49 protein-coding genes and 3 pseudogenes (2 of these 52 only partly in view) are annotated in these 57,671 nt (G+C 50.5%); 19 read left to right on the top strand and 33 right to left on the bottom strand.

Going from position 1 to position 57,671, the window contains the following annotated elements; genetic code table 11:
- From WMW72_RS02130 to WMW72_RS02140, 3 genes are all read right to left on the bottom strand, one after another.
- Nucleotides 1-1,262, bottom strand: partial view of an extracellular solute-binding protein gene (locus tag WMW72_RS02130; RefSeq protein WP_341413752.1) — the 5' portion only. Its footprint begins 292 nt before the window's first position; 1,262 of the gene's 1,554 nt are visible here — the first part of the coding sequence; it begins with the start codon at nt 1,260-1,262; its stop codon lies beyond the left edge, outside the window.
- Nucleotides 1,263-1,327: 65 nt separating this feature from the next.
- Entirely contained in the window at nt 1,328-2,176 is an 849-nt protein-coding gene (locus WMW72_RS02135) for a carbohydrate ABC transporter permease (RefSeq protein WP_341413753.1), read from the bottom strand.
- Nucleotides 2,177-2,213: 37 nt separating this feature from the next.
- A complete protein-coding gene (locus WMW72_RS02140) occupies nt 2,214-3,185 on the bottom strand; it encodes an ABC transporter permease (RefSeq protein WP_423227502.1) in 972 nt (323 codons plus the stop codon).
- A gap of 231 nt (nt 3,186-3,416) precedes the next feature.
- Between WMW72_RS02140 and WMW72_RS02145 the strand changes: the two genes are divergently transcribed.
- Together WMW72_RS02145 and WMW72_RS02150 are read left to right on the top strand one after the other, a co-directional pair.
- A complete protein-coding gene (locus WMW72_RS02145; RefSeq protein ID WP_341413754.1) occupies nt 3,417-5,675 on the top strand; it encodes a helix-turn-helix domain-containing protein in 2,259 nt (752 codons plus the stop codon).
- Between the two features lie 89 nt (nt 5,676-5,764).
- Nucleotides 5,765-6,106, top strand: coding sequence for a hypothetical protein (locus WMW72_RS02150; protein ID WP_341413755.1), 342 nt, complete (start codon nt 5,765-5,767; stop codon nt 6,104-6,106).
- Between the two features lie 30 nt (nt 6,107-6,136).
- Here WMW72_RS02150 and WMW72_RS02155 read toward each other — a convergent pair whose 3' ends face one another.
- The 5 genes from WMW72_RS02155 to WMW72_RS02175 form a co-directional block, all read right to left on the bottom strand.
- A complete protein-coding gene (locus tag WMW72_RS02155) occupies nt 6,137-6,793 on the bottom strand; it encodes a formylglycine-generating enzyme family protein (protein ID WP_341414090.1) in 657 nt (218 codons plus the stop codon).
- Between the two features lie 60 nt (nt 6,794-6,853).
- On the bottom strand, nt 6,854-7,222 hold the full coding sequence (locus WMW72_RS02160) for a DUF4180 domain-containing protein (protein WP_341413756.1): 369 nt from the start codon (nt 7,220-7,222) through the stop codon (nt 6,854-6,856).
- A 10-nt stretch (nt 7,223-7,232) separates the two neighbouring features.
- Entirely contained in the window at nt 7,233-8,078 is an 846-nt protein-coding gene (locus tag WMW72_RS02165) for an alpha/beta fold hydrolase (protein WP_341413757.1), read from the bottom strand.
- Nucleotides 8,079-8,238: 160 nt separating this feature from the next.
- Nucleotides 8,239-10,194: a GTP-binding protein gene (locus tag WMW72_RS02170; RefSeq protein WP_341413758.1), complete on the bottom strand. Its 1,956-nt coding sequence runs from the start codon at nt 10,192-10,194 to the stop codon at nt 8,239-8,241.
- A 127-nt stretch (nt 10,195-10,321) separates the two neighbouring features.
- On the bottom strand, nt 10,322-11,137 hold the full coding sequence (locus tag WMW72_RS02175; protein ID WP_341413759.1) for a CAP domain-containing protein: 816 nt from the start codon (nt 11,135-11,137) through the stop codon (nt 10,322-10,324).
- Nucleotides 11,138-11,245: 108 nt separating this feature from the next.
- Between WMW72_RS02175 and WMW72_RS02180 the strand changes: the two genes are divergently transcribed.
- From WMW72_RS02180 to WMW72_RS02195, 4 genes are all read left to right on the top strand, one after another.
- Complete coding sequence (locus WMW72_RS02180; RefSeq protein WP_341413760.1) at nt 11,246-11,674, top strand: MFS transporter; 429 nt, start codon at nt 11,246-11,248, stop codon at nt 11,672-11,674.
- Nucleotides 11,667-12,089: a TetR/AcrR family transcriptional regulator gene (locus WMW72_RS02185; protein ID WP_341413761.1), complete on the top strand. Its 423-nt coding sequence runs from the start codon at nt 11,667-11,669 to the stop codon at nt 12,087-12,089. Before WMW72_RS02180 ends, WMW72_RS02185 begins: the two co-directional genes overlap by 8 nt.
- Entirely contained in the window at nt 12,086-12,955 is an 870-nt protein-coding gene (locus tag WMW72_RS02190; RefSeq protein WP_341413762.1) for a phosphotransferase family protein, read from the top strand. The genes WMW72_RS02185 and WMW72_RS02190 overlap by 4 nt, the downstream gene beginning before the upstream one ends.
- 167 nt (nt 12,956-13,122) lie before the next feature.
- Complete coding sequence (locus tag WMW72_RS02195) at nt 13,123-13,998, top strand: LysR family transcriptional regulator (protein WP_341413763.1); 876 nt, start codon at nt 13,123-13,125, stop codon at nt 13,996-13,998.
- A 39-nt stretch (nt 13,999-14,037) separates the two neighbouring features.
- Here the strand turns inward: WMW72_RS02195 and WMW72_RS02200 are convergent, their stop codons facing one another.
- From WMW72_RS02200 to WMW72_RS02210, 3 genes are read right to left on the bottom strand one after another with little or no spacing between them, the layout of a single operon-like run.
- Entirely contained in the window at nt 14,038-14,715 is a 678-nt protein-coding gene (locus tag WMW72_RS02200; protein ID WP_341413764.1) for an amino acid ABC transporter permease, read from the bottom strand.
- Between the two features lie 35 nt (nt 14,716-14,750).
- On the bottom strand, nt 14,751-15,572 hold the full coding sequence (locus WMW72_RS02205; RefSeq protein WP_341413765.1) for a transporter substrate-binding domain-containing protein: 822 nt from the start codon (nt 15,570-15,572) through the stop codon (nt 14,751-14,753).
- Between the two features lie 49 nt (nt 15,573-15,621).
- Nucleotides 15,622-16,623, bottom strand: a complete 1,002-nt coding sequence (locus WMW72_RS02210) for an oxidoreductase (protein ID WP_341413766.1) — start codon at nt 16,621-16,623, stop codon at nt 15,622-15,624.
- 223 nt (nt 16,624-16,846) lie between these two features.
- Here WMW72_RS02210 and WMW72_RS02215 point away from each other — a divergent pair, with 223 nt between their 5' ends.
- Nucleotides 16,847-17,914 (top strand): LLM class flavin-dependent oxidoreductase, encoded by a 1,068-nt coding sequence (locus tag WMW72_RS02215; RefSeq protein ID WP_341413767.1) that lies wholly within the window; start codon nt 16,847-16,849, stop codon nt 17,912-17,914.
- 258 nt (nt 17,915-18,172) lie between these two features.
- Here the strand turns inward: WMW72_RS02215 and WMW72_RS02220 are convergent, their stop codons facing one another.
- On the bottom strand, nt 18,173-19,813 hold the full coding sequence (locus tag WMW72_RS02220) for a helix-turn-helix domain-containing protein (protein ID WP_341413768.1): 1,641 nt from the start codon (nt 19,811-19,813) through the stop codon (nt 18,173-18,175).
- Between the two features lie 425 nt (nt 19,814-20,238).
- Between WMW72_RS02220 and helD the strand changes: the two genes are divergently transcribed.
- Entirely contained in the window at nt 20,239-22,656 is a 2,418-nt protein-coding gene (helD, locus tag WMW72_RS02225) for an RNA polymerase recycling motor HelD (protein WP_341413769.1), read from the top strand.
- A gap of 136 nt (nt 22,657-22,792) precedes the next feature.
- On the opposite strand, the gene WMW72_RS02230 is transcribed toward helD, so the two are convergent.
- The gene (locus tag WMW72_RS02230) at nt 22,793-23,626 is read right to left on the bottom strand and encodes an oxidoreductase (RefSeq protein WP_341413770.1); all 834 of its coding nucleotides are present in this window, start codon (nt 23,624-23,626) and stop codon (nt 22,793-22,795) included.
- A 229-nt stretch (nt 23,627-23,855) separates the two neighbouring features.
- On the opposite strand from WMW72_RS02230, the gene WMW72_RS02235 reads away from it, so the two are divergent.
- On the top strand, nt 23,856-24,335 hold the full coding sequence (locus WMW72_RS02235) for a MerR family transcriptional regulator (RefSeq protein ID WP_341413771.1): 480 nt from the start codon (nt 23,856-23,858) through the stop codon (nt 24,333-24,335).
- Between the two features lie 278 nt (nt 24,336-24,613).
- On the opposite strand, the gene WMW72_RS02240 is transcribed toward WMW72_RS02235, so the two are convergent.
- The 4 genes from WMW72_RS02240 to WMW72_RS02255 all read right to left on the bottom strand — a co-directional run bounded on the left by WMW72_RS02240 (nt 24,614) and on the right by WMW72_RS02255 (nt 29,930).
- Nucleotides 24,614-26,068 (bottom strand): 4-hydroxyphenylacetate 3-hydroxylase family protein, encoded by a 1,455-nt coding sequence (locus WMW72_RS02240; RefSeq protein WP_341413772.1) that lies wholly within the window; start codon nt 26,066-26,068, stop codon nt 24,614-24,616.
- Nucleotide 26,069: 1 nt separating this feature from the next.
- Nucleotides 26,070-27,203, bottom strand: coding sequence for an LLM class flavin-dependent oxidoreductase (locus WMW72_RS02245; RefSeq protein WP_341413773.1), 1,134 nt, complete (start codon nt 27,201-27,203; stop codon nt 26,070-26,072).
- Nucleotides 27,204-27,299: 96 nt separating this feature from the next.
- Complete coding sequence (locus WMW72_RS02250) at nt 27,300-28,487, bottom strand: acyl-CoA dehydrogenase family protein (RefSeq protein WP_341413774.1); 1,188 nt, start codon at nt 28,485-28,487, stop codon at nt 27,300-27,302.
- A 63-nt stretch (nt 28,488-28,550) separates the two neighbouring features.
- Nucleotides 28,551-29,930: an LLM class flavin-dependent oxidoreductase gene (locus WMW72_RS02255; protein WP_341413775.1), complete on the bottom strand. Its 1,380-nt coding sequence runs from the start codon at nt 29,928-29,930 to the stop codon at nt 28,551-28,553.
- Nucleotides 29,931-30,391: 461 nt separating this feature from the next.
- Here WMW72_RS02255 and WMW72_RS02260 point away from each other — a divergent pair, with 461 nt between their 5' ends.
- The 4 genes from WMW72_RS02260 to WMW72_RS02275 are packed head-to-tail and all read left to right on the top strand — an operon-like array spanning nt 30,392 to nt 34,428.
- Entirely contained in the window at nt 30,392-31,300 is a 909-nt protein-coding gene (locus WMW72_RS02260; RefSeq protein WP_341413776.1) for a TauD/TfdA dioxygenase family protein, read from the top strand.
- 24 nt (nt 31,301-31,324) lie between these two features.
- Entirely contained in the window at nt 31,325-31,915 is a 591-nt protein-coding gene (locus tag WMW72_RS02265) for a biotin transporter BioY (RefSeq protein WP_341413777.1), read from the top strand.
- 42 nt (nt 31,916-31,957) lie between these two features.
- Nucleotides 31,958-32,776 carry an ATP-binding cassette domain-containing protein gene (locus WMW72_RS02270; protein ID WP_341413778.1) on the top strand — a complete coding sequence of 273 codons (819 nt, stop codon included), beginning with the start codon at nt 31,958-31,960 and terminating at the stop codon, nt 32,774-32,776.
- Nucleotides 32,767-34,428: an ATP-binding cassette domain-containing protein gene (locus tag WMW72_RS02275; RefSeq protein WP_341413779.1), complete on the top strand. Its 1,662-nt coding sequence runs from the start codon at nt 32,767-32,769 to the stop codon at nt 34,426-34,428. The genes WMW72_RS02270 and WMW72_RS02275 overlap by 10 nt, the downstream gene beginning before the upstream one ends.
- A gap of 231 nt (nt 34,429-34,659) precedes the next feature.
- Here the strand turns inward: WMW72_RS02275 and WMW72_RS02280 are convergent, their stop codons facing one another.
- The 3 genes from WMW72_RS02280 to WMW72_RS02290 form a co-directional block, all read right to left on the bottom strand.
- Nucleotides 34,660-35,958 (bottom strand): LLM class flavin-dependent oxidoreductase, encoded by a 1,299-nt coding sequence (locus WMW72_RS02280; RefSeq protein ID WP_341413780.1) that lies wholly within the window; start codon nt 35,956-35,958, stop codon nt 34,660-34,662.
- 21 nt (nt 35,959-35,979) lie between these two features.
- The gene (locus WMW72_RS02285; RefSeq protein ID WP_341413781.1) at nt 35,980-37,317 is read right to left on the bottom strand and encodes an LLM class flavin-dependent oxidoreductase; all 1,338 of its coding nucleotides are present in this window, start codon (nt 37,315-37,317) and stop codon (nt 35,980-35,982) included.
- Between the two features lie 94 nt (nt 37,318-37,411).
- Entirely contained in the window at nt 37,412-38,284 is an 873-nt protein-coding gene (locus WMW72_RS02290; protein WP_341413782.1) for a MetQ/NlpA family ABC transporter substrate-binding protein, read from the bottom strand.
- A 250-nt stretch (nt 38,285-38,534) separates the two neighbouring features.
- Here WMW72_RS02290 and WMW72_RS02295 point away from each other — a divergent pair, with 250 nt between their 5' ends.
- Nucleotides 38,535-39,431: a LysR family transcriptional regulator gene (locus WMW72_RS02295; RefSeq protein ID WP_341413783.1), complete on the top strand. Its 897-nt coding sequence runs from the start codon at nt 38,535-38,537 to the stop codon at nt 39,429-39,431.
- A 417-nt stretch (nt 39,432-39,848) separates the two neighbouring features.
- Here WMW72_RS02295 and WMW72_RS02300 read toward each other — a convergent pair whose 3' ends face one another.
- Nucleotides 39,849-40,970: an NAD(P)-dependent alcohol dehydrogenase gene (locus WMW72_RS02300; RefSeq protein ID WP_341413784.1), complete on the bottom strand. Its 1,122-nt coding sequence runs from the start codon at nt 40,968-40,970 to the stop codon at nt 39,849-39,851.
- 169 nt (nt 40,971-41,139) lie between these two features.
- On the opposite strand from WMW72_RS02300, the gene WMW72_RS02305 reads away from it, so the two are divergent.
- Together WMW72_RS02305 and WMW72_RS02310 are read left to right on the top strand one after the other, a co-directional pair.
- On the top strand, nt 41,140-41,745 hold the full coding sequence (locus tag WMW72_RS02305; RefSeq protein ID WP_341413785.1) for a TetR/AcrR family transcriptional regulator: 606 nt from the start codon (nt 41,140-41,142) through the stop codon (nt 41,743-41,745).
- A 147-nt stretch (nt 41,746-41,892) separates the two neighbouring features.
- The gene (locus tag WMW72_RS02310) at nt 41,893-42,477 is read left to right on the top strand and encodes a nuclear transport factor 2 family protein (RefSeq protein ID WP_341413786.1); all 585 of its coding nucleotides are present in this window, start codon (nt 41,893-41,895) and stop codon (nt 42,475-42,477) included.
- Nucleotides 42,478-42,686: 209 nt separating this feature from the next.
- Here WMW72_RS02310 and WMW72_RS02315 read toward each other — a convergent pair whose 3' ends face one another.
- The gene (locus tag WMW72_RS02315) at nt 42,687-43,568 is read right to left on the bottom strand and encodes a hypothetical protein (protein WP_341413787.1); all 882 of its coding nucleotides are present in this window, start codon (nt 43,566-43,568) and stop codon (nt 42,687-42,689) included.
- A gap of 205 nt (nt 43,569-43,773) precedes the next feature.
- Nucleotides 43,774-45,714, bottom strand: coding sequence for a glucosidase family protein (locus WMW72_RS02320; protein WP_341413788.1), 1,941 nt, complete (start codon nt 45,712-45,714; stop codon nt 43,774-43,776).
- A gap of 188 nt (nt 45,715-45,902) precedes the next feature.
- Here WMW72_RS02320 and WMW72_RS02325 point away from each other — a divergent pair, with 188 nt between their 5' ends.
- Entirely contained in the window at nt 45,903-46,778 is an 876-nt protein-coding gene (locus tag WMW72_RS02325) for an AraC family transcriptional regulator (RefSeq protein WP_341413789.1), read from the top strand.
- A 222-nt stretch (nt 46,779-47,000) separates the two neighbouring features.
- Here the strand turns inward: WMW72_RS02325 and WMW72_RS02330 are convergent, their stop codons facing one another.
- From WMW72_RS02330 to WMW72_RS02370, 9 genes and pseudogenes are all read right to left on the bottom strand, one after another.
- A complete protein-coding gene (locus tag WMW72_RS02330) occupies nt 47,001-47,870 on the bottom strand; it encodes an ABC transporter permease (protein WP_341413790.1) in 870 nt (289 codons plus the stop codon).
- Between the two features lie 34 nt (nt 47,871-47,904).
- Nucleotides 47,905-48,675, bottom strand: a complete 771-nt coding sequence (locus WMW72_RS02335; RefSeq protein WP_341413791.1) for an ABC transporter ATP-binding protein — start codon at nt 48,673-48,675, stop codon at nt 47,905-47,907.
- Between the two features lie 47 nt (nt 48,676-48,722).
- The gene (locus WMW72_RS02340; RefSeq protein WP_341413792.1) at nt 48,723-49,649 is read right to left on the bottom strand and encodes a TauD/TfdA dioxygenase family protein; all 927 of its coding nucleotides are present in this window, start codon (nt 49,647-49,649) and stop codon (nt 48,723-48,725) included.
- 12 nt (nt 49,650-49,661) lie between these two features.
- Nucleotides 49,662-50,654: an aliphatic sulfonate ABC transporter substrate-binding protein gene (locus tag WMW72_RS02345; protein WP_341413793.1), complete on the bottom strand. Its 993-nt coding sequence runs from the start codon at nt 50,652-50,654 to the stop codon at nt 49,662-49,664.
- Between the two features lie 32 nt (nt 50,655-50,686).
- The gene (locus tag WMW72_RS02350) at nt 50,687-51,589 is read right to left on the bottom strand and encodes a TauD/TfdA dioxygenase family protein (protein ID WP_341413794.1); all 903 of its coding nucleotides are present in this window, start codon (nt 51,587-51,589) and stop codon (nt 50,687-50,689) included.
- A 281-nt stretch (nt 51,590-51,870) separates the two neighbouring features.
- Complete coding sequence (locus WMW72_RS02355; protein WP_341413795.1) at nt 51,871-52,434, bottom strand: TetR/AcrR family transcriptional regulator; 564 nt, start codon at nt 52,432-52,434, stop codon at nt 51,871-51,873.
- Between the two features lie 245 nt (nt 52,435-52,679).
- Nucleotides 52,680-52,868 (bottom strand): annotated as a pseudogene (locus tag WMW72_RS02360) (IS3 family transposase); the annotation flags it as partial.
- A gap of 79 nt (nt 52,869-52,947) precedes the next feature.
- Nucleotides 52,948-54,195, bottom strand: coding sequence for a group II intron reverse transcriptase/maturase (gene ltrA, locus WMW72_RS02365; RefSeq protein ID WP_341413796.1), 1,248 nt, complete (start codon nt 54,193-54,195; stop codon nt 52,948-52,950).
- A gap of 534 nt (nt 54,196-54,729) precedes the next feature.
- Nucleotides 54,730-55,182, bottom strand: a pseudogene (locus WMW72_RS02370) (IS3 family transposase); the annotation flags it as partial.
- A gap of 60 nt (nt 55,183-55,242) precedes the next feature.
- Between WMW72_RS02370 and WMW72_RS02375 the strand changes: the two are divergent.
- A pseudogene (locus WMW72_RS02375) lies at nt 55,243-55,733 on the top strand (transposase); the annotation flags it as partial.
- Between the two features lie 322 nt (nt 55,734-56,055).
- On the opposite strand, the gene WMW72_RS02380 reads toward WMW72_RS02375, so the two are convergent.
- Nucleotides 56,056-57,456, bottom strand: a complete 1,401-nt coding sequence (locus WMW72_RS02380) for a S1 family peptidase (RefSeq protein WP_341413797.1) — start codon at nt 57,454-57,456, stop codon at nt 56,056-56,058.
- Between the two features lie 52 nt (nt 57,457-57,508).
- On the opposite strand from WMW72_RS02380, the gene WMW72_RS02385 reads away from it, so the two are divergent.
- On the top strand, nt 57,509-57,671 hold the beginning of the coding sequence (locus WMW72_RS02385; protein ID WP_341413798.1) for a hypothetical protein. The gene runs 413 nt beyond the window's last position; only the first 163 of its 576 coding nucleotides appear in the window; its start codon is at nt 57,509-57,511; the stop codon falls past the right edge of the window.

Here is a 57,671-nt window from a genome sequence, read left to right on the forward strand (position 1 = left end):
TAGTCGATCCATGTGTACGTGCCGCTTGTCTGCAATCCCGTCTTCTTGCGCATGTCGGTTACATCTGTGAACTCGGGCTTGAATTTAATCGTATCGCCTTCCTTCACGAAGGTTTCGCCCTCTACGCCCCAGCTGGTCAGCAAGCGTCCTTCCTCCGAATAGAAGAAGTCCATAAATTTCATGACCTCCTTAATATGCTTGGAAGTCGATCCCACCGTTAAGCCACTCTCCAGGTAGTGGAAATATGGATTTTGCTGTTTGCCACCTGCTATGCCAGCAGGAGGAGCCATGAACTGCATATGAAATGCCGGATTTTCCTTCTGCATCGCGTTGTTAAAGAAATCGACGCGGCTAATGTAATCGAACGTTACGAACGCCTTGCCTGTGGAGACCATATCCTGCCATTGCTTGGTTTGACTGGACAGGAAGTCAGGGGGGATCAACCCTTCATCATAGAAGGTTTTCCACATGCCAACCATAGCCTTGTAATTGTCTTCGATGGGTCCGTAACGCCATTCCTTCTTATCCGTGTCATAATACGCCCCTTCTCCGGTCTCGAAATTCACGGTCATATGGGCGTTCATTTCATCCGGAATTTGACCGTAGCGAATGGCGAGCGGATAGCTGCCCGGGTATTTGGCTTTCAGCGCTTTCAGCACCTCGTGCAGCTCCTCATAGGTCTTGGGAGCCTTCAGCCCTTCCTTCGTGAATACGTCTTCCCGGTACAGCCAGATCATCCGATTCGTTTCTCCGAAGCCCTGGTTCGGGAACATATACATTTTCCCGTCGGCCGATAAAGCAGCCTTAGCTTCCTCCGGATATCGCTCCATCCATTTCTTCAAATTTGGCATGTCTTGGATATACGGCAAGATATCTACAAGCGCGCCGTCTTGACCGAACCTGTTGGCTTGCCTGCGGTTGGACATGTGCATCAGATCGGGCATCGACTTGGAAGCAACGATCATATTAAGCGATTCGTCCAGCTTGCCGGACGGCGTCTGTACTTTCAGCGTAACGCCTGTTTTCTCCTTCAGCCACTTCCACACCGGCCAATTCTCCGTATAAGGGAAGGTCGGGTTGTTATCCAGCAGGGCCGTGAACGTTCGGCTCGGAAGTGCGGATGCTTCGCCTTTCCCTTCATGGGCCACTCCATTGCTAGAACCCGATGATCCGGCAGGGTCCGATTCGCTTTGTTGACAACCTGCCAGCAGCGTTACCGCCATCATGGCGGCAACAACTGGTTTCATAACTGTTGTTCTCATACCAGCAACTCCCTCTTGTTAAGTAGATGCGATCTGACGACTAGCGGCTTGGAGCCTCAGAGGCTTTAACCTTTTACCGCTCCAATCATGGACCCCTTGACAAAATATTTCTGGACGAACGGATACACGATCAGGATCGGAAGCGTAGACACCATAATCGTGGCATACTTCAACGATTCTTCAACAATCTGGTTATCACCTCCTATTTGGGTTACCTCTCCTGAGCTGACGCTGCCGGCAAGTACCAGATTCCGCAGGAGCACCTGCAGAGGGAACAGATCCGGGGAACGCAAGTACAAGAGCGGGAACATAAAATTATTCCATAACCCCACCGCATAGAAGAGGGCGATGGTCGCAAAGGATGCCTTGGACAGCGGAACGATAATGCGCAAGAAGATCCCGATATCGTTCAGTCCGTCCATCCGTCCCGATTCCTCCAGCTCCTTCGGAATACCGGAGAAGAACGTCCGCATCAGAATCAGATTCCAGGTGCTGACGGCTCCCGGAAGCACCATGCCCCAGATCGTATCCACCAAGCCCAGGGAGCGGACAACGAGGAAAGTAGGAATCATCCCGCCGCCAAAAAACATCGTGAAGACAATCAGCATCGTCAAGGGCTTATGGAACGCCATATCTTTGCGGGAAAGCGCATAGGCGCCCATGGACGTCACGATCAAGGCGATGACGGTTCCGAGAACCGTGTAGACGAGCGTATTCTTGAAGGCAACCCACATCTTCGGATCGCCCAGAACCAGTTTATACATGTTGACATTCAGACCTTTGGGCCAAATCGTAACCTCATTCTTCATAATGTAGATGTCGCTGCTAAGCGATACGGCGAGCATATGAAGAAACGGATACAGCGTAACGACGACGACGAAAAGCAGTACCATGGAACTTAGAACGTTGAACATCGTTAAGGATTGCCGATTCATAACCGATCCCTCTCTTCTACCATAGGCTGGTCTCGCTTACCCGTCGGCTGATATAGTTGGCACTGCAGATGAAGATCAGGCTGATGATGCCCATGAACAGGTCGATCGACGCGCCGTAGCTGAAGTTGCCCTGCACGATCCCGATCCGGTACACATAGGTGCTTATAATATCTGCCGTCTCGTAGATGGCCGGGTTCTGCAGGAGGAATACCTTCTCGAAGCCGATCTCCAGCACCGAGCCTATATTCAATATGAGCGTAATGACGATAGCGAATGAGATACCCGGCAGCGTGACATGCCAGAGCTTGCGCATTCGGCCTGCCCCGTCCATACTCGCCGCTTCATACAGCTGCGGGTCCACGGCAGTCAGCGCTGCCAAATAAATAATCGTCTCCCATCCGATATGCTGCCAAATCTCAGAGAGTACATAGATGCCCCGGAACAGCTCCGGATGCATCATGAAGTTGATAGGCTCGAACCCGAGTGCCTCAATCATGCGATTGATCGTGCCTCCCGTCGGCGACAAGAACATAATGACCATGCTGGCCACAATAACATTGGATATGAAATGAGGCAGATAGCTCACGGTTTGGACAAACCTCTTGAACACGACCACTTTCACTTCATTCAGTAAAAGCGCCAATAGGATCGGGGCTGGAAAGCCGAACGCCAGATTACACACGCCCAAGACGAAGGTGTTTTTCATCAGCAGCAGGAAATCCGGATTTTCCAGAAACATTCGGTAATACTTGAAGCCTACCCAGTCGCTGGCCCAGATGCCCTTGAACAAATTATAGTTCTTGAAGGTGATGACGAGCCCGAACATCGGCGCATAACGGAATACCAGATAATAGAGAAGGCAGGGGAGGAACAAAAGCCACAAGTACTTGTTTTTATGCCACATCCGTTGAAACCGTCTTGGCTGCACCAGCTCAGGTACCAGAACCCCCTTTCTGAGCGTATCTTTCATTTCACTTGCTTGAGCCATACACATATCTCCTCTATGCATAGTAGGTGTCAGAACATCTGCCGCCAAGGAAGAACCTTGTGTCTGCATTATAGCGGGCAATGACTGCACAAATATATCCTCAAGTTATACGGCTAATCACCTGATCATCCAATAACGTGAAAGATGTGTATGAATCATCAAAAATGAATATTGTTCATACCAGGCCCGCACTTTATGATAAAATTGTTAAAACCCTTCTGGAGGTTTTTCATGAATAGAACATCGCGGTTCAAGCTTGCTTCCAGTAGCTTGTTCGTCAAGCTGATGCTGAGCTTCCTCAGTGTGATTCTGCTGCTCGCTGCCTTTAATCTGTTTTCGTATATATACTTACGGAACAAACTCTACAACGAAATCATTCGGTACAATGAGCTGGGCATCAAGCAGACGGTAGAAAACTACGAGAATCATTTCCGCTTGACCCAGAATATGATCCTCTCACTCACCCGAACCGATAAGTGGATTCCCAACATCAGCATCTTGAGCCATGTCAAGGAAAACCGGCGTTATGACAAAATCAATGAAGTGAAAACGGACCTGACGACCCTGTACACAAACCCTTTTCTGCATTTTGACAATTTCATTCTGTACTTCAAGGACGATGGTTATGTGGTGGAGAAGGAAGGCACCAGCAGCGCCGAAGACATGTTCACCAAGTATTATTCCAGCGAAGCTTATCCGTTTGATTTCTGGAAAGGCATGTCCACTGACAACTACTCTCTGAAAATTTTGCCAACCGCCGTCTTTACCGAGAAGTCGATGAACTCCGTGCGTTCAATCGGATCGCAGATGCCCCTGGTGATCAAAGCAGCTCCTTATGAGAACGTTTACTTTATTATCATGATGAATCCGCAGAAACTGTTTGCTGCCTATGCCGGTGCCGGCAATACCCCGTTCTATATCATGGATCAAGAAGGAAGAACCCTGTTCGCCTCCCACGATTCGGCAGAGGCCCAGCTTCCGGCTTCTTACCAGGAGGGCAAGCATCATGAGCTCAACGGCGACTTTTTTTATTTCTATGAAAAAGGGGCTGACACCGGGCTCACCTATGTCCGCGCTGCACCGATCGCAACCATTACCTCCGAGATGCTGAAATTGAATATTTGGCTCGTTACCCTGCTTGTGGCGGCTATCCTGATCAGCGTCGTGACTTCGGTGGTGCTCAGCCTGCGGCTTAACCGCCCTCTGCGGCTGATGATCGAAACGCTTGAGCGCAAGCAGGCTGAAGCGCTGCCCACGAGCAATATCAAGGAGTTTGCGATTATTAGCGACCGGATGAGCAGCATGATGAAGACGAATGAGCGAATTCGGCTGGATTTGGATAAGAAAAATACACTAGTGCGCCAGTATGCCTATACCAATAAGGTGAAGAATATTCCGATGAGCCTGTACCTGACAGAGCTGGAGGATGCCGTACAGTTGGATCAGCCTTACGCGGCCGTCCTTTACGAAATCAATTTCAAAGATCCTTCCCTCAACTATGACCAAGAAATTCAATTGCTGCGGAAGCTGATTCATAGCATATTCAACACAGCTGACGATCAGATTGTGACGCTACAGATCGAACAAAATCAGCTGATGTCGCTGATTTTCAATCCAAGCTCCAGAGACGAAATTCTTGGCACCCTGGGCACACTTAAGCAGCTGCTCCTTGCCGACGATTATCTCTATCTGACCATCGCCGTCAGCCCGTTATATACAGAGGAAATGCCATTCACCGATGCCTACGAGCAGTTGTCGCTTCTACTGAAGGAAAAGAGGCTTGTCGGGGAGACACAAATTATCGTGGAGCCTCGCATGATCTCATGGAAAGCTTTTAGCTGGAAGATGACGCAGAAGGAGGAACTGCATACCCGCCTCCTGACCGGGAGCGAGGAGTCGGTATTGGAGTGGACTGACCGGCATGTGGATCAACTGGTGCAGAAGGATGCCGCCTCGGAGGTTTTCCAAACCTTTGCCCGTGGAGTCGTCGAAGAAGTGGAGAAAACTTTGGTGAAGCTGAATCTTCAGAAGCAGGCGGAGACAAGGAAGCGTTCAAGCCTTGACCGCTTGGGCCAATTTTACTCGTCGGAGCAGTACAAATCCTGGTTCAGAGAGCTGCTTCGTCCCGCTCTGGCAGCCATACGAACCCATAGCAAGACCAAGGACCCGATCACAAGCTTTGTAACGGAATATTTGGATCAGCATCTCTGTGAAGATATTAACCTGGACCTTGTGGCTGACAAGCTGAACATTACGCCAGGCTACCTGTCCAGTTATTTCAAAGAGAAGACCGGCACTAACTTTAGCGATTACTTGAACGATCTTCGGATCAGCCGCGCCAAGGAGCTGCTCACGAATGTGGAGCTGCGCATCCAGGACATCGCGGTTCACGTAGGCTACCAGAACGTCAACTCTTTTATCCGGATGTTCAAGCGCTATTCCGGCATTACCCCCGGTGAGTACCGGAAGCGGAGTTTGGGAAGCTCGTAGAGAAGGAACACGAACCAGGAGTCACGGTGAACGTGGCCCTGGTTCGTGTTAAGCTATAATAAACGATCCGAAGGAAGGAGCGATTTCAGATGGAAACCGTGGAATTCATCGCTATCAGCGCCTTAATCCTGTCTCTCCTGCTTCTGCTCAAAGTATTCAGTCTGCAGCGGCAGCTCCATGAAATCAAGTCAGACCTGCAATGGCTTAGCAGCCAGCCGGAAGGTTCAGGATCACCTAGGCCCAGCGAGCCTCCTGCTTCACCAAGGACCCGCATAAGCTCCCCTCCCCCTGTAAATCTTGATCAGAGATTACGCGCACTGCTTGCTTCAGGAAAAAGAATTCAAGCCATCAAAGAGTACAGAAACGCGAGCGGACTCAGCCTCCAAGAGGCCAGAGAATATGTGGATGCCCTGGAACAGAGCCCGTATTGATCCGCAATTGCAGCAGATAATCCAAGCGGTTTAGTTGGTATCCGTCAGGGACCTGGCAAGACGAAAGCCGAGATCATCGATTCGAAACGTCGGGTGACTGCGGCGGCGGCATGTCGCTCCGCAGCCCCTGGCCTCTTCCGCCCAGCTGCCGCCGCGGAAAATTCGGTAGGAGCCATATACGTTCGCATCGTACAAGTCCCAGCACCACTCCCAGACATTCCCTAACATATCGTAAAGGCCCCAAGCATTGGGCTGCTTTCTACCCACCTCCTGCACCCTGCCCTCAGCATTTTCATGATACCAGGCTATGTCATCGAGCTCGCCGTACCGGTATCCGGTCGTTCCGGCCTTACACGCATATTGCCACTCCGCTTCTGTAGGAAGACGATACCCGTCCGCCTCTGCGTTACAGACGACACGCTCGCCGTCCTCGCTCACCGAGTAGCATACCTTTAGCCCTGCCTGTCGAGACAGCAAGTTACAAAAAAGAATAGCATCATGCCACGAAACATCCACAACCGGAGTCTGGCTTTCGTCTTGAGGTTCCACTGACTTGTGCATGATGGAGTCATATAAGGCCTTCGTAACGGGAACAGGCGCAAGCATGAAAGCATGCACCTGCGCCGTCCATGTTGCCTTTATGCGATCATCTCGTAATGCAATTTCGCCCGAGGGAATGGTTACCATCGAATATTCGGCCTGAGTAGTCCATATGTTTGACACCTATCGTCCTCCCGGCTCCGTCTTCTATTTCAACCTACTTAACTTTTCAATCCCTTGCTGTTCGGTTGGCAGGAAAAAAACATCTTTTCCGTTATTACTTTCGTAGATGAAATCTCGAAGGCTCTTGCTTGCATACCCCGAGAAATCTCCGATAATAGCAATCTTTACATGATAATTGATAAACTTCTGAAGAATTTCGCCAGCAAGGCGTGTTTTCAAATCAAAAAAGCTTTCGCTCAACAGAGATTTATTTAGCACGATCCGATGGCAGCCCGTTTCATATTGCACGCTTGCCATCAGATCCAGGGCTGTCTGAACATCCTCAATGAGAACCTCACTTCCGGTAACAACGGCAATATCACTCCCATGAGCTTCTACCTTCACTATATTCATAATCATCCTCCTAGGCGGGTAATAAAAAAGGTAAGATACGGTGCGTCAGATGGATAAGAACATGACCCTGATCAGGAATCAGGTTAATCTGGGCATGAGGTGCTAATCTGGAAAGTCTGTCTGCTGATTTTTTGGAATGAAGCATGACATCTTGTTCACCAGCGATTAACAGGATCGGCATCGTTAACCCGCTAAGTTCACTATCCGTAAAGACAGGTACGGGTCCAGAACGGAATTTATAATGACTTGAGATGAGTTTGAGATGCTTCAAGGCTTCTTCAGGGACAGACTGGTTACCATTCACCAGCCGGGTAACTTTATCTTTTCCTTTTTCCCCTAGCAGCATCAACGGTATTACTTTAAATATAAAGGATATTTTCTGCGGACCAATACCCGAAGGGGATATCAACACCATCTTCTCCACCTTAGCCAGGTGCTTAACAGCGAAATTAATGATCATCCAAGCTCCTAGCGAAATGCCTACAAATGACGCTTGTTGAAGCTGTAGAGAATGAAGAACATCCTCCATCCACTCCGTATATGCCGGACTGTTCAATGCATACTGCTTCTCCTCACTCTTCCCAGGGTCACCAGGAATATCTACGGCAAATACTCGATAATGCTGGGCATACTTAGCCATATCTCCAACCCACATGGACGAGTTGGAACCGGACCCATGCAAGAGAATGAGCGGAGGCAACGATGGATCTCCACTCGCGATGATATAGGTCATTCCATACCGCGTCTTGACATGAATTTCTTCATAAGGAACAGTACATCTTGCAAGTAATTGGCTATAGCTATTTAAGACCGTAGCTTTCCCGTCTTCTGATTTGAATATCCCTGTATTATTCATGATTCACACCTCTTTGTTATCAAGAACCTATGTTAATAGTAACCTATGTTAATGGTGGTGTAAATATGAAAATTACAGGCATGTTCATTCAACTCAAAAAACCCGCGATGATTCGCGGGTTTTCTTGCTATTGACCTTCATATTGGGGCTTCCTTTTCCGTTAGAGTAAATGCATCTTCGCTTCCGCCTGATCCCACGGCACCGTGTACCCGTGGCCCTTCGCACAGAAAATTGATGACGAGCTATACAGCGGATCGGCATCCTTGCGGTAGGCTTTGCGTTCGATCACCTCTTGTTCATTATGACAACGATCATAACCGCCAAAGACCAATTGAATGATGCCTCTGCCATGCGTAAAAGCGGCCAGCTCCGTACTATAATCCATGAAGGTAGCCACGGGTACCTTGCCCGTAATGATTGCGCGCGTAGCCGTGGTGCTCGGCGGATCGAAAGTGCCGCATGCTTGCTGAATATCCGATAACACCTTGCCTAAATAATCAATTTCCACTTTGATTTTATATTCGTAATAAGGCTCAAGCAGCACGTTCTCCGCTTTCTCCAAGCCTTGCCTTAACGCACGGAACGTTGCCTCGCGAAAATCGCCGCCATGCGTATGCTCATTGTGAGCGCCACCCTTCAGCAGCGTGACTAGGATATCGGTCAACGGCATGCCGGTTAATATACCATGGTGGTCACGCTCATAGAGATGCGTCCGGATCAGATTTTGGTTGCCTATGGTTAGATCATTCGCATGACACAGATTTTCAAATGCGATTCCGCTGCCCCGCACCCCAGGTTCCAGCAGCAGATGTACCTCGGCATAATGTTTCAGCGGCTCGAAGTGACCATATCCTTTGACCGTGCTCGCGATCGTTTCTTTATATAAAATTTCAGGGCTGCCAAAGGAGACGTCGAACTGGAAACGTTCCTTCACAAGCTGCTGCAGCACTTCCAGCTGAATAATCCCCATGACGTGAATATGGATTTCCTGCAGACTTTCCTCCCAGATCACATTCAAGGAGGGGTCCTCTGCATCTAAAGTTTTGAAGGCTTTCAACACATCCTTCACGTTCAGGGAATCTGCGAATATCACCTTGGACGTGAGCGTCGGCACCAGCTCATAGTCCAGCCTGTCCGAGTAGATACCAACGCCCTGTCCAGTCTCTGCAAGCGAAAGCCCAATGACCGCAAACAGATCGCCTGCCGATACATGGTCCACCGGCTGCAATTTACTCCCATTGATCCTAAGCAGCCGGGTCACTTTCTCGCCTATACGTTCCTCACCGTCAAGGTAGCAGACTTCTTCTCGAACCTTCAAAGTTCCACTTAGAGCTTTGATATACGTCATACGCACGCCATTAGGGTCATGGCGGATTTTATATACACGCCCTCCGAATAGTCCCAGCTCATCATAAGCTGAGGTCGTCAACAGATGCAGCTGCTCCAGAAATTCAGTCACCCCGACATCCTGCAAGGCTGAACCCCTGGCACAAGGAAAGATCTTATGGTCCCGTATCATGTCCCGCAGCGTCCGCAGCCAATACGTCTGATCTTCCGTACCTGCCAGAAATGCCTCCAGTACCTCTTCGTCACGTTCCGCTAGGCTTTCTATCAAGGCTTCACCCAATTGGCCGTTTGCGAAGCTTCCGGTAATCCAGCAGGTATCTGGGGTCAAATGCATCTGAATGTCCTCGATGACTCGGTCCGCATCCGCGCCAACCCGATCCGTCTTGTTAATGAAAAAAAACGTTGGGATGCCGTGCTTCTGCAGCAGCTGCCAGACGGTTTCGGTGTGACCTTGAACGCCTTCCACCGCGCTGACGACGAGTATCGCATAATCCATGATTTGAACGGCGCGTTCCATTTCCGGCGAGAAATCAACATGCCCAGGGGTATCAATCAAATAATAGGTGGTCCCTTTATAGGACATGACAGCCTGGTCTGCAAACACGGTAATTCCTCTTGCCCGCTCTATCTGATGGCTATCGAGGTAAGCATCCTTATGGTCCACCCTTCCCCGCTCCCGGATGCTTTGCGTATGATAAAGGAGTTGTTCGGCCAATGTGGTCTTGCCCGCATCCACATGGGCGAACATGCCAATCGTTATCTGGTTCATGCGTATCCCCTTTGATTTTGCTATAGGTTTCCTTCGTAAAGACGCCCCATTATCATATCATAACGCAGGAATCCCAGGCTTTCATCCATAGCAAAAAAACGGCATCTCTGCCGTTTTAGGTATCGTACTAGCCAATAAACTCTTGAACCCACTCGCCATTATAATAGGCTATGCCAATTTGAGTGTAGCTAGTATTCAGTATGTTGGCGCGATGTCCGGGACTATTCATCCATTGGTCCATGACTTCCGTAGGACTCGACTGGCCGTTGGCGATATTTTCCCCTGCCGTGCTGTAGGAAATTCCATACGATTTCATCATATCGAACGGAGAGCCGTAGGTCGGGGACTGGTGATCAAAATAATTGTTATTGTACATATCCTGCGCTTTGGCCATGGCCACTTTCGAGAGCTCGCTATTCATGCTTACGGCATTCAAGCCTGCCTTCGATCTTTCTTGATTCACCAGATCGAGGACTTGCTGCGCATATTGGGATGAATCTGCAGACGGCTGCAGATTTCCGGACGGCTGTGGGTTTGCGCGCGTATTGGGATTGCTGGGCTGCTGCGGATAGGCAGACGGATTGGGATTGACGGACGGCTGCGGATTTGCAGACGGATTCGGGTTGTTGGTCGGTTGTGGATTTGCAGATGGATTCGGATAGACGGATGTTTGCGGATTTGCAGACGGATCCTGTATCGTACGGTTCAACCAATCCATCAAGTTGGAATTATCAACGGGTGCTTCTTTAATGGTGACTGACTTTGCCCCATCCTGGGTAGAAATGGATGAAGCCTGTTGTTTGATCGTTGACGCCCGGTTCGAATAACCGTTATGAGTTTCAACTTTGGATTGCTCGGGCGTTACTTGCTTGGCCGTCAGGTTTTTACTTGAACAGCCTGTCACGAGCAATAGCGCCGCTGCTGCTACAATAAATGACTTCATAATAGCCCCCCCTTAAGGTGAATGTGATCCTGTCAATGTACAAAGATTGTGCAAAATGTCTTTGATTTATTCAGACTTCATTCACATTCAACATCAAGCTGGGAGCACATGGAAAAACCACCCCTGCTGGCGCAGATTATTGGCACCTTGGTCGTCGGTCGCATCATTGATCGAAAAGGGCCTGTAACACCGTTCACCTTCGCACTCCTATTGTTTATCGCCAGGCTGATCGCTGCCGCGACAGCAAGCGATATGTATACTATGATTATGGCGCGGGCCATGCAAGGCCTAGGTGCAGGTGCTAAGATGATTTGCGTGTATACAGCTATTTCCTTGAGTTACCCCGATAAATTACGGGCCAAAATTCTCGGTGCATTCGGTACAGCCTATGTTCTTCCGTCCATGATCGGTCCTTATATTGCGGGCCTAATCGCAGATCAGTGGTCCAGGAGGTTAAGGCCTAAGGCGGTTGTTTGTGCTTGCGTTCATAATCTGCATATAAACCCGCAAGCCTATTTAGCAAGAGAATATGGATGAAGTTAAAGATCGGGTATATGAGATGGCTTTAGAACTTATGCGGGATCAAATCTTCAGCTATCAGGACAGCCAGAACTCGCCAGCGCTGAATATGGCAATCGGTTTTTTGCATTTTGCCAAACATGAGCGGCACATGTTCCAGTTCGTGTATTTATCGGGGTATAAAAGCATTGACTTAAGTCAGGAGGTGTTTGCCGGGGAAACGTTAAGTATGAAACCCATGCTTCATAGCAAGCGGTTTCAAGCTATCGACGAGAAAAAGCAAAGGAATATTTTTATTAACATCTCGATCTATCTCATTGGGGTTGGCACCATGATCCATTCAGGCACGCTAAGGATGGATTTCCATGACGCTGTGAACATGGTTAGGAATATGTATGAGGCACTCATATCCTACGAAGGGAGACCCTCATGATGCGAATGATTGGAAAGAAAGTCGGCGAGGGAGGCTGCTCGGAAGTATTCGAATGGGGCGGAAATCAACAAATCGTGAAGGTAGCGAAGGACAACACGATCGCTGAAGCGGTAAAAAGAGAATTCTCGAATAACCTGCTCGCCTGGGAGAACGGCTTGCCCGCCCCCCGTCCCTATGAGCTGCTGGAAGTCGGTGGCCGTCCCTCCATTGTCATGGAAAGAATCCATGGGGAATCATTGCTGCAGCATTTTTTCCGTTACCTGATGCAATCTCCCTCCGAAATCAATTCAAATGATGATCCACATGAAACGATAAAAATTACTGCAAGGCTATTGCACGAAACGCACCGCATGGGCAACCTCCCTCTTCCTTCTCAAAGAGACATGATGACATCCTCCATTCGCTCGACGGGCTACTTAACCACATCCGAGAAAGAACAGATCATCCAGCACCTGAACCGGTTACCCATCAAGAAGCAGGTCTGCCATGGGGACCCTAATCCGGGCAACATCATGATTCGCGGGGATCAGGCGGTTCTCATCGATTGGATGAACGCTTCGACCGGCAACCCTGAGGCTGACTTGGCCGAATATATCATCATGATCCAGTATGCCATCTTGCCTCCTCACGCTCCGAGCCAAGCGGTTGCCCGCTTCGATACCCTGAGAGCGCATATCATTGAAGTGTTTTGCGACGAGTACCGGCGCCTATCAGGCGATTCTCTTGATCAAGTGGATGACTGGATCCTGCCCGTTGCAGCACGCAAGCTATGTGCGGATGCCATTAGCGAGGAAGAGAACATGCTGCTTCTCGCCGAGATCAGGTCGAGGCTTTCATACATAGTCAAAAGCCATCACTTCAAGTGATGGCTTTTGACTATGTATGGCTTAGGAGGAGGAGCTTCTAAGCTTATCACTGCGGCTACCGCGGCAGTCGCAGCGAGCTTGCCAAACAACCAGCCCTGATTTAAGCAAAAGGCAGTTTCCAAACCATCATTTGTTTGCGATAATACTCATTAAGGAGATGAAAAAACTTGGATTTTCTACAATTACGTTACTTTCAAAGACTGGCGCAGCTGGAGCATATGACGAAAGCTGCGAATGAGCTTCACGTCTCGCAACCGTCGCTTAGTCAATCTTTGGCGAGACTCGAGGATGAGCTGGGGTTTCCCTTGTTCGCGCGCAATGGGCGGGTCATTCGGCTCAATGACTCCGGTAAGGCATTTCTCGTCCGCGTAGACCGTCTATTCGCCGAACTGGAGGCAGGAAAGCGCGAAGCTGCGCAGCTGGCCGGCGTCGACCGCGCTTCCGTCTCCTTTGGCGCCATTCATCTTGAGAGCGTCCCTGGCTTGCTCGGCGCCTACATGGCGGATCATCCTCACACTTCATTCAGTCTCCATTACGGCTGCAACCGCACGATGGTACCGGCGCTGCAGCGCGGTGAGCTCGATTTATTTATCAGTTCTCCGCTCGTGGAAAAGGAAGGTCTGATTACCGTACCGCTCTACGAGGAGCGGCTAGTCCTCTACGTACCGCACGGCCATCGCCTGGCCAACCAACGGAAAGTCGCTTTGCGGGAAGCTGCGTCCGAAGCTTTCATCGGACTGCAGGAAGGATCGGGACTTCGCGAAGCGTCGGACGACTTCTGCGGGCGAGCCGGCTTCGCTCCTCACTTATCGCTTGAGATCGCCGATCCGACGCGTCTGGCCGAGCTTGTCGATGCTGGGATCGGCGTTGCGCTCATTCCCGGCACGCTGCTGTCCGATGCGCAGTTGAACTCGCCGCGCGCACTCGACGTCTATGACCCGGAGCCGATCCGGCGGATCGGCTTGACCTGGGTCGGCAGCCAGCCTCTTTCCCCTGCTGCAGAAAGCTTCCGCCAGCGCCTCATTACGCATTTCACCGCTTAGGCGGAGGTTCACCAAGCTTTAGAAGCGGCGAGCCGCCCCCTACGTCTCTGTCGCATAAGGGCGATTGAGCCTGTTTTCCACCAGCCTCTGCAGCTTGCCGAACACGAAAGCCACCACGAAATATAATAGACTGACGGCTAAGAAGCATTCGAGAAACCGCAGCGTGTCCGCCGCCATCAGCTTAGCCTCTCCCATCATCTCGGTCAGACCGAGTGTGAAGGCAAGCGATGTTTCCTTAATAATAACGGTGTACGTATTGCCCATGGCAGGGAGAGCCGTTCGAAACGCCTGTGGCAGCAGAATGCGCCGTAATCCTTGTCCCCGGCTCATGCCGACCGACAACGCTGCTTCGATCTGACCCCGGTCTACCGAATTAATAGCTGCCCGGAATATTTCGGCCAGATATGACGCGTTGTTCAGGCTGAGACCGATCACGGTCGCCTGAAACGCCGTGATGACAGCCAGTCCCGGCAAGAGCTGCGGCAACCCGTAATACAGCAAAAACAATTGGACCAGCAGCGGCGTAGACCGGAAAAACAACACGTAAAAGCGGGCCGCGCCGGAAATAGCGGCAGAGCGTGAACGAATCATCGACTCCAGCACGAGACCGAGCGCGACGCTAAGTACCATAGAGAGAACAGACAGTTCGATCGTCAGATGAATCGTGCGCAGAAGCCGGGGCACCGCGGCAATAAAGTATTCGAAGTCGAACAGCATGACGGTGTTTCCCCTCCGCTAATCGCAAGCTGGCTTCATGAGCCCGGCTTGCTCAGATCTTCGCCAAACCATTTTTTCGACAGCTCGGCCAGCTTGCCGCTCTTCACCAGTTTCTCAAGCCCTTTGTTTACTTCCTTGATACGCTCCTTGTTGGCCTCATTTCGCACGAATACGCTCGCAGCAGGAATAACGGTGAACGAATCGCCCGCAATCTGCAGCGGCTGCCCTGTCTTCTTAATGTACGCAAGACCGGCCGCCGTCGTCGTGAACGTCGCTTCGATCCGTCCCACCGCGACATCGGTGAACCCGCCTTCGGCGGTCTCGTAGTTCACAATCTCGATCTTGCCCTCCGGATCGGCTTCCTTAATATACTTGACGAATGTCGGGCTGCCGGTCAGCACACCGATCTTCTTCCCTTTCAGATCGGCTAGCGACTTGACCTTGTCATTCCCCTTCTTCACAACGAGTCTTGCCCCGGAATATACATAGGGCTCGGCAAAATCATACTTCGACTTGCGCTCTTCCGTCGTCGCGATCGAGTTGGCGATCGTATCGATCTGACCAGCTTCCAGTGCGCCGAACAAGCTTGCGAAATCGATAATTTTCCATTCGACCCGATAGCCGAGTTCACGCGCCAGCTCATTCCAGATGTCGATCTCGTATCCATCGAGCTTATCGGACCCGGTCGTGTCCTTGAAGGTATAAGGATAGAAGGAAGCATTGGTCCCGATTCGAATGACTTTCTCAGGAGCGGCTGCAGCCTGCTTCGTTTCGTTTTTGCCGCATGCGGTCAGAAGCCCTGTGAGCAGCAGCGCCGAGAGCGTAAGCGCCATCGATTTTCTTGTCCATCGTTTCATGTGAGCATCTCCTTTTGTTTGTCCGCTAAGTTCGTTCATTCAGATGGAGCTAGGTTCTTAAGACTGATGCCGGATTCGGCTCCAGCAGCCGGTGCGCGAATACGGGATCTGCCTGCAATGGACGCCCGATGGCGATGATATCGGCCAATCCGTCCCGAATCGCCCGTTCAGCCAACGTTCGGGTATGAATGCCTCCCGCTGCAAGGACCGGCAGAGACGTTCCGGCTTTGAGATACGCCGCGTACGGGAGCTGATACCCTGGATCAAGGTCGCTCGGACGATCCGGCGTCAGTCCGCCGGTCGTGACGTGAACCGCATCCAAGTATGGGGCAAATCGGCGCAGTGCATCCGCTGTGTCGGCTGCGGTAATGCCGCCGTCCGCATGATCGGTGGACGAAATGCGGATTTGCAGCGGATACGTAGGCCCGACAGCTTCCCGAATCGCTTGCAGCACCCGCTGTGCGAATCGCGAACGATTGTCAGGCGATCCGCCGTATGCGTCAGTCCTCCGATTGGTCAGCGGGGACAGAAACTGGTGGAATAAATAGCCGTGAGCCATATGAAGCTCGATGCCGTCGAACCCTGCTTCGACACTTCGAACTGCGGCGTCGCGGAAGTGCTGCACGGTGTCTGCGATATCGTCTTCCGTCATCGCCTTCGGCGTAGGGTATCCTTCGCCGAACGGAATCGCGCTGGGCGCAAGCAGTTCATGTCCTGGTACGGGCAGCGCTTTGCGCCCGCCGTGGGCCAATTGAATGAACGCGTGCGCGCCTCCAGCATGAATGGCGTCTACGATTCGCCCGAGCGGCTCCGTGTGCGAATCGCGGAAAGCGCCGATGTCGTTCACGAACAAGCGGCCGTCCGGCGCTACCGAAGTCGATTCTACGATGACGAGACCTACGGCGCTGGAGCGTTCTCCATAATGACGCGGATGATAGTCCGTCGCGTGACCATCCGCATCCCCTTGGTATTGCTGCATCGGCGCAAGCGCCAGCCGATTGCGAAGCTGAACGTTACCGATTCGCAGCGGTTCATGAAGATATAATGCCATAGCTGCCCCCTTAACCTTTTATGCCGATCTGTATTATCGGTTTTCTATCCGAGTATAGCGAATGACCCCGTCGGGAAACCAATACGTAGTTCGCTATGTCATTCATAAGGTCAGACTTATAAGCGACATAGCGGATTTCGTATTGGAGCCGTTGCCGCCTTCGTTGGTATCGTAGATCTTAGCGATTCATTTCAGAAGTCGCATGATCCGGGAGGTTGCACATATGAGTTTTGAATTTGGGATTTACACATTTGGAGACGTGACGCCAGTTCCGGGGATTCGGAAAACCGACATCGCGAAACGCCGCTTGGATGAAGTCACCGCTGCAGCGGTGTTGGCGGACGAGGCTGGACTTGATTTTTTTGGAGTGGGGGAACATCATACGCATAGCTTTTCGATATCCGCTCCGAGCGTCGTGCTCGGCGCGATCGCAGGCCAGACGAAACGAATCAAGCTGACGAGCGCTACGACGGTGCTAAATACGGTTGATCCGGTGCGGCTGTTCGAGGAATTCTCGACACTGGACTTGCTGTCGAACGGGCGGGCAGAGATTGCAGCCGGGCGCGGGGCGCTCGTGTTTGCGGATACGTACGACTTGTTCGGTTACAGCCTCGAAGAGTACGATAGCTTATTCGATGAGAAAATCAGGCTGCTGCTGCAGCTGAATGCCGAGGAAAGCATTACGTGGAATGGCCGTTTCCGGCCTTCTCTGCATCAGGCGGACGTTGCTCCGCGCCCGATCCGGCCAGAAGGGCTGCCCATCTGGATCAGCGTCGGCCGTACGCCGGAGAGCGCCGTGCGGGCAGGCACACTTGGGACGGGTATTTCGTTCGGTCTGCTTAGCGGCGATCCGAATCGGCTGAAGCCGCTGGCCGATCTGTACCGGGAGGCTGGACGCGCAGCCGGACACGATCCTTCCAAGCTGCAAATCGGCGTCTCCAGCCATGGGCATATCGCCAAGACGGAGAAGCAAGCGCTCGACAATTACTACCCGCACCATACCCATTACTTCCAACATATTCAGAAGCGCCCCGTCGCCGATCGGCTGCCTCGCGCTGACTTCGACCGGATGACCGCAGCTGATCAAGGTCTTGCTGTCGGCACGCCATCTCAGATCGTAGAAAAAATCTTGTACCAGCACGAATTGCTTGGCCACAATCGCTATTGCCTGCAGCTCGACATCGGCGGCCTTCCTTACCCGCTCGTCGCCCAGTCCATCGAGCTGCTGGCGACGGAGGTAGCGCCTGCCGTCAGACGCGCTCTCGCCAACCGCTCGACACCGGCTCTTTAATCTCGAACATATCTTGCGTACGACAGAAGGGCCCAGGATTGGGGAAATCCTGAGCCTTTCTGTCATCTGTATGATCATTATCAAGATGATGATCCTATAAAACACACTTGGACGAAAAAGCTTCATCACAATCCATTTCTCCTTTGCATCACTTTCATTGATAACGATTATTATCCTCAATTGGTATTATACCGCCGGATTAATCTGCCGCCTAGAAAACGATCGGACCAAATTCAGTGCAAAAACGGACATTCCCACTCATGAGAACGCCTTGATTGCTCGCAAAACCTGATCCAGTATAGCACCATGATTGTAAGCCGTATATTCGAACCATGGGCCGGCCAACACCGTATGAATGCGGCTGTGCCGGACCGCCTTCCGCTTCTTCCAGCTGGGCGACTGCTGCAAAGCACTCCAAGTAAGCCGCGACTGGCGATCCTCCGACAACATCACCATGATTCTCCCTGCGTCGGAAAAGTCGGATTCCATCGTCGTCAGCTTCACGAACGCCGGATCAATTGCCGCATTGTGACGCGCGGGAGCGAATGGCAGACGACGCCTGCTCCACGATACAGGATCGGTCGAACCACTGAATCGATAACAATCGTGCCGATCGATCAGGAGAATATCCATCTCTTCCCAGCGGCTTATACGTCCCATAAGCTCGCACACTCGGTCCACCTTCTCGTCATAGGCAGCCAGCCAGTTAACCGCTTCTTCCGTTTTATCCAGAAACGAAGCGGTCAGCAGCAGATGTTCCCGCCAATTCCGGGTTCGCCACGGAATGACCAGTACCGGTGCAATTTCCCCGAGTCCCTGCTGAAACTCGGCCGATCCGTAAGCGTCGATGGCGATGATGCGATCCGGCCTTGCCGCCTGAAGCATTTTGCGATTAATTTCGTTGTTGTGGCGAAGCGGAAATTGAACGTCTGTATGAAACTTCCTGCGGTAATAATCGGTCCAATCGTGATCAATTGGCGCCGCAAACGGAATGACATTAAGCGGTAGCAGCTGGCCAATATTCGGAAAGCTGCAGGCGGCTACTTTCAATTGCCGGTTCTTCAAATAAATTGACGGAGAAAACCCCATCTGCTGTTTGAACATACGCCGGAAATGGCTCTCGTCATGGTAGCCTACATGACGGGCGATCTCTCCGATGGGCTGCACCGAAGCTTCCATCAACCGCTTCGCGCGGGACATGCGCAGTTCGGTTACATAATCGGTAGCGCTGACCCCATATCGCTCCTTGAACGACCTGCGGAAGTGTCGCGAACTCACACCTATGCGCTCCGCCAGACTTTCGATCGAAATGTTCTCCTCGAAGTTCGCGTCCAGGTAGGCTCGGATCATATCCAGAGCGGAATGAATGCCTTGTTCCTTAGACGAAACCAACTCCGAGAGAAGATTGTACATCAATTCATAAAACGCCGCCTGACCGCGCAACCGCTCCAGACTGGAAGGCGCGTGCCAATGACGATAAACCGAATCGCACAAATCAAGGACGAAAGTGGGGCAGTCGTTCGATACAGGGCCGTTTGCGTTATCGGTTGACAGGATGCGCACAAGTTCATCCTGTTCGAGCTGGTTTCCGTACTTCTCGAATAGAAGCGCGTAGCCGACTTCCGCCTCATCCTGTCGGCCGCCCAAATACTCGACCTGTTGTCCCGGCAAACCGAATAAGAAAGCTCCTCTGTTCAAGCTTAGCATCTGGCCGTTTATCGCGAATTGTACATTGTCCCTTTTGGTCGAAACAAGCAAATATGTATTCGGATCGGCCGGAGACAACCACGACGCCCCTTCTTCCAAGTCGTTTATTTTCTCCACTCGAGTCAAACCGAAGCGAAGCTCCCCGATCGATAGAGCGTAAGCATCATCGCGCCGCAAGTTTTCTGTAATCACCTGTGTCCCGCCTCCACTCCATTGATAACAATTCTCATCGTTCACCTATTGTACGAAAAAAGTACGGATGGTTCAACGATCTGCATTTGCTTGTGCGCGGAAGAACCCCGCTGTTCGCTCTCCATGGCGCTCCAAAACAAAAAAAGATGACCCCTAATGAATTCAAGGGTCATCTCCTAGCGGCTTATATGAGCGGTCCTTTATTTAAATAGTCCACAATCCGGGTCCACCCACAGATCTGTCGGATATAAAAAATATATATTGAACGCAAAAAATTGCTATGATATAATCTATAGCACCATTGACAAATTTAAATATTACAGTGTATCCGAATTTATCCCTACTTTAATTCTACATCTGGAACCTTGATTTGTCAATGCACTTTTTTATCCAAAAAAACGGAAAAAGGAGTGTGTTCAGGAGAGATGGCAGCTAACGATTGGCAGCAGGAACAGGAACGGCTGAGACGGGTCAGGAACAAACTGCAAGCGAGAATCGCCGAACTGGAGCCGGAGGTTGCCGGTCTGCGCGATCAGGCTACGGACATTCGAAGGCGGTTTTGGGAAGAAGTTACGATCAACACCAGTACGCAAGAAGATTTCGAGGAGACCTTCTACACAATTAACCAGCAGTCCGCGGTACTAGCCGAACGGGAGCGCGGCCACAAGTTGTTGACACAGCAATGGAAAAGCTTGAACCGTCTGCTCCCCTCTCCTTATTTCGGACGCATCGACTTTCATGAGGATGGCCTGGACCTCAGCGAGCCGATCTATATCGGCGTATCTTCCTTCATCGATGAAGACGGATTGAGCTTTCTGATCTATGACTGGCGTACGCCAATTGCGAGCCTGTACTACGACTGCTCCCCCGGCCTGGCATCTTATGTCACGCCAGCCGGACGCATTGAAGGAACGATGGAGTTCAAACGCCAGTTTCAGATTCAAGACGGGCAAATCCGCAATATGTTTGACGCGAGCGAAACGATCGGAGACGAAATCCTCCAGCAAGTGCTCGGCAAAGGTGCGGACTCGCAAATGAAGAGTATCGTGGCAACCATTCAGAAGGAACAAAACGCCATCATCCGCGATGATAAAAGCCAGATGCTTATCGTACAGGGGGCTGCCGGCAGCGGTAAGACTTCTGTGGCCTTGCAGCGGGTGGCGTACTTGCTGTACAAACACCGCCAAACGATCCACGCGGATCAGATCGTTCTGTTCTCACCGAATCCGATGTTTTCTAGCTATATCTCCACCGTCCTACCGGAGCTCGGTGAAGAAAATATGCAGCAGACAACTTTTCAAGAATATCTCGACTACTGGTTAGGTTCCTCGTTAAAGCCCGAGGATCCTTTTGATCAGATCGAATACGTACTGACCGCACAAGGAACGCCGGGATATGACGCTCGTCTTCAGGGGATCGAATATAAAGCTTCCGATGCTTTCCTGCAAGCTCTGCAGAATTATGGACTGTGGCTGGGACGGGAGGGCATGCGATTCAACCCTATTCGGTTTCGGGACCGTGATCTGATTACGGCGGAACGAATGAAAGCGAAATTTTATGGCTATGACCCTTCACTGCCTTTATTCAATCGTATCGCTCTCTTGCAGGAATGGCTGCTGAAAGAGCTGGCCTCGCTGGAACGCCTGGAACGGGAAGCGCCTTGGGTACAGGAAGAGATGAATTATCTCGACACCGAGCAGTATGAGGAAATCTTCGGCAAGCTGCATAAAGAGAAGGAATTATTAGATCTAGCGGAGCATTACGCCGTAGTTCGCGAGAAACTGAACAACAAGCTCCGGGGAGATGAAGGCGACTTTGACTTCGCCCAGAGAGAGGAAGATCTGCTCCGGCGAAGGATCGTGAAGGAAAGCTTTACACCGCTAAGAAAAAGTGTGAAGAAATTCTCGTTTGTAGATGTCAAAGGCATCTATGGCCAATTGTTTGTCAACGAAGCCGCTTATCGAGAGAAAACAGATGAGTCCGTCCTTCCTCCGCTGTGGGCTGAAATATGCAGGCAAACCAAGGAGGCGCTGCGCCGCAACGAGCTATTCTACGAGGATGCTACTCCATATCTGTATGTGAAAGAATTGATCGAAGGCGTCCGGACGAACACGGAAATCCGGTATGTTTTCGTTGATGAGGGCCAGGACTATTCGTCGTTTCAATATGAATATCTGAAGAAGCTGTTCCCCCGTGCCCGGATGACGGTGCTCGGTGATTTGGGGCAGGCGATCTTCACGCAGGCTACAAGCTTGGATGCAGCCGATTCACCGCTAGTCCGCCTTTTTGGCGAGTCGGAAACAAGCCTTGTCCGCCTGCTACGCAGCTATCGTTCAACTCAGGAGATTGTTGAATTTACGATATCGATGCTTCCAGACGGGGGAGAAATTGCACCGTTTGAACGAAGAGGCCACAAGCCTCTCCTGACGAGACTGCACGGCAGAGAGAAGCGTGCTGCGCAAATTCGGGCAGACATCGAGGCGCTCAGAGCCGAGGGCTTCAACTCGATCGCCGTCATTACGAAGACCGCTGCCGAAAGCCGTGAGGCCTATGAGTCTTTGCGGATTCAAGGAGACGAAGCTCTACAGCTCATTACGAAGGAGACGCTGGGCTTTGAGAAAAGAGTGATGGTCGTTCCTGTGTACCTCGCCAAGGGTGTGGAGTTCGATGCAGTCTTGGTCTACGATGCTTCGTCCGAAGCGTACGGCCGGGACAACGAACGCAAGCTTCTTTATACCGCGTGTACGCGTGCCATGCACCGGCTTCATCTGTACACGACAGGCGATTGGTCGCCATTCGTGCAGGCATTGCCTGCGAATTTGTACGAGAACGCGCCCCATTGACGGATCGGGAGTGACTTCGGCCGCGATGCAAATAGCCTTGGCTGTTAATCGGCCAAGGCTATTTGCCGCTGATCCTCACAGAAAGATTTATCTACATGCCATCCCCCCTACATGGACGAGTGCAGCTGCCTTACCTTCAATCTTGGAAATCTGCGTTCACGGATACTCCCTTCCATGTTTCGAAGTTTTTCAGTGACTCTGTATATTTGTTCACCACCAGATGGTAAGCATCCGATCCAAGCAACAATCGAAGCGGCGGCTCTTTAGACTCAGCCATGCTAATTATGGCTTCCGCAGCTTTTTGGGGATCTCCCGGCTCTTTTCCATGGTTTTCTCCATTTATAAATGGAGCGATGAGATCCTCATATTCCTTGATAGCTGATTTTGTTTTAACGGCTGAGCGGCCCGACCAATCCGTACGGAAATTGCTTGGCTCAATCAAAGTTACACGAATGTTAAAGGGTGCCACCTCTTGGGCCAGGCTTTCCGATATGCCTTCAACCGCATATTTGGACCCATTATAGTAACCCACTCCAGGAAATGAAGCTAACCCTCCAATGGAGGATATATTGATAACATGCCCTGAGCGTTGCCTTCTCATAGAAGGCAGGACAGCATTCGTCATGTGCATAAGACCCCAGAAGTTGATTTCGAACATCTTCCGGGTTTCTTCTTCAACCGCTTCCTCAATGGAGCTAAAATACCCGACCCCAGCGTTATTGACAAGTACGTCAATCCGGCCGAAATTCTCCATAGTGGCACTTACTGTTTTTTTAATTTGATCGGGTTTTGTCACATCAAGCTCCATAGCCAGAACGTTATCCGTGTGCCCGCTGACAAGATCCATAATGGAGTTAAGACTTCTTGCTGTCACCACAACGTTATAACCGGCTTCAATTGTTGCTTTGGCAAGTTCTCTGCCGAATCCAGTGGAACATCCGGTGATCATCCAAACGCTATTTTTATTCATCTATCTCTCTCCTTTAGATTCAAGCTGTTGATACAAAAAAAATTCTAAAGTTTAGAGTATAGTCTAAGTCAAGCAACTTACGAATAACTTCCTGGTTGAATAGCCGAAACCTGCGAATTCTAACGATCACATAGCAGGCAGTGGATCAGGGCTGTTTGAATATCGCGTTGACTTAGAGCACACTCTAAGCTATACAATAATCATATTTTCATAAAAAGGGGCTAACACATTGGGATACACAATTAGTCAGGTAGCCGAGATGACGGGAATAACTGCACATACACTACGCTTTTATGACAAGCAAGGCTTACTGCCCTTTGTTGATCGTAATAAGGCGGGCAACCGAGATTTTAAAGAGAGTGATTTGGAGTGGCTTGCCGTCATAACCTGTTTGAAAAAAAGCGGGATGCCCGTGAAAAAAATCAGGCAGTATGTGGATTGGGGCATGGAGGGGGACGTCACCCTAAATCAGCGTCTTGAAGTATTTGAAACACATAAAAAAGTGGTGATGGAGAAAATGGCTGAACTGGACAATTATTTAAAGAAAATAGATGATAAGATTTGGTATTACAAAACAGCTATTGATTATGGAACTGCAGCGATACACTCCCAAACAAACTGTGTGTGGACAGATGACGAGTGGCGCGGTACATCCTTTCCTTCTCAATCGTATGCCGATCGTTCAGCTTCTCTTCCCGCTCCAACATGAGCTTGAACTTTATTTAAGGTCAGTTCATGCTTCAGTTGTTGCTCGATCTCCGTCTGATTAAGACGTGATCTTGGCGGGAATCGCCACTCTAGCCCCATTCAAAAAGGTAAAATAAAAAAACGACATCTCTGCCGTTTTGCCCTGTGCTGAAACTTGTACCGCTGCATACGCGTCCGTCACCTGCCATACTTATAGGGCAGAGTGAAACAAGCTTAGCCGCTTCTAGCCTGACCGTACCTTACGGCCAAGGAGCTTGGAGCGGCAAAGCTTTGCCCGGATTACTTGCGCAACAAAGCCGGTTCCGTCTCCGCCAGCAGCTTCCACACGGGGTCCGTATAATAGGCCTTAGGCTCGCCGATGTACTGATTCGCATATCCGCGGATCGGATCGCCGGCATAGAATCTTTCGTACAGCTCATGCCGGGAGCCGAGCTGGCTGCCGACCAGATCCCAGGCCAGCTTGAACAGCTGCACCTTCTTGGCGGCGCCGACGTTCGCTCCTTCGAAATACCGCTCGACCAGGCTCGCGAACGGACCTTCAAAGTTGGCGAACCCGGACGGCGGCTGCATGAATCCTCCTCCTCCGACCTGTTGGAGGATTTCGATGGCGCGCGGGTAGAAGGTAGAGCCGATATTTTTGGCCGTCTCAATATACGAATACGCCGGCACCAGGATGCCGGAAGCGTCCGGCTTGGCTTCCGCCTCGGAGGCGACCAGCAGCCCCCTGACGGTATGGACCTGGATGAGCAGCTCACCCAGCTTCTGCTTGACGTGTAGGAAGGACTCGGCTCCGATCGATTCCGCTACGGCAAAGGCGACGCCGGTTACGAATTCGAGCTTGGCCAGCAGCCGGACCCCTGCGTGGTGAAACGCCAAGGAGCGCGTCGTATGGAAATCACGAACTTTGATGATGGCCGCGGGGTCCCCGTACAGCAGCACCCTTTCCCAAGGAACGAGCACATCGTCAAACACCAGCACCGCGTCCATCTCCTCATACCGGCTGCTCAGCGGATGCTCCTGATCGCTCAGCTCCGCGAACGACTCCCGACAGATGATATGGAGACCCGGCGAATTGGCCGGTACGATCATAAGCAGAGCATGCTGCCGGTGCGACTCGACGGGCTGCACGGAATTAATGATGAAATCGTGCGTATAAGGAGCTCCCGTTGCGATCATCTTGGCGCCGCGCACCACGATGCCCTCGCTTGTCTCCCGGACGACATGAAGGTAACGGTCGGCATTTCTTCCGTCATCCAGCCCCCGCGAACGATCGATCTGCGGATCGGCGGCTGCGGTGGTGAGAAACAGGTCATTCTCCCGTGCCTCTTTATAATAGGAAGTAATTTTATGCTCGAGGTGCGGATGAAGCTGGCCCAGCTCCTTCCTGGCCCCATACCAGGACGTAATATAGGTCCGGGCATAATCCGACAGACGGCTCATCACACCGTGCGTGCCTTTGGCCCAAGCCGTGAACGCGCGATTGCGCCGATCCAGATCATCCCGGCTGTACGGCACCAGAAAAGAGCTATGCCAATAATCGGTTCGGCCCTCCGCCTTGTAGCCGACCTCGTCCCGGACGGCAGGATCGTCTACCATATCGAACAGCCGCTTGATCGTTTGCAGCGTTCCCCGAAAGGCCGGATGGTCGGCCACAGACTCTACCTGACGGCCGTCCAGCCATACCTTTCTTCCATCCTGCAAGCTGGATATAAATCGGTCTCCTCTTGTTGTCATCCTACAACGCTCCTATCTGACGTTCCGCCGTCTTCGCCTTCAGCAGCGGCATCAGCAGCCGGCCGGCGATCTGTGCTTCCTCAAGATGCGGGTACCCGGAGAAAATAAAGCTCGAAATCCCCACCTCCACATACTCGGCGATCCGGTCCGCTACCTGCTCCGGTGTGCCGACGATCGCCACCGATCCCCCGGTCCGGTATCGGGATATGCCCGCCCACAGATTGGGCCCGATCACGTAGTCATCGGCTTCCGACTGCCGCCATAAGTCCGTCTGCCGCTGCTGATTGCGAGCATCCAGCCGGCTCTGAGTCGCCAGGGAAGATTCCTTGGCTTGCGTATTCCCTTCCGCCAGGCTGATAATGTCCCATGCAGCCCGCCATGCTTCCTCTTCGGTCGGCCGCACTACGAGCTGCGCCCGAAGTCCGTAGCGCAGCGTGCGGCGGACACCGGTTTGCTCTTCGAGCTGACCCAGCTGTGCCTCCATCCCGGCGATTTGCTCCTTGATCATGTCCACGGGCTCGGCCCACATCAAATACACATCGGCGATCTGCGCGGCAACACGCCGTGCAGAAGCGGAGCTGCCGCCGAAGTAGATCGGCGGATGCGGCCGCTGGATAGGCGCCGGTTGGCTCCGTCCGCCCTCGATCTCATAATACCGGCCTTTGGCTTGTACCCCGGCCTCGTCGCCGCCGGTCCATACCTTCTTGACGATATCGACGAACTCCAGCGTTCTTGCATAGCGCCCGTCATGGTCATCGTACAGAGGGTCTCCGGTCGCCTTCAGGTCGTCCGGATTGCCACCGGTCACGATATTGATGAGCGCCCTGCCGCCGGATAAATAATCGAGTGAAGCCCCCATGCGAGCGGCCAGCACAGGCGCGATCAGTCCCGGTCGCATCGCCACAAGCGGCTTCAGCGTGCTTGTCCGGGCGGCAATCGCCGCTCCGGCGATCCAAGCGTCGGTGCAAGGGCCACCGGTCGGAATCAAGACAAATTCGAAGCCCGCCGTCTCCGCCGCTTGAGCCACTTCGGTTAAATAATCCAGCGTCCCTTCCCGCTCCGGCTTAACACCGGCGTATTTCCCATCTCCCGATGTCGGAAGATGCCAACCGAACTCTATCGGATGTTTCGTCATATTCCCACTCTCCGTTCCTTATGTGCCATCTGGATGACGTTCTGTATGCGCTGCTCCTAGGTTTACACGGCTTCTTCCTGCCACGGTCAGACCCCGTCAGGAATAGTACCCGGGCGTCGGATACTCCCCGGTCAGCACCCATTTCCCAACCTGGCGGAGCTTATACTCCGCCGGATTATGCAGCGTATGCGTACGAACATTGCGCCAGAAACGATCGAAGCCTTGGGCTGCCGTGGCCGACCTCGCCCCCATCACCTCGAACATGCGGCTGGTCACCTCCAGTGCCACATTGCCGGCCAGCACATTGGCCGACTGGAACAAGATGGACGCTTCGCCCCGTTCCTCCGGTGTCGTAGCCTCCTGCTTCTCCCAGATCCGGTCGAACTTGTCCAAAGCCAGGTCTGCCAGTGCCTCGGCTCCTTCCACCTGGATCCACAGCTCGCCGTACTGGCGGTGAATCGAGGGATCGTCCGCCGCCTTCTCCACCCCTGACGCGATCCAGGGACGTGAATGGGCCAATGTGTATTTGGCCGCTTCCGTGATAGCCCCTCGCGCGCTGCCAATAAATACATTCGTCAGAATATTGAACGACAGCAGGGCGATGATATACGTGAATCCCGTTTCTTTCTCGTTCGTCGAATGAAGAATTTCATGCTCATCCACGATCACATGCTCGTAGCGAACCGTTCCGCTTCCCGTCTGACGCTGCCCCATCCCGTCCCAATCCTCGCAGACGACCACGCCTTTGCGGTTCGTCGGGATAAAGCCACCGATCGGCTCGAGCGTTTCCTCGTCCCACCATAAGACCGACAAATAATCGGAGCCCGGCGAGCCGGAAGAAAAGCCCTTCACACCGTTCACAATATAGCGGTTTCCGTCCCGCTTGCCGAGCAGCCGCCGATCCATCACATTGCCGGAGTTGCCCCAAAACCACTGATTTCGGACCGATTCGGTAAAATAATACCGCTTCTGCTCCTCGCTGCCGACCATGTACAGCCTGGTCAGAGGAAGGCAGTGGTACCCGTATAAATGGCCGATCGAAGCGTCAGCCCGGGACAACTCCCGGACGATACGCAGAATGACCGACCACGGCTGCCCCCCTCCTCCATATTGCACCGGGATAAATGCACTCAAGAGGCCGCTCTCCCGCAGCAGGTTCAATTGGGCCGTAGGGGTTCCCCCGGCTTTATCCCGTTCGACCGCATCCTTGGCAAATTGCTCCGCCAAGCGGGCGGCAAGGTCTATATAATAAGCGGCTTCTTTTCTTTCCGTTGTCACACTCATCTCTTTGTCTCCCCGTCTCTAGTTTGTGGGTCATTCTGCAGGACATGGATTAGGCGATATACTTCAGATGCGAGCGGCAAGCTGGCGAAACTGCGTGCCCGGATGCCCGTCCGGCAGCTTGCGGACCCCTTGCCCGAACAACCGCTCGCGGAATGTCCCCGGCTCGTAGTGCTCCCGGTAGATCCCTCGCTTCTGCAGCTCCGGCACGACCAGCTCCACGAAATCCCGAAACGTGCCGGGCGATACGAACTGCCTGAGATTAAAGCCGTCGATCCCGGACTGCTCGACCCAACTTTCCAATTGGTCCGCCACCTCTTCGGGCGTTCCGATCGCCAGCAAACCGCGCGCCGACAAGGAGCCCATCGATTCCACGATCTGCCCTACTGTTTTTCTCGTCGGGCTATGTTTCGTATAGCGGGCAGCATCCGTCTGGATATGATCCGATTCGGCATATTCCAAGTACTCGTCCTTCCGATAGGCCGACAAGTCGTACCCGCTGCCGCCTCCGTAATGCGCAAGCACCCCTTCCACACTGAGCAGCTTCGCGTACTCGTCATATTTGCGCTGCGCTTCCTCGCGCGTGCGGCCGACGATAACGGAGAGGCCCGTGAACATTTTGATATGATCCGGCTGTCTGCCGTATTGCGCCGCTTTCTCCCGAATATCCTGGGCATGCCGCTTCAACAGCTCTAGGCTGGGAGCCTCCAGAAATACGCACTCCGCGTGCTTAGCTGCGAATGCGCGGCCTCGATCGGAGCTGCCCGCCTGATAAATAACAGGTGTGCGCTGCAGCGACGGTTCGCTCAGATGAGGCCCCGGAACCTTGAAATGCTCGCCTTCGTGGTGAATATAATGAACCTTATTGGGGTCCGTATAAATGCCGCGCTCTACGTCGCGCACGACGGCGTCATCATCCCAGCTGCCCTCCCACAGCTTGTAGCATACCTCCAAATACTCGTTCGCGATCTCATACCGCTTGTCGTGCTTGACCATATGATCGAGGCCGAAATTCTTCGCGGCACTAGGCAGATGAGAGGTCACGACATTCCAGCCGACTCTTCCATTCGTCAAGTGATCCAGGGTAGACATTCTTCTCGCATGGGCGAACGGCGGCTCGTACGTTGTTGAGAACGTCACCGCAAAGCCCAAGTGTTCCGTGACGACCGCCATCGCCGGGACCAGCAGCAGCGGATCGTTGATCGGCAGCTGCACCGCTTCCCGGACGGCCGGATCCTTGCTGCCTTTATAAATGTCATAAACGCCGACCACGTCGGCCAGAAACAAAGCGTCGAATTTTCCTTGCTCGAGAAGCTGCGCCAGCTCGGTCCAATAGCGGAGATCCTTATAACGGTGGCGGTTGTTCTCCGGATGACGCCACAGCCCGTGAGATAAGTGACCTACCGTATTCATTTCAAAAGCGTTCATATGGATGTGTTTCTTCATGCTGTGATCTTTCCTCTCATTCCTGATTTTGCAAAATCCGGGCAAAAAGCAAAAAAAGCCCGTATTTTGCACCTATGAACAGGCCATAGCTGCAAACCAACGGAGCTTCTAGTTAACTAGTCAGCGCGATTTTTGGTTAACAATTCATATAATTCCTATAAGTTTACTAAGTATTATAACAACATGTCTATGAGAGTTCAACCGTTATTTTCAGAACCAACTGATGGAATGAATGGGTAGTCACCATTTTCAAACTTCCTTGCATTTCGGTTATTGACAGCTGATTTCTTTATCGCTTATCATGTGATCTAAACTCAGTGGAATAGTGGGTTTAATCATACCCGTTCCACCATCATCTCGCTGACCAGACAACTGGAGGCCAGAATTGCCGCATATTCTTGCGATTATTCTGGCCTTTTGTCATGGTACGACAAGCGAACAGACCTAGGAGGATGCAGACATTGAGTACCACACAGCCAAGCAGCACATCGACAAGCTTAGAGATTATCCCGGTTACCGGGCGGATCGGCGCCGAGATCAGAGGAGTCCAGTTATCCGGCGATCTGGACGCAGCTACCGTTCATGAGATTCGCCAGGCCCTGCTTCGGCATAAGGTGATTTTTTTCCGCGGGCAGCAGCATCTTGACGATACCGGCCAGGAGCAGTTCGCCCAGCTATTAGGCGATCCAGTGGCCCATCCTACCGTTCCGGCCAAGACGGGCACCAACTATATCATGGATTTGGATACTTCGCACGGCGGAGGCCGCGTGGACTCCTGGCATACGGACGTCACGTTCGTGGATGCGTATCCGCAAGCCTCCATTCTGAGAGCTGTCGTCATTCCGGCTGTCGGCGGGGATACGGCTTGGGCGAATACAGTAGCGGCCTACGAGGACCTGTCGCCCGAGCTTCGCGAGCTGGCGGAACGGCTGTGGGCTGTGCATACCAATGACTTCGATTATGCGGCGCAGCGCGTTCACTTCACGGAAGAAGCGGCGGAGCGCAACCGGCAGGTGCTAGCCTCCACCGTGTACGAAACCGAGCATCCGGTCGTGCGGGTTCATCCGGAGACTGGGGAACGTTCGCTCGTGCTCGGTCATTTTGTGAAAAGGCTAGTCGGCCTATCCACCACGAATTCCGCCCACCTGCTCTCCGTCCTGCAAGGACACGTCATACGCCTTGAAAATACGGTGCGCTGGCGCTGGGCGGTCGGTGACGTCGCAATATGGGACAACCGTGCGACGCAGCATTACGCCATCAACGATTATGGCGACCAGCATCGCGTCGTGCGCAGGGTTACCGTGGCCGGAGATGTTCCGGTCAGCGTGGACGGCCGGCACAGCGTGACGAAGATCAAACAACGTGTATAACTCTGCATACGAAGGAGACTCTCTATGAAAAGCATCTCAACTCGCGGCCTCATCTTTAGCGCCTTGTTCGCAGCTGTGATCATCGCGATCAGTTACTTGAAAATCGTCCTGCCCATCTCTCCCGTACCGATTACCTTAACCACCCTAGCGATCATGCTGACGGGTGCGATCCTCGGGGCGCGTTACGGCACACTGTCGGTCCTTCTCGTGCTTCTGCTCGTAGCGGCCGGCTTCCCAGTCCTGGGCGGCAGAGGCGGCATTTCTTTGCTGATCGGTCCCTCCGCCGGGTTCATCTGGGCGTGGCCGTTCGCTACGTTCCTGATCGGATTTTTCGCGCAGCGGATCAAGAAGGATCAATATACGTTCGTCAAGCTGCTGGTGATCACCTTCGTTTTCGGGTCCCTCTTCCTCTACCCGAGCGGAGTAGGCTGGCTGGCGTATAAAACGGGAATCGATTCCTTGTCCAAGGCGCTTACCGGCGGGATGTGGCCGTTTCTGCCTGGAGACTTCGCCAAAGCTCTGGTCAGCTCGGCTGTCGTCACGTCCGTATGGAAGGTTTATTCGACAGAACGGATCATCGGCCTCCCGGAGAAGACCGCCCATGAGAGTGTTTAGCCCTAGCATCACGATGACAATCAGCAAAGAGGGTTTTGTCCAATGATTCAAATCGAGTCCGTCAGTTATGCCCACCGCGACGGCGAGAAGCTTATCCATGCACTGCAAAATATTAATCTGACGGTGAAGCAAGGCGAATGGATTTCGGTCACAGGAGCCAACGGCTCGGGGAAATCGACGCTTAGCCGGATGCTCAACGGATTGCTTGTTCCGACGAAAGGCACCGTGCAGGTAGCAGGCCTAGATCTGGCAGACTCCAAAAACCGGGAGCTCGTCAAGCAGAAGGTACAGCTCGTCTTTCAAAATCCGGATGCGCAGATGGTCGGCTCGACCCCGATCGAGGATGTGGCGTTCGGCTTGGAAAATCGAGGCTATTCCAGCGAGGACATGAGAAGCCGGATTGAGGAGGTGCTGCGCAAAGTAGGCCTGCAGCATAAGTTTCATGCGGACGTCTCCTCCCTGTCCGGCGGTCAGAGGCAAAGGCTCGCGATCGCTAGCTGCCTCGCTCTTGAACCGGATTGCCTCATCTTTGACGAGGCGACTTCCATGCTGGACCCTGTGGGACGGCAGGAAATATACGGCATCGCCCGCTCCCTCTGGCGCAAAGGCATGACCGTCGTTTGGATCACGCAGCGGCTGGAGGAGTTGCCCGGTGAAGGGCGCATTGCCGTTTTTGAAAAAGGGACGATCGTCTACGAAGGCGATGCGCGCACCTTGTTTTATCATTCCGAGCTGCCTGCCCGTCTAAGGTGGGAGCTGCCTCCGGTCGTTCAGATCGGGCATTTACTCAAGCATCAAGGCACGCCGGTCGACCAGCTGCCGCTCTGCGAAGAGGATTTGGAGGATCTGGTATGCGAATAGAACTATCTAACGTCAGCTTCCTGTATGAGAAGGATCACGCCTTGCGGGATATCGACGCGCAGCTTCCCTCAGGCAAGCTTACCGTTCTGTGCGGGAAGACCGGCAGCGGCAAATCGACCTTGCTCCACCTGCTCTCGGGCCTCGAGAAGCCTTCTTCGGGCACGATCGTGTATTCGGAAGCGAATCCTCGGCAGCGGATTGCCATCGTCTTTCAAGCGCCGGAGACCCAGCTCTTTGCCGGATCCGTGCGACAGGATATCGAATACGGCTTGGAGCTGAAGGGGATTCCCCGCCAGGAACGGCTGGACAGGACCTCGCAGGCACTGGCCAAGGTCGGCTTCGATCCGGCTGCCATCCTGGACCGTTCCCCGTTTCTGCTTAGCGGCGGCGAAAAAAGACGGGTAGTCATAGCGGGCGCCCTGGCCCTCGAGCCGGACATGCTGATCCTAGACGAACCGACAGCTGGACTAGACCCCTCTTCCACAAAGGACTTGCTGGACGTGCTCGTCCAACTGCGGTCTCAAGGATTGACGATTGTGATCAGCACGCATGACCTGGAAACCTTTTTTCCATTGGCGGATCAAGTCATGGTGATGCTGCAGGGACGCACCCATTACAACGGGCCGGCACGAGAGCTCGTCTCCAGTCCGCATATCCTGGAGTCGGCTGGACTGGAGGTTCCGGCAGCCACCCGTATCGCCTACCGGCTGCGGAGCCAAGGCGTACCGGTAGACGTGCCTGTCAGCATGGACGAGCTGCTGTCCGCCTTAAGCGCGCATAAGCTGTCCATCCGGAGGAAATCGCTCGATGAGCATCCGGACACCGCGCCAAACGCCGAGTCTGGACAGGCTTCATCCGGAAGCGGAGGTGACGCGCCCTCCCCTTGGGAAGCGCTCGAAACGTCAGGCTCGCTGCTCAAGAGGCTCGACCCGCGGGCCAAGTGGCTGGGCATGGTGATTCTTTCGCTCGCTATCCTGCATACTAGCAGTCTGTGGGGAACACTCGCTTCGCTGCTGGTGACCGCCGTCATCCTGAAGGCCGCCGACATCTCTTGGAGAAAGACATGGAAATTTCTGTCTCCTTTTTTCCTTCTGTTTATCTTCCTATGGCTGTTTGCCGCCGTCTCGATCGGCTCCGGCGATGTTTCGATCGGACCGTTCGGCCTCTCCTATAGCGGAGCCATCAAGGGCGGCATCGGGGTGTTTGGTTTTTTATTCATTATCGCTCTGGGTCTGGCGTTTACCGAGACGACATCGGGGGTACCCCTGCGGGAAGGGTTCGAATGGGGCATCCGGCCGCTCAGGCGGATCCAGCTCCCGACTCGAGACTTATCGATGGCCGTCTCGATCACGATCCAGTTTGTTCCCTGGATTCTCGAGAAGGTCGGCCAGCTGCGCAAGGCGCTCGCTTCCCGAGGCCAGGACACGATCGGTATGCGCAAATGGACGCCTCGGCAAATCTCATTCCTGTTCGTTCCGTTGCTGATTATCGTGATCAAGATGGGAGATGAGCTCGTATCCGCCATCGAATCCCGGGGCTACGACCGGCAGGCGGAGCGAACCTCGTGGTATAAGCTGAGATGGTCGGTGAAGGATACTTGGGTTAGCGGTCTCGTTGCAACGGCCTCTTCTCTATTATGGTGGTTCGGGTAAACCGGATCGGTTATGGGGTAAAAGAACAACGCGCCGGCATGAACCTGCGCGTTGTTTTGGATTGTCCTTGGTGCAATTAAATGTTGGCGCACCTGCAATTTAGCTATTCCGTAAAGGCCCCATGACTTTCAGACAAAGAAAAGAATGATATCCTTGATTGCCGCTCAAGTATATCATTCTGATAAAATCCCTATTGAATGACTAAGCCTTGATTAAATCACTGCGAGGCACTCAAAGCCCCAAATGCCCGCGGAGGGTATCCGTCTCATACTCGGTTCGATATAATCCTCGTTCCTGGAGCAGAGGAATCACTTTGTCGACAAAGTCGTTAATTCCTTCCGGGATGATGGGACCCGGGCTAATGATAAATCCGTCGGCCGCTTCTTGTTCAAACCATTCTTGAATCGTATCAGCAATGTGATCGGGCGTTCCAACCAGCAGGCTCCCGTTTCTTGGAGTTGCGAGCCGCAAAGCGAGCTGCCGCAAGGTAAGGCTCTCCTCCTTAGCCAAGCCAACCATCCGGTCAACCGCGCTGCGATAGCCGTTGCTTCCCGCATCCACCAACTCTGTGGGGAACGGTTCGTCCAGTGGATATCGATAAAGGTCGATCCCGTTGAAATACTTCGCCAGATCCGTTAGCGCGTCCTTGATATTGACAAGTCCGGCGATTTCCTCGTATTTCCGTTCAGCCTCCGCCGGCGTATCCCCGATGATGATGCCAATACCGGGAAGGATGAAGAGCTCGTCTCGGCTTCTTCCGAAAGCGGCAGCCTTGTCCTTAACCTCCCTGTAGTACCGCTTGGCTTCTTCCAGACCATGTTGATGCGTAAAGACGATATCCGCCGTTCGCGAGGAGAACGCTTTGCCCGCTTCCGACGAACCGGCTTGGACAAGAACCGGGTGTCCCTGCTTGGACGAGGTAATATTCAGCGGACCTTGAACCGAGTAATAGTTGCCTTGATGGTTCAGGACATGGAGCTTGGACGGATCGAAATAGATTCCTTTCTCCTTGTCGACTACAAACGCGTCATCCTCCCAGGAATTCCACAAGCCTTTTACGACTTGAACGAATTCCTCCGCCATCAAATACCGTTCATCATGATCAGGCAAGGTGCTTTTGCTAAAGTTAAGTGCCGATCCCTCTAACGCGGAGGTAACCATATTCCACCCCGCCCTTCCATCGCTGATCAAGTCGAGCGAAGCGAAAAGCCGTGCCGCGTTGTAGGGCTCGGTGTACGTCGTTGAGAGCGTGGCCACAAGCCCGATGCGGGATGTTACGCCCGCCAGCGCAGTTAGCAACGTTAATGGCTCAAGCCGATTGAGCAGATGCGGATGAGACTGGGCGTTGATATAGAGTGAGTCGCCGACAAATACGAAGTCGAGCTTGCCGGATTCAGCCTTACGTGCGGCATTCTTGTAATAGTCAAGATTGATGGCCGCATCGGGCAGGTCACGCGGATGCCTCCATACCGCCGTATTCTCTCCTCCTCCGCTTAGAGCGGCTCCGAATACCAATTTTCTGCGTCCCATGAGAAGCCCCCTCTTGTCGTTCTATTTGGAAATGTACGATGCAGCATAGCGGTTAGCGGGAATTGGCAAGCCAAGGTGGCCATGAAGCGTATCGGCCTCATACTCCTCCCGGACGAGGCCGCGCTGCCGCAAAATCGGCAGTACCAAATCGACGAATTGCTCAATGCCATCCGGAACGATCGGTCCCGGAGCAATGATAAACCCATCCGCCGCCTCGTTCTCGAACCATTCCTGCATACTGTCCGCTATTCGCTGAGGCGTTCCGATAAACATCCGTTCCCGCGGAGTAGCCGCTCTTTGGGCCAACTGCCTCAGAGTCAAATTCTCTTCTCTGACCACTTTACGCCATTTATCCGCCGTGCTTCTATAGCCGTCCACCGTCAATTCTTCAATGGCGACAAACGGTTCGTCCAGCGGGTATCTGCTCAAGTCTGCATGATCGAACAAACGTTGAAGTCCCTTGAGCGCCTCATCGATCTGAATAAGCTCGCTGACCTCTCGATACGCCTGCTCTGCGGCTTCTTCCGTTTCCCCGGCTATCACGGTCGTTCCTGGAAGAATCAGAATATCATCGGGTGAACGGCCGTAGGAGACAGCCAATCCTTTGACATGCTTATAGAATTCCTTCGCATCTCGGATGCTGTGGTGTTGGGTGAAAATAACGTCGGCCGTCTTGGCGGCGAATGCAAGTCCCGCTTCCGATGAACCGGCCTGGACGAGCACTGGACGGCCTTGTCTTGAACGGCTGATGTTAAGCGGCCCTTGAACGGAGAAGAACTCTCCTTGATGGTTCAGGGCGTGAAGCTTATCCGGGTGGAAATAGCGCCCGGACTGCTTGTCCAAGGCGAAGGCGTCATCCTCCCATGAATCCCACAGTCCCTTCGCAACCTCGAGAAACTCTTCCGCAAGCCGATATCGAAGATCGTGCTCCATATGAGATTCGCGTCCGAAGTTCGCCGCGGTGCCCTGCTCCGCTGTGGTAACGATATTCCATCCGGCTCTCCCCCCGCTAATATGGTCGAGGGATGCGAACTGCCTTGCTACATTATAAGGCTCGCTATAAGTGGTAGAGGCTGTCGCAACCAGACCGATTCTGGATGTTGCTCCCGCAATGGCAGTCAACAAAGTGAGCGGCTCGAATCTTCTTAATAGATCCGGATTCGATTTGGCGTCGATATACAAACCGTCCGCCACGAAGATGAAATCGACCTTGCCGGCCTCCGCTTTGGCGGCCGCCTGCTTATAATAATCGAGATCGAGGGCAAAATGGCGCGGAGATCGCGGATGTCTCCATACTTCGCGATGATTGCTGCCCGTGGTCAAAGCGAGTCCGAATTTGAGCTTCCTTTGGTTTGTCAATGGATGCAACCTCCTGTTCATATGCTTCACTACAGCCTTACAGCCGCTTGTCGAGCTTGCGGGTGAAATCATTGCCGAAGACTCCGTTCGGTTCTCACCAAGCGAAGTAGATGCTTCCCTTATCAAACTTGGACAAATAGAAGTCTTTGACGGCTTGAGAATAGTAAGCCTCCTGTAAAGCTTTAAGCTTCGGCGACCCCGCTAGTTCCGGCCGGGTTGCGGCAATAATGTAAAAGTCCTTCGCCTCGGAGGATTCGACAGCGAGCGCGTCGCTGAACTTGAACCCTGCCTGGATTCGCAAGCTTTGATAGAGGAATCCAGCATCCACGTCGTCCAGCGCCCGGACGAGCACCGAATTGTCGACTTCTTTAATTTTGAATTTACGAGGGTTCTCGATGATATCCGACGGTTTCAGCTTTGTTGACTGGATCCCCTCCTTCAGCTTCACCAGTCCGGCATTCTGAAGGATGACCAGCGCTCTTCCCCCGTTCGTCCCATCGTTCGGAATGCTGATTGTCGCTCCTTCTGGTAGTTGCTCTAAGGATTTGTATTTCTTGGAATAAACGCCATTCGGGGAAAAGGTCGTTTTGAACGCCTCAACCAAGTTGGTTTTGTTCGCTTCGTTGTAGGACTTTAAGAACGCCGTGTGCATGCCGATGTTGACGTCGTACGTTCCTTCCAATACTTCCTTATTGGCGATAATGCCATCCGTAGGAATTTCGTACTTCAGCTCGTAACCCTGCTTCTCCAATTCCTTCTTCAGAATCGGTGCCAATTCGTCATTGCGGTTGACTGCCGATACGAGCAGCTTAATCGTCTTGTTCTCCGCCGGGGCTGCCACACCAGCCCCCCCATTTGTCGAGGAAGCAGGACTTGTTTTTTCCTTCAACGCTTCCGATTTTGATCCGCATGCGCTAATAATCGCTATGACCGCGAGCATGAGCAGTAGGAACGATTTTCTGATCATTTTATTCTCTCCTTGAGTTTCTAATATTCAATTATTCCGCTGGGGTTAATTGATATTGTAGCATAGAAGAAATATAGCCATTATCGATACTTCATAATAGCTGTCATTAAACTTCATAATATCGATAGGTTCGGCATAGCTCAGCCTTCGGGATGAAATAAATAACATAGTTTTCCGCTCATTTTAATGTATAATTAAATGATAAGACAAGTTTGGCTTCTTCAGAAGCTTACTTCTAGGAGTGGACCCCATGGATATCCAATATTTCTTTACTTTTCGCGAAGTGGCTCGCTGCCAAAGCTTGACGAAAGCCGGAGAGCGGCTGGGCTACGCGCAGCCGACGATCAGCGTTCAAATGCAAAAGCTGGAAACTCACTTCGGGACGAAGCTTTTCCTTCGAACCGGGAACAAGTTGAAGCTGACGGACGAGGGGACGAAGCTATTAAACTATGCAGACCAAATGGTTGAAGCTTATTTAAACGCGATCGATCATATCTCCAAACAGAAAGAAATCAATATCGCGATCGGTACGACGGAGACGCTGGCTGCTTTTTATTTGCCGCCCATTTTTCAGACATTTCGCGATATCTACCCCAACGCCAACGTTAAGTTTTTTCCCGCTTCCAATTCTGAGATCATTCGGCAAGTGAAGTCCGATGAGATTGATCTGGGAATCGTGCTGGAGAGTCAGCTATCGGACCCGGAACTCAACATCACGACGATTCGCCAAGAGGAACTTATCATTATTAGTCCGAAGGAACACGCGTTGAGCGGCAAGAAACGAGCGACGGTTCAGGATCTGAACAACAATTCCTTCATCCTGACAGAGAAAGGTTGTACCTATCGTGCTGCGCTTGAACGAACGATGGAGGAAAATAAGATCTCCTATCAAGTCGTTTCCGAAATGGGCAGCATGGAGGGCATTAAACAATGCGTCGTCTACGGCATAGGGATCGCCTTCGTCCCCCGAATCGCGGCCGTCGAGCATCTGGAGAAAAACCTGATCTGCGGAATCCCCGTCCATGAAGGGTTGATCGAGCCTTTCTTTACTCAGCTGCTCCTTCATAAAAACAAGCATGTGTCCCCGCCGCTTCAAAATCTAATCAATCTGTTGGTTCAAAATCACGCTACCGCTCTCAAAGCCTAGCAAATACCTTAGCGCCAATCTTTTAAACCGATTTGCATGCAGCGAAAACCTCTTTTTTTACAGACCGAATGGTCTGATTTGAACGTAATTTGACTGATCGATCCAATAAGGGCAAATAAACGAACCACAAAAGTGCTTCTCTTTATCGATTAAGCACGGACAGGGTAAGCGCCGTGATGTCATCCAACACGATTTTCATCCTGTAGAAGCCTCCTTTCTGTCCTATACTACCTGTACTGGATCGTTCAGTCAAGAAAAAGCGTGAGCCGTCGTTTGAACGTCGGGTGAAATTCTAATACTAAACGCTGACCTCTAAAGTAATAAAAAGCTCCGAGTATGATGGCGCCGGTTACTGTACAACCAGTCCATCATACACGGAGCTTTTATGTTATAGCTCACAGTTCTACTGTGAACCCCTTATTGACCCGGAACATAGTCCTCATCCATAATTAATACAGGCTTCACCACTTTGCCTGATAAAGAATCAGCTGCCGCTTGGTTAATGTCCTCGAATTTGTAGAAACTAACTAACTTATCGAAGGCAAAGTTACCTGCTTCAAAAAACTCAATGAGCTGTGGAATGGACAGCTGCGGAATACTGTTACCCATCAAAACGCCTTGAATGGCTTTGTTTTGTGCAGCCAGATCCATAAACGTATTAAGCTCGATAGGCTTGGTGGTCCCACCGACAGGTGCAGCAACACCGCCCTTGGCTAATACTTCAATCGCTGTACGAATAACGGGTGGAACACCCGTGGTATCCACGGTATAATTCACGCCTTTGCCATGGGTAAGCTTTTTGATTTCTTCATGCACATCAGCCGTCTTACTATTAATAACATGCGTTGCACCCAGTTCTTTTGCTGTTTCCAAACGATGATCATGAATATCGATTCCGATAATTTTCGTACATCCAGAAATTTTCGCGGCCATCATAGCAGCAAGACCCACTGCACCCGTTCCAAATACAGCGATGCTTGAGCCCGGTGCAGGCTTCAAGCCATTAAGTACAGTACCGCTACCTGTCATAAATCCACAGCCTAGCGGTCCAACTAAACGCAGGTCTACCTCTTTCGTTACCTTTGTAAGATTACGCTCGCGTGCTAGTGTATAAGTGCTAAATGAAGATTGACTAAAATAGTTGGAAACAGGAGATCCGTCCTCACGATGGAAGTAATACGTTTCATCCGCACGACGACCTCTTTCATTTAATGTTCCCCAGTCATCACATGACGCTGGAACACCTGTTAGACAACTGTCACAATGTCCGCAATATTCGAATGAAAGAACAACATGATCGCCAGGCTCGAAGCCGTGCACAGCAGAACCTACTTTTTCTACGATACCTGAACCTTCATGTCCAAGAATAATAGGGAATTTATACATCGTTTGCTTGGTACGTACGAAATCATCAGAGTGACACATACCAGAGGCAACCATTTTAACTAATATTTCATCTTCACGCATTTCACTAATCGTGAGATCTTCCAGTGCATAGGGGGCGTTCATTTCATTGACAACAGCTGATCTAATTTTCATGTTAAAACCTTCCTTCGCACATTGTGGATAAGAGCGCTTACACATCCATATCATAAGTTCAATACTTGGCTATATCAATAAACACAGACCTCCAATGTGTTGATGTTTCAACAAAATGAATGAATATGATGAATATAAGCTTTATTTTTAACAAAATGAGGTGATATCGTTGAGTGTCACACGACGCCAAAAGCATCAATTACAGTCGATTAGCCTGCTCAAGCAAGCCTTAGTTGACCTTATCATAGAAAATGGAACATCTGATAAAATCACAGTTAGCGAAATATCTGGAAGAGCAGATTTGAATCGAGGAACCTTTTACACACATTTCAAGGATAAAACGGAGCTGCTAGAAGCTTTATTTCATGATGCTATTGAAGGGATTAAACAAGCTCTAACCTCTCCATATAAACATGTAAATCGAGTTGACTTAAGCTCTGTCGTCCCTTCAACTATATTGTTATGTAAGCATATAGAGCTTCATAAGCGCCTTTTTACGGCTCTGGACATGGTGGATACCTCGCCAACTGTATATGAGCGCTTAGAGCAAATGCACTGGGATCTTTTCACGAAAGACATCCAAGTTGAGCATGCACATGCTACTCTAAATACCGATTATGAAATTATGATCAGCTTTCAATCCCATGCGATAGAGGGCGTCATCAAATATTGGATACGCGGCGACTTTAAATATTCTGCGGAGTATATGTGTAATCAAATAACGACTCTAGTCTCTAAGCCAATTACCGCTATGATTATGAGAAACAATCATTAAATCCTCTCCAGCACGTATGCGCCATCCTCGGCAAGAACCTGCCCCTTTCGAACCTAACATGCAAAATGAACCACAACCTTCATGCCAATGAAGGTTTATTTTTCATGCGCCAGGGGACAGTATACCAAGAAGATTCGAATGAGCCGAATGGACAAAAAAAATGAGCTGCACGACAAAGCTTTACTAACTTGGCTCGGTTATTATGAGGTTAGAAGTGAAGCAACCCATATGGATACACACAATAATGAAGAAAAAGGTGAGGAAAACATGGCAACTGTGAATAAACTATCCTTAGATGAAATCGCTGACCGTGATGCTATACGCGATCTGATTGATGCCTATGCATTTTGTGCAGATACGAGAGATGCTGAAGGTCAAATGGCACTGTTTACTGAAGATACTCTCTTTAGAGTATATATGGATGAACGCCAGGCTGAACCCTCCCAAATCGTGAACAGCAGGAAGGAATTAGCGCCTATTTTTGATAACTTAAATATTTATACCTCCACCGTGCATTTTAACGGCCAAAGTAAGATCGTCCTATCTGGAGATACTGCAACGGGGACAACCTATTGTTTTGCTCATCATCTAACAATCGATGGTGATGATAAGAAATTAATGGTAGCCACTATAAGGTATTACGACGAATTCACCAAAATTAATCAGGAGTGGTTTTTCAAAAAAAGAGATCTCAAGGTTGCATGGGTTGAAACTAAACCTTTGAATAGCTAAAACGCCTGTCAACTCGACTCAGGTTTGTCCCGAGCAAATAAAGAATACCAAAACACCTGTCAAGACTGGACTCTGATTGCCCAGTTTTGACAGGTGTTTTAAATGATTAGCGGTGAGGAAGCTGTCCGCATCCTCGAATCAATACGCTGAATTTGATAAATTAATAATATCTGTATTAGTGAAAAAGCAGCTTGGATAAACAGAACAGTTTATAAGACACGACGGAACGATCGAAAATTGGGAAGCGTGTGGCCGGCCATCCGGCTAAGCTTCAAATAACTATACGCATATTTATAATAATGACCATGCCTGCTGTCAACCAATGCTTGTTCCCAGTAAGCAGATTCCCACGGATTTAACGCTATATCCGAAAGCGCAATATCGGATCCAATCACTTTTTCTTCAAGCTTGTTCGCATAAGTCAAGATATTAATTCTCTTGTTAAACGATGAATCAAGGTTGTCCAGAACATAGTTGCTCGAAATTTGTTTCAATTCTACTATAGCGTGGCCATGCGTAAGGATATGCCCCAATTGCATATCCCTTTGCTCCTGATGCAGCGGCCTCTGGAAGTTATGAAGAAAGTCGAGTACAGTCTCCGAATTCAGGTGAAGTTTTATACCTGCATCCGGTATGGCGTCAGGATCAATGACCATATTCTTTCCATGCACAGTAACATAACCAGGACCTGATGCTGAGAAATCTTTAACTATCTTTTTCATGGCATCAAACAATTCAGCAGTTGCAGGTATATTGGAACGAGACAGCATATGTATCAAATAGAAAGTGTAAATAACATCATGACCGAGTGCATGGCAAGAACGTTGATTTTGGGAAAGCAGCTCTATCATTGAGTCAGTGATACCTACATATTCTTTTTTTATCCGATACTTCTGATCATTTGCGTGTTCTTCCAACGTTTTGTCAAGATTTTTCTTCATTAGCGCCTGCATCGAATCAGGTACAAGCTTCTCCTCCAAGAGATTCGTCAAGGCTAATACCGCACATGCCCAGTGTCCGTCCCACACATTACTTTGTGAGGATTCGATAAATTTTTGGCAGGCCCATTTCTTATAGAAATCGGTTTCCAACGTAATCACCCCTAATAGGCCTTACTAATTTCACTTATTGTAAATCACCCTTAAAACTTAATCAACATAAATGTATATTAAGTATGGAGTGTCATTTGATATTCCTAAATCCGTTAGCCTGACTTCTCGGATCAACCATAAAAAAACCACGCTTCAATAGCGTGGCGTAGTTTGGTTCGTTCTGAATGTCTATACTCATTTGAAATCAAGCATGTCCTTCGAATTTGATGATGAAAGTCTCCCCATCCTGTCCGAGATGCACAGATTCTCGACCCGACTCGCGTACGATCACACTGATTTCCGTCCCGAATCCACGCTGTACTTCCAGATCGAAGCAATGACCAAAGGCATGAACATTCCTCAATGACATGCTAGGCCAACCTGCAGGTATGCGGGGAGTGCATGTACAAGAAGCAAGGCCGGTTGGGATTAATCCGAACAAACCTTCCGTGATGACCCGCCCGTACAACGCGCTTTCAGCCGAGAGATGGCGCTGATTCCCTTCTGGATACGCTTCTACTGCATAAGGGACATGTTCCCCTAACAGACGCCGCCGCGAATATGCCGATAATAGATCCAGCGTTTGTTCCGTTTGACCGGCAATAAATAGTGCAAGGAAACCATAGAGCGAAGATCGATCCCAAAACACCGTGTCTCCGGCTTGCGTCGACAGCCCGTCGACCGTCCATAAACGCGGCGATACCAATGCCGCGACCGTTCCGTCTTTTCGTTCCGATATTCCCATAGTAAGTGGCAGACAAATCCAAGAACGGAGAATATCGTTACCGTCGTAATAACGGTAGGTTTCAAACCCCTCGACTTCTGCGCCAAAATAATCTTCAATGGCTGTTCGCAATCGATTGGCCGCTTCAGCGAACATGCTCGCTTCCTCGGGCTTCTCAAGCTCTTCGGCAAGCATGGCTGCATAACGGAAACCACCGTAAGCAAGCGATGAAGTGGATAAATTAGCGGCTCCTGCAGGAAAGCGTCCCTCCAGCTCATCGGAGTCTGAAGCGATGACGCCATCCGGCGTCACTTTGGAGAGGCAATAGTCCAAGCACCATACAATTGCTGGCCATAGCTCAATAGCCAGATCCCGATCCCCGCAAGCCAGTGCGAATAGCGAAGCTCCATAGGCGTACATCGCCGCGTCTCCGCGGTCGCCAGCTCCCTCCCAAATATCAAAACCCTCCGCGATAATGGAGGAAGGAATCGGAGTTCGATCAGGTCCCATAAAAGGCATGTAGAGACGCAACGCATTTTTCGTAGCTTCAATAGCTGTCTCGTCTCCTAGAAAAGAAAAGAACGGGGCGGCATATTCGATCTGATCGTTCGTCCAAACCGCTGCATAATAGCTTCCACCTCCCGGACCGTGCAAAAGTCCGGACTTCGTACTAAAGATGCTTTCCGCAGCCCGCAACTTGGCGAAATCAAACATCTGGTTCAGCACCTGATCTGGTGTAACAAGCTGAAGCCGATTTTGTAATCCGTTTATTCGCTCCCGCCTACGCGCTTCTTCCGCAAGGGGGAAAAGCGGCAAGAGCTGCTCACTCCAAATACGGCCGACGAAGGATACCCCGATTTCCTTGCTTTCGCCTGGCATAAGTGTAATCTTACCGGCGGTATCCGATAGGGTCTCCATCGAATAGATCCCGTAGATTCCCCTGCTGCGAGCCGAATAACTTGGCGACTCCACTTCAATTAATATAGATGAATTTGTTTCATTCAAGAGTAAGATCGTTTCATGCAAAGCAGGGGCTTCGATAGCTGGAAACAGCTTCCGACGGATAGATATTCCCTCTTTGGTCTGGCTATCGATGGTGAGAATCCCGTCAAAGGCAATTCGCTGCGGACGCTCTTCAACTTTACTCCCGTTTACTATAAACTGCGGCATTGCAGCGGAAGGATAGTCATGGATGAGGCTGGCGTGCGTATCGTTTGGAATCGTCCGCAGCATGGGCCATACAACTTGGCGGTGAATCGATAGTTCGCCTGATTGGTTTACACCATAGCGAATAATGGCAGATACACGCAAGCCGCTCATTTCCACCGTATCTTCATGGGGAAGCCGTGTATCCGCACAAACTTCCCACTCTATTCCACTATTTGTCAAGTGCCATCGATCTTGAGCAGCTGATTGGTTCATAGACTTCGTTTGCCCCTTTAGTTGAAAGTGATGTTTCTATTGTAGGATTATAACTGCCTGAAGGGGGAGTGGGAAATGCGTGTTTTATCGGTAGATTTGTGTCTTGTTTATTAAAAAAATATTGACCCTACGGCTATGTAGCGATAAGATTATGTCGAATTAGATCTTTTGGGGGAGGCGGGATTCGAGTGAAGGGCTTGGATTTTGAGGAGCATTTTATTACCGGACTGCCAGGAAGCCCCATCAATCTATTCTACTGCGGTTATCACGACTGTCCTCCGGGGCACCGTTATGGACCGGCGATGCGAGACCATATTTTGCTCCATTATATCGTTGCAGGTAAAGGACAATACTGGGTCCATGGCACCGAATACGAGTTAGCCTCCGGCGATTGTTTTGTGTTTTTCCCTAACGTTCCCGCTACCTATCAAGCGGATGAGGCAGACCCATGGCGTTACATGTGGGCAGGTTTTGACAGTCAGATGGCTCTCGAATATTTGACGCTTGCCGGGATTTCGCCCAGTTCTCCCTTTCATACCTTCCGGGACAAGGAGCAAATCACTGAATTATTCGAACGGCTTTTTGCATGTACGGCAGTAAATACTTACGACGCCGAGGCGCTTGGCATTAGTTATTTATTTCAATTGTTCGCCTGTATGCTGAAGGAAACCCGACCATCTGCAGAAGCAGGACGCTCGTTACCCAAACGAGGCACCGAGGAATATATGCAGGAAGCGATCCGTCTTATCCACTCCAATTATGCACGAAAGTTGACCGTTTCTATGATGGCGAATCACGTGGGACTGGAACGTTCCTATTTTTCCAAACGATTCCGCGAGCTTATCGGGGTTGCGCCCTATGAGTTTTTGAACCAATACCGGATGGAGCAGGCCACTCGAATGTTGATCCATACCCGTCAATCCGTCGGAACGATAGCTTTATCCGTAGGCTTTGAGGATTTGTCGTATTTTTCCAAAGTTTTCATGAAGCATTCCGGTACAAGCCCTACGAACTTCCGCGATCTTCACCACCAGCTTCCACCGAAAATGGGCAAAACAACATGACAAGAATGCCTGTGACGTATATACGCGTCTCTGGTCACTATGGGGCAGCAAAAAATTGCATATCCCCATACCCTACATATTCAAACATAGCAAAAACCCTTAAAACACTCGGCAATCCTTGTGTTTAAAGGGTTCTTTAGTTATGGAGCCAAGGGGGATCGAACCCCTAACCTCATCGCTGCCAGCGGAGGGACATATCATCCCGCCCTGTTCTATACATGTTCATCCTTTATAGCTATCCTGCCAGCTTAACAAGCGCTTTTCCAGTATACGCACCAGAGAATCGGTCAGCTTGCCTACCGCGGCAAATAAAAAGATACCAATAAAGACAACCTCTGTCCGCATAAAGGAGCGTGCATCCTGAATTAAGTAGCCGACTCCCTGATCCGAGCCCATCAGCTCGGCAACGACAAGCACCAGCCACGCTACACTGATGGACAGACGCAGCCCAAGCAGCACATTCGGCATAGCCGCCGGCAGTACCAGCCGCACCATCTGGTTCAATTGGCTAAACTCCAATACTCGCGCCACATCAAACAGCCTGGAATCCACGTTGCGAACGCCAAGAAAGGAGTTCACATATAACGGAAAGAAGGCGCCCATCGCGATTAGTAGAATTTTGGACAATTCTCCAAAACCAAACCATAATATAAATAACGGGGTTATCGCCAGCAACGGTATGGTGCGTAGCATCTGTACAGTAGGATCAAGAACATCCTCAGCATGTTTGGACATGCCCACAAACAAACCAAAGCCCAGTCCCAGACCTCCGCCAATCAGAAAGCCAACCAACGCACGCAGTATACTAATCTGCAGATGATACCAGAGCTCTCCTGAGCGGATTAGTTCAAGGAAGGTTGCTACAATTTTCGACGGCGCAGGAAACATCATCGGATCAATCCAAAGGTTCACACTGCCCAGCTGCCAGATTGCCAGCACAACGACAGGGATTAAACTGCCCAATATGACCTTCCTTGAATGCCTCCATTTCACGGACTGACCGCCTGACTTCTGGACCCGCTCGTTTTGCCGCTTCTTCTCTGAACTCTCTCGCGTCCTTACGAGATCACCGGTAGTTATCGGCGCAGACATGATGCATCTCTCCTTACCCATTTACCATACCTGGTCATATTTCATAATCTTCCTTATCCGATCCGCTCTTCTCCAACGCCTGAAGTACATAAGCCCGCAATTCCTGAAACGTCCGGTTCGTTCTTTTGCGCGGAAACGGGAGATCAATAGGAACGATTGTCTTAATGCGTCCAGGCCGAGGGTCCAGCACCACTACACGATGGGATATAAATACCGCTTCATCGATATCATGCGTCACAAACAGCATAGTCGTCCGATTCTCTCGCCAAATGTCGAGCAGCGCTTCCTGCAAATGGCTGCGGGTAAAAGCATCCAGCGCCCCAAACGGTTCATCCAGCAGCAGCACCTTCGGATTGCGAAGCAGCGCTCTGGCTATGGCTACCCGCTGTGACATACCGCCAGACAGCTGCTTAGGATAGGCCTTCTCGAATCCTCCGAGCTTGACCAGCTCGATTAGCCGATTAACCTGCAATCGGATGGCAGGGTCTCGCAGATTCAGATCAGCAGCAATATTCCGCTCCACGGTCAGCCACGGGAACAGCCGATGCTCCTGAAAGATAAATCCCTTCTCTACGGACGGCTTCGTAACCCGAAGTCCGTCCAAAAGTACCTCGCCATCTACATCCGCATCCAGCCCAGCGACAATTTTGAGCAGCGTGCTCTTTCCGCAGCCGCTTGGTCCGATAATCGAAACGATCTCGCCTTCCTGCACCTGGAGGTCGATGCCGTCGAGCACATGCTTCGTCTCATCGCCTTCTCCAAATGATTTGTTTAATTGACGTATGTCCAGCACAGATACTGTCACATCGCGCCCTCCTTCCTACCGGTTTACACCTTCAACAAAATTTAGACTCAAAATGGACGATCACCAATAATCGAAATGCGTTCAGCTACCCTCCGATCCGGGAAATAATCCGAAACCGCATAGTGCTGCGTATTTCGATTATCCCAGAAAGCAATGGTATTCGGCTCCCAGCGGAATCTCACCTGGTATTCCGGAACCTCGGCTTGTCGGAACAAATGTTGCAGAAGCTGCTCTCCCTCGTCCGGATCTAGTCCAACAACACGCGTTGTAAACACCGGATTGACAAACAAGGCTTTCCGGCCCGTCTCCGGGTGAGTTCGAACAATCGGGTGCTCTGCAGCCGGAAAATCCAGCTGGCGCTGAGCCAGCGTTTCTGGATCAAGCGCTCTGCCAAAGGACGGGGTGAAATCATGAATCGCGCTTAAGCCGTCTATTTGGTTTTTAACTTCGTCCGGCAAATTCGTATAGGCCGCTTCCATATCCACCCATGATGTATCGCCGCCAAGCCCCGGCACCTCTGTTAGCCTAAGCACCGCTCCCAGTGATGGCTCCAGACGCCATGACACATCGGTATGCCAAACATTTTCCCGGCCCGCTACCTTGTCATCCTTCGCCAGACGTACGACTTCGGCAATATCACCACGCATGGCGAATGGATGTGTTTCAAGTTCCCCCCAGTTGCTGGCGAAAGCCTTCTGCTGCTGGCTCGTAATCTCTTGATTACGAAAGAAGATGACCTTGTACGCCAGCAGTGCGCGATGAAGCTCTTCCTTTAATTCGGTGCTTAACGGCTGGCTCAGATCCACACCCTCAATCTCAGCTCCGATCACATTGCTAAGCCGCTTGACTTGAAAAAGCGTAAACGGAATGCCTTGCGGAGCCTCGGATGTGCGCTCAAGCTTACGCGCGCCATGGAAAAGTTTGCGAACCTCCAGATCAAAATGACGAGTAGTATCCACGGTTTGTGTGCTCATATGTATCTTCCTTTACTTTATTTTTTTGATGATGGCGTTATCTACATAATCCGTAAATGTAATTTTCTTTTTAATAAAATTATTTTCAAACAGCAAGTCTGCCGATGCCTGCTGCGCTTCTATGGCCTCTTCATTGACGGGTCCAATCGTGTAATTCTGTTTCTTTAAAACCTCGCTAATCACGGGGCCAGGAACCTTCTTCAGCTCAGAGAACAGCTGAGCAACCTCTTCCCTATTGGCGTTGGCATAGTCTGCTGCTCTTTTAAAGACGGATAGATAGACTTCCACAAGCTCCGGATGATTTTTGGCAAATTCCGTTCGCGCAATGACAGTAGCAGGCGCCAAAATCCCCTGCTCAGCACCAGCCAGAACACGTGCCTCTTTTTGCAGTACCAGCTGTGTCGGGTACGGTTCAATCGTGACCCAGGCATCAACTTTTCCAGAGGTAAAGGCCGGCAGCCCCTCTTGCAGCTGTAAATTGACCAGGCTCACATCCTTCTCTGTCAAACCATTCTTGACCAGAACCTTTAACAAAAACACATGCGAGGTTGTCCCTTTGGCTACGGCAATCGTTTTTCCCTTAAGATCAGCAATCGTTTGAATCTTGCTATTCTCGTGAACCAGCAGTGAATTTAAGCCTTTGCCGTCGCTAATCAGACCAACATTTACAAAAGGAAGTCCGGAGGACTGACCTGACAGCGCTGCTCCATCACCCAGAAAGGAGAGATCTACACGTTTAGCAGCAAGCGCTTCAAGCAGCGGAGGACCGCTTGGAAATTCGCTCCAGGCAACCGTCACCTTGTACTTCTTCAGCTCCTCCTCCAGCCAGCCTTTGTCTTTAACGATATTCAATGGACTAAGACTGCCATTGATAGCCACATTGATAACCGAGGGCTTCTCCGCTTTGGCTTGATACGGCTTCCAAACAGCGAACACCCCAATAAGAATACCCGCGACTATAAGCAAAGCGAGTAAAGATACAAACTGAACCTTTCGTTTGGCCATTACCCAACCACTCCTGTCTCTAGTCTGGTTTACTATTCATTAACTGCCTTATAGCGCGTACGGCTATGCGAGCCGTCTATCGCTACGGGCACATCCCCCTCCAGCGTTACTCTCCTGACTACACGATGAGCATCGCCATAATCATTAATGGCTATATGCTGCGTTGCACGGTTATCCCATATAACGATATCGCCTTCCTGCCAGCGCCAGCGAACCGTATTCTCCAGACGAGTCACATGCTCTTGAAAAATCTCGTACAGCTTGATGGATTCCGATGCCGATACGCCAAGAATCCGCTTCACAAAGCTGCCTAACAGCAGCGACTTTTCACCTGTTTCGGGATGAACCCGAACAACCGGATGCTCCGTTTCATATACCGTAGAGCTAAACACCTTGCGGTACTGCGCCTCTTCCTCTGCCGAAACATTAGCCCGCGAAGCTGCCGCATAATCGAACGCATTGGAATGCAGACTCCACAGACGATCAGCCAAATCCTTTAGCTCAGGAGTCAGACTCTCATAGGCTGCGACCGTGTTCGACCAAACCGTATCTCCACCTGCGTCAGGAATGACTACCCCACGTAAAATCGATGCTTTCGGGTAGGCATCCAGAAAGGTAACATCTGTATGCCACTGTGTTGCACGTCCGCCATGATGTGAATCTAGCTCCAGAATATAGCCGGAGCCTGGCTTCGTTGGTACGGTTGGGTGAGCGAACGGCTTGCCGAGCTGCGCCGCAAAGGCTTCCTGACCCGCATCGTCCAAATGCTGTCCACGAAAGAACAGCACCTTGTATGTCAGTAGTGCTCGGTGAATTTCCTCCACTACACTTGCATCCAGATTTCCGGATAATTGAATACCACTTACCTCCGCACCTATTTTTCCAGTTACGGGCGATAACTGAAGCTGGCTGCTTTCTCTTGTAACGTTGCTCATTTCAAGTTCCTCCTTTGGTTTTCAAAGTGACGCAAAAAAGGAGATCCGATCCAAGCACAGAACGTGCTCTCATCAAATCTCCGGTTGACCGGTTGAATTCTCCGCTTTATTGCCCACTTTAACAAAGTGATTTTAAAATCATTTTGTAACTTGAACTTATCATACTTGCCCATGTGGTTTATGTCAACCGTTATTTTATTTATTCACATCTGAATTATTGGTTTTATTAAATTTGCATCAATCAAAAAAACGAGCCTCCAGTTCCGGGCTCGTTTCGCGTTTTAAAGGCTAACTAATTTCAAAATATAAGTCAAAATCGGCTGTTTAGGCGACTCCAGCCCCCGAATTTCCCATAAACCACTGTTATGCAGCAGCGTGATGACAATGGTTGTGATTTCTTTCGCATCCCCCGCTGCAAAGCGCCCCTCTTCTTGACCTTGAATAATAATGCGTGAGAACAGATCCAGATTGTGCAGCATGCGGGCCTTGATCTCACCCTTCACATCCTCTGGAAGTATATCTGAAGCTTGTGCTTGCAGCACAATCCAGTACGTCTTCGCCGTATTACTATGTATGAATAATTGGTCAATGATCCTTTGGAGTTTAGAAACGGCATCACCAGGACTTTCGATAGCCTGGAGCAAAAAGCGTCGGTACGCTTCCTGACCTTCTAGGACGATCGAGGCCAGAAGCTCCTGCTTGGAAGAAAAATGATTGTACACATGGCCGTAACTCAATCCCGCTTCTGTGGCGACATCGCTCATCTTGACAGCCGCCAGTCCTTTGTGATAAAAAACGCTGGTGGCTGCCTGCAATATTTGTCTCCTGCGCTCTTCCTTCACCATCTGATCTCGTTTAGCATTTCGTGGCACGAAGCGATCCGCCCTCCGTCTATTTTGTTCTAGTATAACAAAAAAGACAGGGGTCAACCATGCAGGGCTAGGATTGAAGAGAGCATAAAGTCTCCCCAAAGGCAACCTATACAAAAAACGCCATCACTATATGTGATGACGTTTCTTTTTGTATGGAGCCTAGGGGGATCGAACCCCTGCACCTCTGTCAATAGATTGGACACATAGAATCGAGAAAATCACGCCGCACTGTGGATCATACGTTCGTATTCATTCGGCGTGAGGTACCCTATAGATGAATGGATCCTTTTCCCATTATAAAAGCAGGTAATGTATTCAAGGATTCTCTCTTTGGCTTCTTTACGCGTTTTGAATTTCTCTAGATAGATGAGTTCTTTCTTCAAGATGCTGTGAAAGGATTCTATGCAAGGGTGAGTAGCCCAGAGGAGTTGCACCTCCAGGCTCTCGCAGAACCGGACTTGAACCTCTCAGCTCATCCGGCTCCCATTATCCAGCCCAACTTAAATAATTTTTCTCCCATTGAACGAAGAGTGTTGGTTCTCGCTTTGCAATCTGAATGAGCCAATCCCAGGCTCGTTTGCGCCTCTGTCTGAACCTTTTATACTTTCTCATCGTCCATTCCAGTAACGCTCGATTCATGCGTCGATATACCGAATGCATTTCCGCTTTGTAGTAGCGTCCATAATAATTGACCCAACCTCTTAGAACGGGATTGAACATCCTGGACAGGTCTTCCAAACTCTTTGCTGACTTCAACTGAATTCGCCACGTTCGGATCGTTTGCCGCATAGCTTTCTTGGCCAAATTGCTTGCTCCCGGAATGAAGCTGATAAAATATTTTCCTTCTCGATTCTTGGCTCTGCGCGGCCGAAACGTATATCCCAGAAAATCAAACGCAATTTCTTCGTGTTGTAACCTACGATTGTCATCTTTACAATACACAATGCGTGTCTTTACCGGGTGTAGCTCCAAACCACACTCCCTCAACCTTGTCTCAAGTTCGCTCTTAAGTTGCTCTGCTGCCTTCTTGTTGTGACAGTGGGCAACTGCATCATCTGCATATCGCGCAAACGGCTTGTCTGGATGTACTTTCTCCATCCATTTGTCGAAGGTGTAGTGAAGAAACAGATTAGCCAGCACAGGACTGATGACTCCGCCCTGAGGCGTGCCTCTTGTTCTCGCCACCAATTCTTTATTCGGCATTTGTATGGGAGCTTCCAGCCACCTTTGGATACAGAGAATGAGCCATGGATTTTCCGTATGCTTACGCACGGCTTTCATCAGTAATTCGTGATCAATGTTGTCAAACAGACCTTTGATGTCAAATTCAAGTACCCAGTCGTATTTCCAGCAGCGTTGCCTCGTCACTGCCAACGCATCCATCGCAGATTTTCCCGGTCTATATCCATAAGAGTCCCGATGAAAGTACGGCTCGACGCAAGGTTCAAAGTAGATTTTAGCTACCATTTGCGCCACGCGATCTGCCACAGTTGGCACGCCAAGCAAACGAGTTCCTCCACTTTTCTTCGGTATCTCTACCGCTTGAACCGGTGGCGGAAAGTAACTACCTGATGACATTCGATTCCATATGATGTAGAGGTTATTCTTCAGATTGGCTTCAAACTTTTCCAAACTGATTTGGTCAACTCCAGGTGCGCCTCCGTTTTCTTTCACGCGGCGGAATGCTTCCACTACGACTTGCTTGGAGATGTTATAGGGCTTTGTTTTGTCCATAGGTTCCTCCCTCGCGGTTGACCTCTGTTCAAAGACAGGATAATACAACCCCTTCGCTCCACTCCCATTACGAAGCTTCCTCGCTACTACGGGTTATTCCGTCCCTGTATTCCGCATCGATACTTTTGTCCTTGCGATTCTTTCGCTTGGAGGTTTCTCTTGGCATCGAAATACAAGTTCCCACGTTCCTAACCAAAGCCTGTGCCACGTTCACGCCGTCTCTATGCCGGCCACCATCCGGTCAGTAAGTAGGTTTCTTCCGGACTCATCCCAGGTCAACAACGCAAACCTGGTTTTGATGGCATCCCTGCTATTTCGACACGTAATCGACGGTTCACTGGTGTTCGTCTCCATTGGCACGTACCTGACGGAGTCTAGCTCCGCCTTTTCCGTAACGCTCACCACCATGGCTTTTGTCCATTGCAGCTTACGGTGGTTTGAAGTCTTCACCTACATGACTACTTCGAGGGGCCGACCCTCATCTCTGGTTAAGCATGGTTACGCCTTCGTTTAGGCTAACCTTCGTGGCACACCATTGTCGTAACAGTTCCCTTTACGACTCATGCTTCCTGCCATATTGTAGGCCTTCAGTCGTCCCTGGTAGTCGTTGGAGGCATATTGGCTTCCCCGATCGGAATGGTGCAAAAAAGCCTTCTTCGGGCGTTGGAGCCGATAAGCTCGATCTAGTGCTTCTAATACGAGCGACTTGGTCATTCGTTCATGCATATGGAAACCAACGATCTTTCGAGTGCACAAATCCTCAACCCCGGCAAGATATAACCAGCCCTCGTCTGTCGGAATGTACGTGATATCAGCCATCCACACTTCGTTGGGCCTCTTCGCAGTGAACTGCTGATTTAAAACATTATCGGCTACAGGGAAGTTGTGTTTAGAGTTTGTAGTCGTCTTATATTTCTTTACTGTACGGGATTTCAACCCGAGCTCTCTCATGATGCGAGCAACGGTTTTCTGAGAGACCTGAACGCCTCCTCTTCCAGGTCGCGGATACGCTTCTGAAGGTCACGCAAAGCCTTGTCTTCAGGCTTTAGCTGCCCGCTGCAAGGCGTTTATGCGGTCGTATTTCTGGATGCCATTCACTTCAAGGTCAAGCAGGACGGTGCCATTGTGAACAAGGCGGCCTATATGGTAATCGGTATCGATATGGACGGTAGCAAGGATGTACTGGGCATGTGGATCGGCGAGAACGAGTCTGCTAAGTTTTGACTTAGTGTGCTGAACGACCTCAAGAACCGCGGCGTACAAGATATTCTCATCACCTGCGTCGACAACCTGACGGGCTTCTCGCAGTCCATTACCGCTTGCTATCCAAAGACCGAAATCCAAAAGTGCATCATCCACCAGATTCGCATCTCCAAGCGCTACGTCTCTGCTACCACCGTCAGCTTCGAAAAGTAACCAAAGTAAAGAGCATTTTCCCCAGCGATGAAGCGCTGCTCAAAATGCTCTACCTCGTCACGATGCACATCACGCGTAAATGGACAGGCCTCGTCCAAAACTGGGGCCAAATGCTGTTATAGCTCTCCGTTTTCTTTCCTGAACGGATTGGCTCGCATCTGCCGTGAGAGCCTTCTCCCCCTCGGGGGAGATTTGCTATAAATGAGTTTACACAAAATTATTGACAGACCCCTTCCCACCACTACCGTTGATGAACTCGATGACTATATTACGGCAGGCCTGCTTCGGGCATTATTTTTCTCTGATTATAAACTATTTCCGAAGAAAGTGCTGCTTTTGCTAATTTACAATATCAAGTGAAACTAGAATGTGCCAATCAGATTGAAAGGCCAACCAGCAAAGTGGTTGGCCTGACACATATATGCTTCCTTGTTCCTAGTATAATTATGGCCCTAAATATAATCCGCTATAGTTAATTCCAGCATTACTCAAAACACCTATGATCTCTGGTAAATAGGAGGCATATTTGTTACCACCGGTTGTCTGACCGGTCACCATTCCTACTGGTTGGAAGGTATATCCGTTCTTTGCAGGTGTCCATTGATAATTAAGCAAAACAGGACCACCACTATCTCCTTGTTGTTGTGCTGCCATATGTTGTATTAAATTGGAAATATTCCAGTTACCTCCACACACTTCTCCTCCACCAAAATCAACAGTTTTCAAAACACTTACAACTACCCCTTGTGTCAAAGCTCCTGTTTTTGCTCCTCTAACATAAATTGTTTGTCCTATGGTAGGAGCGCCTGCTGCTCCATTAAATGGAGTCAGGTTGCTACCATTTCCATTCGGATAAGGTACAGCAGCAGCTATATTAGATGTATTTATTTTAATTACACCAACATCAGCTGTAAGTGCGGGGCCACCGTTTTGATTCCAGTTTCTCCATAGCCAATTACCAATTGTTGCTGTAGGTTGCTTAACAGCTTGAGTTGAACCAATACCCCCACAATGCCCCGCAGTAATGAGAAGTTTATCGCCTTGTGATGTATATCCAAAAAAGCCAGCTGTACAAGCGATACCATCATTATTTACTATTTTCTCTCCCGATACTTGCGTGGGATAGGCAGTTTCATCATCATCTAACCTTACAGATCCTTGCGCAGCTTTAACTTCTAACATCTCAGAGATTGGAACTAAACTCTTGATCTGTGCAATATTTTTGTCTGAATAATCCATTGTCTCAACTTCAACCTTATTATGATATACGTTAATACCGACTGACCTAATTTTATATTGACTCATCACGTCTTCAATTATTTTAAAAGCGGATAACAACTCGTCTTCAGAAAAGGAAACTTCTTCGAAAACTACGTTCTCTGGCAACTTAGCATTTGATTTAATCATACTTTTAACATTTTCCACGTCGTTTTTCTTTGCTAATTGAATGTGGGTAGATCCATTTTTTGAGTCAAAGTAAGTTCCAGCATATGTGCCTTTATTCGACTTTCGTGAATATTCTTGAAGGTCACTTGCCTGCTGGCTTTGTTCCATTCTTTTGTCATATAATTTTCGTTCATCTTTTGTTAGTGGGGTTCCCATAACAACTTCCAATTCGTCGGATAAAACACCTGGTTCTATTGCCTTCTCAATATGAGCAGTAGATGTATCCATTCCGTATTTTTCACGGAATTTTTGAGCATTCTCCCTAAGCGTATTTTTATCAACCTTTTTAGCAATAGGTGCTGCGCTGGCAATAGGGTCCAAACCAGGAAATGAAATGACTGAAGAGGAAAGCAAAGCAAAAGATAGAGCTAAAGTTGGTATTCGTAGTTTTTTATTCATACCTTTTATGGTAAATTTTGTACAAACGCATTCTAGCACAAAATGTATAAAAATGCAAATTATAATATATTATGTTATAATTACTAGAACTATAGATATCAAATTGAGAGGTAGTGGTTTAGTGTTCTCAAACAAAAAAATGTATCTTGTTATTTCTATCTTAGTTATATTGATGTGCGGATGTTCAGATACTCCTAACATTCAAAAGGAAATTC

Source organism: Paenibacillus filicis (genome assembly GCF_038070315.1).
GTDB lineage: Bacteria > Bacillota > Bacilli > Paenibacillales > NBRC-103111 > Paenibacillus_G > Paenibacillus_G filicis.

Excerpts from the sequence above, each read along its gene's own strand:
- WMW72_RS02135 (WP_341413753.1), bottom strand. The coding sequence starts at position 2,176 with ATGTTCAACGTTCTAAGTTCCATGGTACTGCTTTTCGTCGTCGTCGTT.
- WMW72_RS02140 (WP_423227502.1), bottom strand. The coding sequence starts at position 3,185 with ATGGCTCAAGCAAGTGAAATGAAAGATACGCTCAGAAAGGGGGTTCTG.
- WMW72_RS02145 (WP_341413754.1), top strand. The coding sequence starts at position 3,417 with ATGAATAGAACATCGCGGTTCAAGCTTGCTTCCAGTAGCTTGTTCGTC.
- WMW72_RS02150 (WP_341413755.1), top strand. The coding sequence starts at position 5,765 with ATGGAAACCGTGGAATTCATCGCTATCAGCGCCTTAATCCTGTCTCTC.
- WMW72_RS02155 (WP_341414090.1), bottom strand. The coding sequence starts at position 6,793 with ATGGTAACCATTCCCTCGGGCGAAATTGCATTACGAGATGATCGCATA.
- WMW72_RS02160 (WP_341413756.1), bottom strand. The coding sequence starts at position 7,222 with ATGAATATAGTGAAGGTAGAAGCTCATGGGAGTGATATTGCCGTTGTT.
- WMW72_RS02165 (WP_341413757.1), bottom strand. The coding sequence starts at position 8,078 with ATGAATAATACAGGGATATTCAAATCAGAAGACGGGAAAGCTACGGTC.
- WMW72_RS02170 (WP_341413758.1), bottom strand. The coding sequence starts at position 10,194 with ATGAACCAGATAACGATTGGCATGTTCGCCCATGTGGATGCGGGCAAG.
- WMW72_RS02175 (WP_341413759.1), bottom strand. The coding sequence starts at position 11,137 with ATGAAGTCATTTATTGTAGCAGCAGCGGCGCTATTGCTCGTGACAGGC.
- WMW72_RS02180 (WP_341413760.1), top strand. The coding sequence starts at position 11,246 with ATGGAAAAACCACCCCTGCTGGCGCAGATTATTGGCACCTTGGTCGTC.
- WMW72_RS02185 (WP_341413761.1), top strand. The coding sequence starts at position 11,667 with ATGGATGAAGTTAAAGATCGGGTATATGAGATGGCTTTAGAACTTATG.
- WMW72_RS02190 (WP_341413762.1), top strand. The coding sequence starts at position 12,086 with ATGATGCGAATGATTGGAAAGAAAGTCGGCGAGGGAGGCTGCTCGGAA.
- WMW72_RS02200 (WP_341413764.1), bottom strand. The coding sequence starts at position 14,715 with ATGCTGTTCGACTTCGAATACTTTATTGCCGCGGTGCCCCGGCTTCTG.
- WMW72_RS02205 (WP_341413765.1), bottom strand. The coding sequence starts at position 15,572 with ATGAAACGATGGACAAGAAAATCGATGGCGCTTACGCTCTCGGCGCTG.
- WMW72_RS02210 (WP_341413766.1), bottom strand. The coding sequence starts at position 16,623 with ATGGCATTATATCTTCATGAACCGCTGCGAATCGGTAACGTTCAGCTT.
- WMW72_RS02215 (WP_341413767.1), top strand. The coding sequence starts at position 16,847 with ATGAGTTTTGAATTTGGGATTTACACATTTGGAGACGTGACGCCAGTT.
- helD (WP_341413769.1), top strand. The coding sequence starts at position 20,239 with ATGGCAGCTAACGATTGGCAGCAGGAACAGGAACGGCTGAGACGGGTC.
- WMW72_RS02230 (WP_341413770.1), bottom strand. The coding sequence starts at position 23,626 with ATGAATAAAAATAGCGTTTGGATGATCACCGGATGTTCCACTGGATTC.
- WMW72_RS02240 (WP_341413772.1), bottom strand. The coding sequence starts at position 26,068 with ATGACAACAAGAGGAGACCGATTTATATCCAGCTTGCAGGATGGAAGA.
- WMW72_RS02245 (WP_341413773.1), bottom strand. The coding sequence starts at position 27,203 with ATGACGAAACATCCGATAGAGTTCGGTTGGCATCTTCCGACATCGGGA.
- WMW72_RS02250 (WP_341413774.1), bottom strand. The coding sequence starts at position 28,487 with ATGAGTGTGACAACGGAAAGAAAAGAAGCCGCTTATTATATAGACCTT.
- WMW72_RS02255 (WP_341413775.1), bottom strand. The coding sequence starts at position 29,930 with ATGAAGAAACACATCCATATGAACGCTTTTGAAATGAATACGGTAGGT.
- WMW72_RS02265 (WP_341413777.1), top strand. The coding sequence starts at position 31,325 with ATGAAAAGCATCTCAACTCGCGGCCTCATCTTTAGCGCCTTGTTCGCA.
- WMW72_RS02270 (WP_341413778.1), top strand. The coding sequence starts at position 31,958 with ATGATTCAAATCGAGTCCGTCAGTTATGCCCACCGCGACGGCGAGAAG.
- WMW72_RS02275 (WP_341413779.1), top strand. The coding sequence starts at position 32,767 with ATGCGAATAGAACTATCTAACGTCAGCTTCCTGTATGAGAAGGATCAC.
- WMW72_RS02280 (WP_341413780.1), bottom strand. The coding sequence starts at position 35,958 with ATGGGACGCAGAAAATTGGTATTCGGAGCCGCTCTAAGCGGAGGAGGA.
- WMW72_RS02290 (WP_341413782.1), bottom strand. The coding sequence starts at position 38,284 with ATGATCAGAAAATCGTTCCTACTGCTCATGCTCGCGGTCATAGCGATT.
- WMW72_RS02295 (WP_341413783.1), top strand. The coding sequence starts at position 38,535 with ATGGATATCCAATATTTCTTTACTTTTCGCGAAGTGGCTCGCTGCCAA.
- WMW72_RS02300 (WP_341413784.1), bottom strand. The coding sequence starts at position 40,970 with ATGAAAATTAGATCAGCTGTTGTCAATGAAATGAACGCCCCCTATGCA.
- WMW72_RS02310 (WP_341413786.1), top strand. The coding sequence starts at position 41,893 with ATGGACAAAAAAAATGAGCTGCACGACAAAGCTTTACTAACTTGGCTC.
- WMW72_RS02320 (WP_341413788.1), bottom strand. The coding sequence starts at position 45,714 with ATGAACCAATCAGCTGCTCAAGATCGATGGCACTTGACAAATAGTGGA.
- WMW72_RS02330 (WP_341413790.1), bottom strand. The coding sequence starts at position 47,870 with ATGTCTGCGCCGATAACTACCGGTGATCTCGTAAGGACGCGAGAGAGT.
- WMW72_RS02340 (WP_341413792.1), bottom strand. The coding sequence starts at position 49,649 with ATGAGCACACAAACCGTGGATACTACTCGTCATTTTGATCTGGAGGTT.
- WMW72_RS02345 (WP_341413793.1), bottom strand. The coding sequence starts at position 50,654 with ATGGCCAAACGAAAGGTTCAGTTTGTATCTTTACTCGCTTTGCTTATA.
- WMW72_RS02350 (WP_341413794.1), bottom strand. The coding sequence starts at position 51,589 with ATGAGCAACGTTACAAGAGAAAGCAGCCAGCTTCAGTTATCGCCCGTA.
- WMW72_RS02355 (WP_341413795.1), bottom strand. The coding sequence starts at position 52,434 with ATGGTGAAGGAAGAGCGCAGGAGACAAATATTGCAGGCAGCCACCAGC.
- ltrA (WP_341413796.1), bottom strand. The coding sequence starts at position 54,195 with ATGGACAAAACAAAGCCCTATAACATCTCCAAGCAAGTCGTAGTGGAA.
- WMW72_RS02380 (WP_341413797.1), bottom strand. The coding sequence starts at position 57,456 with ATGAATAAAAAACTACGAATACCAACTTTAGCTCTATCTTTTGCTTTG.